Origin of the sequence: Pseudoalteromonas sp. Isolate3 (assembly GCF_022398505.1) — a bacterium.
GTDB classification, from domain to species: domain Bacteria; phylum Pseudomonadota; class Gammaproteobacteria; order Enterobacterales; family Alteromonadaceae; genus Pseudoalteromonas; species Pseudoalteromonas apostichopi.
The window spans coordinates 1-57,671 of the sequence record NZ_JAKEVN010000002.1 but is presented as its reverse complement, the minus strand read 5'-3'; the positions used below and the strand labels follow the sequence as shown (position 1 = coordinate 57,671).

The window sequence follows — 57,671 nt, the reverse complement described above, 5'->3', positions numbered from 1 at the left end:
GGAGCAGGTTTTATCATTAAAGATCGATGGTCATAGCAGTGTTGAGTTTAAACCAGGTGGTTATCACTTAATGGTGTTTGAACCTGAAGATCAACTAAAAGCAGGGCAAGAGCGTAAACTCACGCTATATTTTAATGATGGCAATCGAGTTTTCACCCAAGCCAAAGTTGTGTCTTTACAAGAAATGTCTGAACAGGCAGCACAAAAAAGTAAAGAGCACTCACATCACTAGGAGGTATTATGTCTGAGCATAAAGGAAAAATAGCCAGTGCATTACTTATTGTATTAATTATTTTTTACGCGATTGCTGTTTACTGGAGTAGTGAGCCGGATCGCATGGATGTTGTTAGCAAGGCAAAACAAGAAGCGCAACTGCGTGGCGAAAAGTTTGTCACTGGCTACACAACAACGTCAACACTGATTGATGTTGCAAGTACATTGTTAAATAAGCCTGGTGGTTATTTATCAAATGATATGATGCCACCTAGTGTGATGATGGATAATATGCCTGCCTGGGAATACGGCGCACTTGAGATGACCCGTGATTTAGTGTTGTCTATGCGTAAAGACTTCAGCCGTTCACAATCGCAATCTACTGAGCATGAAGCTCTAAAAAAAGCCCAGCCACAGTTTAACATTAGCTCTGTTGCATGGGCATGGCCGAGTGCTGAAACAGAGTATCAAAAGGGCATTGATTTATTGGTAGTGTACCGTACTCAAATAGCGGATCAGAACGATCGTGATAGCCAGTTTTATGCCCGTGCTGATAATTTACGCAGCTGGTTAAAAGAAGCTGAAAAGCGACTTGGCAGCTTAAGTCAGCGATTAAGTGCGAGTGTTGGTCAAGACCGTTTGAATACAGATTTAGCTGGCGACACTGCAGCTCATCAAGCAACTTATACACCTTTGCAAAACCAAGTGAAAACATCTTGGTGGCAAATTGATGATGTGTTTTATGAATCTCGTGGTGCAACGTGGGCATTACTGCACTTTTTACAAGCGGTTGAATATGATTTTGCTGATGTATTAGAAAAGAAAAATGCTCGTGTTAGTCTGCAACAAATTATTCGTGAATTAGAGGCCACACAAGAAACAGTGTGGAGCCCAATGATTTTAAATGGCAGTGGCTTTGGTTTTGTAGCTAACCACTCATTGGTCATGGCGAATTATATTTCTCGAGCCAATGCGGCTCTAATTGAACTTAGCGAACTTTTAGCGCAAGGATAAAATGATGAAAAAGTACTGTTTAGCAGCAGCCCTTTCAATGGCTTGTTTAGCCCCAACAGCGCAAGCTGATACATTATTAGGTTTATACTTAGGTGTTGATGGCTGGCAATCAGATAATAGCGGTAGCTTTGCTCAAGACGGAAACTTACAAAGCTTTAAATTTGATGATGAAACGTTTACGAGCTACTACGCAGCGCTTGAGCACCCAGTGCCGTTAGTACCAAACATTAAACTAAAATACACTGAGCTTGAGTTAAATGGTGATACCACCCTAGATGAAACCTTTAGCTTTGGTGGTTCAGATTACGTTGTAGGTACGCAAGTAGGCACTGTCAGCGATTTATCACACATCGACTATATTCTCTATTACGAAATCTTTGATAATGATTTAGTTTCTATTGATTTAGGTGTGAATGCGAAACAATTCGACGGTGAAATTACGGTAACGGGTACATCGCAAGATGGTGGCCAAAACACGACTGAGCGAGTTGATTTCTCTGGTTTCGTACCTTTAGTTTATGGCCGTGCTGAAGTTGGCTTACCATTAACGGGTTTAAGCGTATTCTTTGAAGGTAGTTTACTAGCTATTGACGATAGCAAAATTCAAGACTATCAGGCGGGCATTGCATACGCTTTACTTGATAACTTAGCAATTGATATGGATATTAAAGCGGGCTACCGCTCAATGACATTAGAGCTTGATGATATTGATGATATCTACACAGACTTAGATGCATCAGGCCCATTTGCGGGTATTCAAATCCACTTCTAATCGAGCCATTCGATTTATACTAAGCTGGCTGCTTTATTTTAAAGCTTGCCAGCTTACTTCAAATTCATCTTCTAATGCTGTTGATAATATTTGCTTATAAGCTTTGTTTATTGGCGATGCAATTAGCTTTCGTAACTCATCACCTGTTTGAGTAAACTTATAATAACTGAGTACCAAGTCATTACTTTTCGCTATTAGAACCAAGCGTTGATTCATAAAGCTCAGTATTAGTTCTTGGCCAGCTTTTAAAACGGCTGATTCGATTTCTTTTCGGTATAGTAAGTTAATATCCATTAAGGTAAGAATATCAGGAAAGCTAACGGGAGTTTTTCCTAAGTTAAATGACACTTTGTTACCCTTTCTGAGCAAATCAAACAGCGATGGTTTTTTATAAAAGCCGAGTAAAATTAAGTGGCTGTTGTCTTTTTCATTAAAGCCACACAGTGATGTACAGCGTTGAAGGGCATCAGCTTCTCGCTGAGTCATGTGTTTAAGTGTTTGCAGGCTTTTAATTGAAAAGGTACCCGGTGAGACTGTTTCACCAGCTAGTATTTTCGCCCACAGTTTCTGCATTGATGAGTTCGCAGTGTCTTCACATAAACTAATAAAACGCTCTATCCAATCAAAATCGGGCTGTTGTTGACCAGTAACATCCGGGCAAAAAGCCATGGCCATCGACATAATGGTTTCGATATTTTCTTGGCGCTTTATAAATTGAATTTCTTGGCGAGTTTGGGCGCGCTCTAAAAGGCTGGCTTGAGCTCTTATTTGATAGGCTAGCTGTTGCTGACCTTGTGCTGAGTAGCTGTCATTATCAGCATGGTTAATCCTAGCCGATGGGGCTTTATGAATTGGATAGCCGAGCTGATTTTCTATGATATTAGCAAGATTAACTCTCGCTTGAGCTGCTTTCACTGTCATCGGTAGCAATCGCCTTGTCTTTTGTTGCTAACTGCGCATGGGTTTTGATGTTATTGAGCGCCAGCTTTACTGTGTTATTGAGAATATACTGGCTTAATAAAGCAAGGTAGCCACCAATAATTGGGGTATTAACCTCACCATTTAGTGAACACTCAATATTAACGTTATCGCCTTCAGGTAAATAGCGGATAGTGCCTTGGGTAATGTGTTCTTTATTAAATAATATATTAAATGAAAGCTGAGTATTGTCGAGTTGGGTGATGGTCATTTCACCTTCGCCAAAGCGACTTTGCCAAAATTGATGTGCACCAACGCCCTGACTTGGCTCAGCAATGATAAATTTAATGCTCGGGTCCACTGCCTGCCATGGTTGCCACTTTGGCCATTGACTAAAGTCGCCAACAAGACTCGCAATCTCGGCGCTGCTTGCGTTCACTTTAATTGACTTGTGAACTGTATATTGCGGTGAAAGCATCAGTCCAATGACAAGTGAGATCAGAATGCCGATAAAAATCGCTTTTAGGGTAAAAATGAGTATTTTAATAGTCTCACCTCAGGCAATTGTTTTATAACTTTCATAACATTATACGTAACATAGACTATAATCTGTTTGATACTATATAAGCTATCACTAATGTATCATAGTTAAATAAGTGATAGAATTTTGAGCGTCGCTGTAAAATGGAGTGGAACCATGGTTACAGTATTATGGGCATCACTCTAAGGAATTATTAATGGCATCAGAGAGTAACGACTTTTTGTTTAGTGACCAAGATGACGAACAGTTAGTGGATGAAACTGTCTCTGATTTTTGGGACGTATTAATTGTCGATGATGATCCAGAAATACATTCAGTGACTAAGCTTGCTCTTTCAGGGGTTGAGTTCTGGGACAAAGGCTTGCGGTTCCACCATGCCTATTCAGGTGCAGAAGCACTCGAATTACTTAAAAATGACCATTCGATTTCGGTGATTTTACTTGATGTAGTCATGGAGTCAGATGATGCTGGCTTAAAAGTTGTAAAGCAAGTTAGAGAATGCCTCAAAAATCACAACGTGCGAATTATTTTACGAACCGGACAACCAGGTTATGCACCTGAAGAAAAGGTTATCCGCGAATACGATATAAACGACTATAAAACCAAAACAGAACTAACACGCAGTAAGCTTATTACTGCACTTGTTACTGCTATTCGCTCATATGAGCAAGTTTGTCAGCTAGAATTTCAAAGCCGCGCTTTAAATAATATTTTGTATGCATCAAAAGCCATTCTTGGTTTTACCGATATCAAAGCTTTTTCGATGGCGGTTATCAAACAGCTTTCAATTATTTTGGATTGTGAACCGCAAGGCTTACTGTGTGGTTCAATCGAAGATGATAATCAGGTTTATGTTTTAGGCGGTTGCGCTCAATACAATGATTTTATAGGTCAAGGTGTTGAGCAACTTGATGATGGTCGTATCATCATGCAAGTGAATAATTGCTTGGCGCAAGGTGAACATCAACATACGGATATTGACAGTACATACTTACTCAAAAGTAAAAATCGCCAAGCAGCTATTTACTTAGAAACCGAGCACACGCCAAGTCCTTCGCAATTACAATTTGCCGAGATATTCCTGACTAATGTCAGTGTTGGTCTTGATAATGTTAGATTGTTCAACCGTTTACGCGATGCTGCATATAAAGATATTTTAACTGGCTTATCGAATCGTAATGATTTCATGAATAAAGTTGAGCGTTACTATCAACCGGGTAAAAGTGATTTTGTATTTTTATTAATTGATGTTGCGCAATTCTCTGATATTAATAACGGCTTAGGTCAAGAGATCGGTAACTTATTACTGAACGCAATTGTCGATAGGTTACAACAAGAGTACCCTAATGCTGAGTTGCTCTCACGTATTGGTGCAGATGTGTTCGGTCTATTGTTACCAGTTAATGAGTGTGATGTTGAGCTACTTCGCGAGCATTTAAGTTTGCCTTTTAATGCGGGCGAACACATTTTGCCAATCAATTTTAACATCGGTTTATGTTATCAAGGTGACTTTCAAAAAGCGGGAATTGAGACATTAAAACTGGGATACATTGCTCTTAACCAAGCTAAAAAACAATCTTCTGAAATGGTGGTGACTTATACCCCAGATATGGAAGAGAAAATGGCGTGGCGTTTAGGTATCATCAGACAACTTCGCCAAGATTTCGAACAACGTAAATTAGAGGTTTGGTTTCAGCCGCAACTTGATTTAAATACCCTTGAGATTATTGGCTGCGAAGCGCTGCTTCGTTGGCCTTCGGGTAATGGTCAGTATATTTCACCGGCGATTTTCGTTCCTATGGCTGAAGATGCAGGCTTAATTGTTGATATAGGCCAGTGGGTGCTAGAGCAAGCATGTTTGCAGCAAAAGCGCTTAGAAGCATTAGGCTTTTCAATAAGTATTGCTGTGAATGTGTCGGTGCCACAATTTAAAGTTAAAGGCTATGCACAGCAAGTTAAAGACACTTTAACAAAATACAATGTAGAGCCGCAGTTTATCGAACTTGAAGTAACCGAAAGTGTGGTTATGGATGAACTAGCTAATGTGATCACGACATTAAAAGAGCTTAAAGAGTTTGGCATTGAGATTGCGATTGATGACTTTGGTACAGGGTTCTCGTCGTTGAGTTATTTGCAAAAATTGCCGCTTGATAGACTTAAAATTGATCGTGCTTTTATTAAAGATTTACCAGGTCAAGATTGTCAGGCGATTGCAGCGTTAATTATTTCTCTTGGTGCAAGGTTAGGCTTAAAAACTATTGCAGAAGGGGTCGAAACACAAGCGCAAGCAGATTATTTAGCCCAGCTTGGCTGTGATGAAGTGCAAGGCTTCATGTACGCTAAGCCTATGCCAGAAAAAGAGTTAATTACCTACCTGCAAGCTAAGCAATAGCTAGTTACAGTAAGTGCATATGAATTAAACAGCGCCCTTCCACGTGAAGGGCGTTTTGTTTTCTATAATAATGCATAAGAGTGGGGTATAATTCGCCCCTTTTGTTAGCAGAGTACACTTTATGAGCGCATTAAAAGCCGAGCGAGGCCTGTTTTCTTACCCTAAGTATTGGGCTGAATGCTATGGCACGGCGCCATTCTTACCGACCACTCGTGCAGAAATGGACGCGTTAGGCTGGGATAGCTGTGACGTGATCATTGTCAGTGGTGATGCATATGTTGATCACCCAAGTTTCGGTATGGCTGTGATTGGCCGCATGCTTGAATCGCAGGGTTTTCGCGTTGGTATTATTGCGCAGCCTGACTGGAACTCGAAAGATGCCTTTATGGCGTTAGGCAAGCCTAACTTATTCTTTGGTGTTACGGCGGGTAATATGGACTCGATGATCAACCGTTATACCGCTGAAAAGCGTATGCGTCATGATGATGCATACACGCCAGGTAACATAGGTGGTAAACGCCCTGACCGTGCGGTGGTTGTATATAGCCAACGTTGTCGCGAAGCTTATAAAGATGTGCCGCTGATCATCGGTGGTATTGAGGCGAGTTTACGTCGTATTGCTCATTATGATTACTGGCAAGAAAAAGTACGCCGAAGTGTTCTGTTTGATGCCAAAGCCGACATTTTAATTTACGGTAATGCTGAGCGTCCACTTGTTGAAGTGGCTCACCGTATTGCCGCAGGTGAGTCGGTCGAGACAATTCAAGATATACGTGGTACCGCGGTAATTCGTAAGGAACCATTGCCGGGTTGGCGTGGTAGTGACTCTACAGCTATCGATAAAATCGGTAAGATTGATCCAATTCCAAACCCGTATGGCGCAGATGATGTAGGTTGTAGTAAATCCGAGTTTAAAAAAGCGGGTATTGATCTAAGTGCTGAAGCAGCCAAACCAATAACTGTTCAGCCTGCACGTCCTAAACCATGGGAAAAGACCTACGTTAAACTGCCAGCGTTTGAGCAAGTGAGTGTGAATAAGCCGCTTTATGCCCATGCGTCGCGTATTTTGCACCAAGAAACAAATCCAGGCTGTGCACGTGCGTTATTTCAACGTCATGGCGACCGTTCTATTTGGGTAAATCCGCCAGCATTTCCACTAGAAACAGAAGAAATGGATGGTGTATTTGGTTTGCCATACCAACGTATTCCGCACCCAAGTTATGGTGATGACAAAATCCCTGCGTATGAAATGATTAAAACCTCAGTGAACATTATGCGTGGCTGCTTTGGTGGTTGTTCTTTCTGTTCGATCACAGAGCACGAAGGGCGTATTATTCAAAGCCGTTCAGAGCAATCAATTATTGATGAAATTGAACAAATTCGTGACAAGGTACCGGGCTTTACTGGGGTTATTTCTGACTTAGGTGGACCGACTGCGAATATGTATAAGTTGCGCTGTAAGAGTAAAAAAGCAGAGAGTACTTGCCGTCGTTTATCATGCGTTTATCCTGATATTTGTAAGCATATGGACACGGATCACACGCCAACCATTGAGCTTTATAAAAAAGCCCGAGATGTGAAGGGTGTGAAGAAAATCTTAATTGCTTCAGGCGTACGCTATGACTTAGCAGTTGAAGATCCACGCTATGTAAAAGAGCTGGTTACCCATCACGTAGGCGGGTATTTAAAAATTGCCCCTGAGCATACCGAAGATGGCCCATTATCTAAGATGATGAAGCCGGGTATGGGTGCTTATGATAAGTTTAAAGAGCTATTTGATAAATACTCAAAAGAAGCAGGTAAAAAGCAGTATCTGATCCCGTACTTTATTTCTGCTCACCCAGGAACTAAAGACGAAGACATGGTTAATATGGCGCTTTGGTTAAAGAGTAATGACTTTAAGCTTGATCAAGTACAAAACTTTTATCCGTCGCCAATGGCCAACGCAACGACGATTTATCATACTGAGATGAACTCGTTACGCAATATTAAAAATAACACTGAGCAAGTGCCTGTACCAAAAGGCGCCCGCCAGCGTCGTTTACACAAAGCGATTTTACGTTACCATGATCCTGCTGGTTGGCCGATGATCCGTGAAGCGCTAAGAAAAATGGGCAAAGCGAATCTAATCGGTAAGGGGCCAAACTGTTTGGTACCGGAAGAAGGTCGCAACGAGAAAGCAGCTAAAGGGAAGGGTGGTAAAGGCCGCGCGGCACTGACGCGTCATACCGGTTTTAGCCAGTTTAAAAAGGCCAATACTAAACCAAGAGTTGGTAAAAATAAGCAGCGTGCAAGTAAATAGAAATAAATACGGCCCTTAAAGGGCCGTTTTCAGATTAGATTAATAACCACGTTGCAGTACCTAAGAAGGCAAAGATACCGACAATATCGGTAACGGTTGTTAGTACCACACTGCCAGCGAGGGCAGGGTCAATTTTCATTTTCTTGAGAATTAATGGAATGCTTGCACCCGCAATACCTGCAGCAACCAGGTTCATAAACATTGCAAAGGCTAATACTGCACCGAGCTTAAAGTCCCATTGCCATAGGGCAACAACACCGGCAATTAATATCGACCAAATAACGCCATTCAGTGCGCCAATCGCTAATTCCTTGAGTAATAAGAAGCGTTGGTTAGTTTGATTAATATGGCCAACGGCTATACCACGAATAACCAGTGTTAAAGTTTGACTGCCTGCAACGCCACCCATTGAAGGTACGATACCATTGAGTACTGCCAAAATAGGCAAAATTGCTAAGGTATTTTCAAAAAAGCTTGCCACAATTGCCGCTAGCAATGCGGTTAATAAGTTAACTCCAAGCCAAATAGAGCGACGTTGCGAACTTTTTAGCACTGGCGCAAAGGTATCTTCTTCGTCATCAAGACCAGCGAGGCTTAGCATGCTATGTTCAGCATCTTCGCGGATTACGTCAACGATATCATCGATGGTAATACGACCTAGCAAGTGTGCGTTGTCATCAACAACCGGGGCTGAAATCCAGTTATGACGTTCGAAAAGTTGTGCTACATCACTTTCATCCATTGAAATAAGTATAGACTCACAATCTTCATCCATTAAATCGCGAACAATTTTATCAGATGGGCTTGTCAGCAGTGTAGTTAACGAAAGTGCTCCTAGGAAGCAGTTATGCTTATCAACAACGTATAAGTCATCAGTGCCTTCTGGTAGCTCACCTCGTAGGCGTAAATAGCGTAGCACTACATCTAAAGTAACATCTGGGCGAATTGTTACCGTATCGCTGTTCATCAAGGCACCGGCAGAGCGCTCTTGATAAGAAAGTGCCTGAGTAGCCCTTTCTCTATCTTGCGAGTCCATTGCACTAACTACGTCTTGATATACGGTATCAGGAAGGCTACGTAAAACCTCACCTAAGTCATCGTCGTCCATGTCCTCGGTGGCGGCAGCAATGTGCTCAGGTTCCATCTGCGCAATAATACCAAGACGTACATCTTCAGACAGTTCTTCTAGAACATCACCACGCACATCTGGATCAACCAGCTGCCAAAGCATACGACGAATTTTATGGGGAGAAGACTCAAGTAAAAGGGCTGTATCACAAGGCGCCGTTTTGGCTAACATACCGCGCACTTGAACAAATTGACCACTATTGAGTGACTTGGTCACTTGTTTGAGTTGTTGTAGTGGGTAATCTTGTTCAAAGGCTTCTGGCATTGGCGTCCTTACAACTGAAAAAAGTTTATATAGGCTGAGCAAATACAGCATAGTTGCTTTGTGGTGTATTTGCAGAGATATCGTCGCACTGTGATAAATTTATTAAGAGTTTTGCAACTTAGAAAAGCGAGCGATATAAAAGTAGGATATTTAAAAGGAATTTCAAATATCCTAATTAAGTTTACCGTAAATCTTGAAGGCTTAGCAAATGCTATTCTTGCTCGTGAAAGCGCTGTGCGATTAATTCACCGATTGCAGTTAATGCTGCATCAGCATCAGGGCCTTCACAAACGACTCTAACTTCTTTACCTTGACTGCTTTCAAGTAGCATTAACGCCAATACGCTGTCACCTTCAGCTTCTTTATCGTCTTGATAAAGCGTAATTTTAGCATCAAATTGTACTGCTAATTGGGCTAAAACAGTGGCTGCGCGAGCATGTAAGCCGAGTTTGTTTTGAATTAAAAAGGTATCTTCAGCGCGCATTATAATAGTGCCTAATTAAATGTCTTGTTCACGGTGGCGAATTTTTACATTGTCATGGCTTTTAGCAAAACTCTCACCAATTGTTTGCGCTAAGTAAACAGAGCGATGTTGGCCACCAGTACAACCAATGGCAATGGTAAGGTAACTTCGGTTGTTACGCTCTAAGTGTGGTAGCCATGTTTGTACAAATGTTTGAATTTGCCATGTGAACTTTTGCACTATGCTGTGGCTAGCTAAGTAATCTTTTACTGGTTGATCTAGACCCGTTAGCGGCTTTAAATCAGGTTCCCAGTGTGGGTTAGGTAAAAAACGTGCATCAAATACGTAATCAGCTTCTTTTGGAATACCGTGTTTAAAGCCGAAAGACATAAAAGTGATAATCAGTTTTTTATCCTTTTTACCCAAAATCTTTTCGCGAATTGATTCTGCTAACTGATGAACACTGAGATCTGTGGTATCAATCATAAAATCAGCACGAGTGATCAACACATCGAGTAAGACTTTTTCTTGTTTAATAGCCAGATCAAGTGGCAAAGAATCAATGGATAATGGGTGTAAACGACGAGTCTCTGAAAAGCGTTTTATCAGGGTTTGGTCATCACTGTCTAAGTAAAAAAGTGTTGGATTTGCGAAACCTGGCAGGTACTCAAGAATATCATTAAATTCTTGCTGCTCTTTTGGAAGGTTACGCACATCAATACTGACCGCTATTTTATCGTAGTTATCTGATACGCTACGCACGAGCGAAGGCAGTAAATTGACTGGAATATTATCAACGCAATAATAACCTAAGTCTTCAAGTACTCGTAAAGCGACCGATTTACCTGAGCCTGAGCGACCGCTGATAATGATTAATTCCATTTATGCCTCTGCTGATATAACCTGAAACAGTTGCTGATCGGTAGTAGCGCTACGCAGCTGTTTACAAAACTCTTTATCTTTAAGTCTATCAGCAATTGTTGATAAGGTCTTTAGATGAAGCTGAGAGTCACCATCTGGTACGATGAGTGCTACGAAAATGTCAACAGGGCGATTATCAATTGCATCAAAATTGATTGGGGATTCACTCACTATGACAAACGCCTGAGGTTCATCGGCGCCACTCATTCGGCCATGTGGAATAGCAATACCTCGGCCAATACCGGTGCTACCTAGCTTCTCTCGGTTGAGTAAAGCATTTAGGATATCTTGTTGAGATAAATGAGGAAGCTGCTGGTGAGCCAGTTCGCTGATATATTCAAGAATTCTTTTTTTGCTATTAAAAAGGACCGCAGCTTTGCTGCAGTCCTGATTAGTAAGTGAACTTAGTTTCATAATTTAATGTCGAGCTAATTTCTCTTTGTGTTTAATGACTTGGCGATCAAGCTTATCGATCAACGAGTCAATGGCTGCGTACATATCTTGATGTTCTGTAGAAGCGAACAATTCGCCTCCGTTTACATGTAAAGTTGCTTCTGCTTTTTGGCTTAATTTTTCTACATCTAGAATGACATGAACATTATTAATATGGTCAAAATGCCTTTCTAGTTTCGCAAACTTGGTGTTTACATAGTCTCTTAATGAATCAGTGATTTCTACATGACGACCAGTTAAATTTAGTTGCATAAGCATTTTTCCTTCTATGTAAAACGTCTAAATCAAACTCTTACGCTGATTAGACGGAGGTATTGCTAGAGACTCACGATATTTTGCAATTGTACGTCTAGCTACTTTAATTCCTTGCTCAGCCAATATATCTGCAATTTTGCTATCACTCAATGGTTTAGCCGAGTTTTCTGCAGCGACTAACTTCTTGATTAAAGCGCGTATTGCTGTTGAAGAACACTCACCACCATTTTCAGTGCTGACATGGCTTGAGAAGAAATATTTCAACTCAAAAATACCCCTAGGGGTATGCATATATTTTTGCGTTGTTACTCGTGAAATCGTCGATTCATGCATTTCGACCATTTCAGCAACATCATTTAGCACCATCGGCTTCATTGCTTCTGGGCCATGCTCAAAGAAAGCTTGTTGTTGTTGAACGATACAGTTGGTCACTTTTAATAGTGTATCGTTACGGCTTTCTAAGCTCTTAATAAACCACTTTGCTTCTTGTAAGTGAGAGCGAATAAATTGGCTGTCGCTACTTGATTTAACAGAGCGAGACATAGCCGCATATTGGCTGTTCACTCTAATCTTTGGCATACTATCTGGGTTTAACTCAACCACCCAGCGACCTTTTACTTTTTTCACTGATACATCAGGTATGACGTACTCAGACTCTTCGCGTACTATGCTATCCGCAGGCTTAGGGTTTAAGCTGTGAATTAGCGTCATTACTTCTTTAAGCTCATTTTCTTTAAGCTTAGTCTTTTTCATCAAAGTTCGATAGTCGCGACTCGCTAATAATTCGATATGCTCAGATAAAACCATTTTAGTTTCAGCTAAATATGGCGTGTTTGCATCGAATTGGCGAAGTTGAATACACAGGCATTCCTGTAAACTACGCGCCCCAATACCGACAGGATCAAACAATTGAATTCTCTTTAGGACCGCTTCGACTTCATCAAGTTCGATTTCTTCTTCATCACTATTTTGATTAAAGCTCTCGACGATATCTTCACAGCTTACCGTTAAAATACCAGAGTCATCGATAGCCTCAACAATTGCCACAGCAATCGCTTCATCAGTCGGACTAAAGGGAGTTAGCTGTAATTGCCACATAAGGTATTCGTGAAGGGTTTCGGTCGATGCACCTTGATAAATAGATTCATCTTCTGGCATTGGCCCTGATGATGTTGATGGAGCGGCACTCATGTACTCATCCCATGTAACATCCATAGCTAAATCGTCACTTACAGTGTCTTTATTTAGAGCATCACTGCTTTCTTGTTCATATTCGCTAGGTGCTTCGTCTGCAGAAGCGCTGACTTGCACATCGTCAGATTCAGCTTTTTGCTCATTTTTGCCGATGCTTTCTTCGTTGTAATCCGCTTCTTCCACTTCAAGTAAAGGGTTACTATCTAGCGCCTCTTGAATTTCTTGTTGGAGATCCAATGTACTGAGCTGCAACAAACGTATAGCTTGTTGCAGTTGTGGAGTCATTGTAAGTTGCTGGCCCATGCGCAGCTGTAATGATTGCCTCATGTATCCCTAACAATCCTTTTTTTAAGTTATCGATAACTGTGCAAAGACAGTTAAGTTATTATCGATTTATTGTCATTGTTATAAGTCTAGCAGATGCTCTAGTCGGTGGCGTAATGGTTACAGCCTAAATTGCTCGCCTAGATAAACATCGCGTACAGTTTGGTCAGCTAATACGTGCTCAGGTGTGCCTGATGCAATTAGCTCCCCATGAGAAACAATGTAGGCTTTTTCACAAACATCAAGGGTTTCTCGAACATTATGGTCAGTAATTAGTACACCAATACCACGATTTTTTAGGTGCTCAATAATTTTCTTTATATCTAACACTGAAATTGGATCAACACCAGCAAAAGGCTCATCTAAAAGGATAAATTTAGGATTAGCGGCTAATGCGCGAGCAATTTCAACGCGGCGACGTTCACCACCAGATAGAGCCATACCTTGACTATCACGGATGTGTTGGATGCTAAATTCATCTAATAAGCTATTTAGAGTTTCTTCCCGCGTGGTTTTATTTAGATCTTTACGAGTCTCTAAAATAGCCATCAAGTTTTGGTAAACTGTTAACTTTCGAAAAATCGAAGATTCTTGCGGTAGATAACCAATACCCAACCTCGCACGGCTGTGCATTGGCAAAAGGGTAATATCGTTATCATCGATGCTAATTTTACCTTTGTCGCTCGGAACTAGGCCTACAATCATGTAAAAAGTCGTGGTTTTACCAGCACCATTTGGGCCAAGCAAGCCAACAATACTGCCTGCTTCAACTTCCAGACCGACATTTTTAACCACTTGGCGGCCTTTGTAGCTCTTAGCTAAAAGCTCTGCTTTTAATGTGCTCATGGTTGGCCTTTATTGTCTTTTTTATTTTCAACAGGTACTAAAATAGTGTGTACACGATCTGATGAGTTTTCGTCTTTTTCAGCACTGATAAGCTGCTGAGCCATATCATAGGTAATGCTTTTCGCTGTTACTTTTTGACCAGCTTGGGTAACTTCAGCTTCACCGTTTAAGGTTAAGAAGCGTTTCGCAACATCATAACGAACTTCTTCAGCACTGGCGCTCATTACGGAACCATCCGTTTGTTTTTCTTCGAAGTAAGCTGGTTTGCCTGTTGCAATAATTAGCTCTACTGTACCTTCGGTATCACCGCCGTGTGCTTCAAGACGTTCTGCTGTAATACGACGATTACCATGCACGATCTCTACGTTACCTTCAAATATGCCAACGCCATCTTTTAGTTTACCAACTTGGCGATCTGAGCTAATGCTAATTTGTGCGCCAGTTTGCTCGGCAGCGGTGCCGGAAAACGCAATCAATAAGCTTGGGATCAGGAGTAATTTCTTCAGTTTATTGGTCATAGTATATGGTTCGTGTATGGTTAGTTAACTCAACAATTTCGGTTTTTAAATCGGCTTTTAAGCCTTTACCGGTAATCTTTAAATTCGGTCCCGTTAGTGTTACAGGTTGCTTTGAAAACATGGTCATTTTATTAATGTCGACATTAATGTTTTCTGCTTTTATATCTTCGATCATACCGTTATGGGTTAAGTTTTTAGCAACTACATCCCCTTCAAAAATCAGCTGATCATTTTCGTATAAAGTGGCTTCTTTGGCTTTTACTTGCCAAACCTGCTGGTCGCCATAAATAGTAAATACAGGTTGCTCAAAAAAGGTAAACCCTAATTGTTGATACAACTCCATTTTAGCCGCAGCTACTTTATGACTGATTTTTCCTTGCTCGTCATAAGCAGTTTGCTTTAACGCCACCGCAGTGTAATCAGGCGTTGCAATGATCTCGTCTTCACTAGTTATTGTGTCTGCTGATTGATTAAAGTACGGATACCACAACCACACCATGCAACAAACAAAAACAACACTCAGTAAAATACGGGCTATATTCATGCGCTGGTTCCATCGCTAGTTAACGGCTTACCGTTTTCTAACATCAGTAAATCAGTTAATTCACGCACGGCTCCAAAGCCACCTGGTAATAATGTGGTGTAATGAGCCAGCTTTTTAATTAGTGGGTGTGCGTCGTTAACAGCAACAGCAAACCCTACTTTTTCCATTACTGGTAAGTCTGGACCATCATCACCAATATAGGCAATTTGCTCATCAGTTAGCCCCAGTTTATCCTTTAACTCTTGATAAGCAATTAGCTTATCTTCTTGTCCCTGATAAATGTGCTGAACTGTTAGGCTAGTCATTCGCTGCTGAACTATTTGTGAATGGCGGCCAGTAATGACTGCCACTTCAAAACCACTATTTATGAGCGCTTTAATACCAAAGCCATCTTTTGTATTGAATGCTTTAAGTTCTTCGCCATCATTGCCTAAATAAATTCGGCCATCAGAAAAAACACCATCAATATCGCAGATTAGCAATTTTACTTTTTGTGCGCGCTGACTCACATCAGGGCTAAGAGGCTGGTAAAGCTCGGCGAATGTCATTGCTTAAAGAACTCCTGCTTTTAATAGGTCTTGCATATTAAGGGCACCAATAGGCGTATTACTATGATCTACCACAATTAAACCATTGATACGTTTACGTTCCATAATGTTCAATGCCTCAGCTGCAAGCATGTCAGGGCGCGCAGTAGTACATGAACGAGTCATCACTTGACTAATAGCAGTACTATGGATATCAATGCGCTGCTCTAAAATACGGCGTAAATCACCATCGGTGAATAATCCGGCTAACTTTTTGTCTGCACCTATTACCGCAGTCATACCAAGGCCCTTGGCTGACATTTCAATTAACGCATCTTTAATGCTTTGCGTTTCGTTAACGATTGGGGTGGCATCGCCTGCGTGCATAACATCATCTAATGTTAGTAATAAACGTTTACCTAGACTGCCACCAGGATGCGAAAGTGCAAAATCGTCAGCTGTAAAACCACGCGTTTCAAGTAACGCAACGGCTATTGCATCGCCCATAACTAATGTTGCTGTTGTACTAGCAGTTGGTGCTAGGCCTAACGGGCATGCTTCTTTACTTACTTTAATGCAAACATGGACATCAGATAGCTTTGCCATGGTTGAATCTGGATTGCCTGTTAGTGAAATCATCTTTGCGCCAATGCGCTTAATAACAGGAATTATGCTTAGTACTTCGCTGGTCTCACCAGAATTAGAAATACACATCACTACATCATCATGAGTGATCATGCCTAAATCACCGTGGCTTGCTTCACCAGGGTGAACAAAAAATGCGGGTGTACCAGTACTTGCAAGGGTCGCCGCAATTTTATTACCAACGTGGCCTGACTTGCCCATACCGATAACAATGATACGGCCTGTACACTGGAACATTAATTGACAAGCCTTATCGAAATCTTGATTTATATATTGCTCAATTTCTTGTAAGGCTTGTGCTTCAATTTCGAGTACGCGCTTACCTTGCGCGATAAAGCTTTGTTGTGTCATTGATTATCCTATTTGGCTAAAAATATAGCCCTGATATGCAATAAATGCGACTAACAAGAAGCCACCTTCTACTCTATTGATACGACGAGCACCTTTAAAGTTCAATGACATGGCCATCAATACAACGGTTGCTGCAATCATAATAAGTGCATCGCGGTTTGCCGCAGAAGGGTCAATAATTGAAGGGTTGATAATGCCCGCAAGTGGTAATACAGCGAGTAAATTGAAGATATTTGAGCCAACGATATTACCCAGTGCTAAATCGTCTTCGTTTTTTAGAACCCCGGCAATACAGGCTGCTAGCTCAGGTAAGCTGGTACCAATGGCAATGATGGTTAAGCCAATAACGAGATCAGATAAACCAAAATATTTTGCAATATCAACCGCCGACCCAACTAAAAAATGCGAGCTAATAGGTAATAAAATCATGCCGATGACTAACCAAAATACGGCTGATTTTGTGCTCACGTCGTTCGGGACATCTTCACATGCTTCACTGACAAAAGGATCATCTTGGTTTTTCGCGCGCAGTGAGACGATCACTAAGCCACCAATGAATACAGCAAAGGCAACCATCAATGCAATGCCCTCAGTGAATGAAAAATAGTTATCTGAAAACACATACCAAGCTGCTACAGAGATTAACAGTACGAGTGGCATTTCGCGTTTAAGCGTCAAAGATGATACTGAAAGAGGACGCAATAAAGCAGTAACACCAAGTACAAGTAAGATATTGGTGATGTTAGAACCAACCGCATTACCTACTGCAGTATCTGTTTTATCAGCTAGAGCTGCTGATGCTGATACCATCATTTCAGGCGCAGATGAGCCCATAGCTACTACGGTTAAACCAATGATTAGGGTGGGGATCCCCATGTTTTTTGCGAGTGCAGCCGCCCCATAAACAAACCGATCGGCACTCCAAACGAGTGCAGCAAAACCAATAATTAAAATGACAAAAGAAGTCACCATTGTGATACGCCAACATTACTTATACAGATGACTGCAAATAGTAACAAAAGCGAAACTGAAAGTATAAGTAAAAGAATGAGCTGGCAAGCATAAAGCGTGCTGGGCGAGGAATCTAAATTTCAGGTGTGATTAAGTTCTTTGCAGCTAGCTTTAGAATTTATTGATAGGAAATATTACAAAATTTTACGATTTGTTTTTTCCATATTGACTAAAAAACCCTTAAAATGGCAAAACTAGTGAAAAAAGTTATGGAGAGCGACTTGTCGCAATCAATAGTAGAAATCAAGGATGTAACCTTTTCACGGGGCGATAGAATCATATATAAAAATATGAGTTTTAACATTCCGAAAGGCAAGATAACCGCTATCATGGGACCGAGCGGCATTGGTAAAACCACCATGTTACGCTTAATTGGTGGTCAGCTTAAGCCTGATTCTGGTGACATTTTATTTGAAGGCAACAGTATTCCTGGCATGACTCGCAAGGAACTTTATGCTGCCCGTACCAAAATGAGTATGCTGTTCCAAAGCGGTGCCTTATTTACCGATATGTCAGTGTTTGACAATATCGCCTTTCCTTTGCGCGAACATACTCAACTTAGCGAAGATTTAATTCGTCTTGTCGTTTTAATGAAATTACAAGCCGTCGGTTTACGTGGTGCACAAGATTTAATGCCGTCTGAGCTTTCTGGTGGTATGGCTCGCCGTGCAGCCCTTGCGCGTTCTATTGCTCTGGACCCTGAACTGATTATGTACGATGAACCTTTTGCTGGCCAAGACCCTATCTCAATGGGGGTGTTAGTAAAGCTAATTAAATCACTTAATGAGGTGTTAGGTTTATCATCACTTATAGTAACTCATGATGTGACTGAGGTTTTGAGCATTGCTGATCACGTTATCATCATCGCTGATCAGGGGGTGATAGGGGAAGGTTCACCTGAACAAATGCAAAATCATCAATCTGAGCTAGTGCAGCAGTTTTTAAACGGCTTGTCTGATGGGCCTGTGCCGTTCCATTATCCAGCTCCTGCTTATGATAAAGAGTTATTGGGAGTGCACAATGCTTGATCTATTTCAGAAGTTAGGTCACAAGACGCTAGGCCGGTTTGCTGCTCTTGGTCGTTCAACACAAATGTTGTTTGGCGCATTAGTGAATATGCCTAACTTCAAAAAAGGCACGCCTTTACTTGTTCGCCAATTATATATGGTGGGCTCGCAATCTCTTTTAATCATCATGGTATCAGGCCTATTCATCGGGATGGTGCTCGCTCTGCAGGGTTATACCGTTCTAGTAGGTTATGGTGCAGAAGATAGCTTAGGGCCTTTAGTGGCATTAAGTTTGTTACGCGAATTAGGTCCCGTAGTAACAGCGTTACTGTTTGCAGGGCGGGCGGGTAGTGCGCTTACTGCTGAAATAGGTTTAATGAAAGCCACTGAGCAATTATCAAGTCTAGAAATGATGGCAATCGACCCACTTAAGCGTATTATTGCGCCGCGTTTTTGGGCTGGTTTTATTAGTATGCCATTGCTTGCGCTGATTTTTTCGGCAGTTGCTATTATTGGTGCTCACTTAGTTGGTGTTGATTGGCTAGGTGTTGACTCGGGTAGCTTCTGGTCAATTATGCAAGCACAAGTGTCGTTCCAACAAGATATTGTTAACGGCATAATTAAAAGTTTTGTATTCGCCATGATTGTGACTTGGATCGCTCTTTACAAAGGCTATGACTGTGTTCCGACTTCTGAAGGTATCAGTAAAGCGACAACAGAGACCGTAGTGCACTCGTCACTGGCAGTATTAGGTTTTGACTTTATTTTAACCGCGGTAATGTTTACCAGCTAATTAGGGTATAAAGATGAATTCACGGAAATTAGAAATTTTAGTTGGCTTTTTTGTAGCCCTTGGTATCGCTGCATTTGCATTACTAGCATTGAAAGTTGCCAATGCTGGTATTAGTGGTAGCGGTGAAACTTACCAACTAAATGCAAAGTTTGAAAACATTGGCTCTTTAAAGGCCAGAGCACCTATTAAAGTAGGTGGTGTTGTTGTTGGTCGAGTTGAGTCTATTTTCATTCACCCGAAAGAGTTTGTGCCAGTCGTTAACATGGCGATTGATGCAAATTATTTATGTAAATTTTCAGACACAACATCTATCTCAATTTTAACATCAGGTATTTTAGGTGAGCAGTACTTAGGCATTAATCCTGTTATTGCAGCTGAGTCTGCTGAGCAACGCTGTATGGGTGAGGATGTAACTGCAAGTGAGCATGATTCAGATTTAGATGATTTATTTGGTGTTGAAAGCAAAGCGCTTTCAGATGGTGATTACATTACTGATACAAAATCAGCGCTTGTTTTAGAAGAGTTAATTGGTCAGTTCTTATTCAACCAAGGTGGTGAGTAATTATGTTTAAGAAGTTTTTATTGTGTATTGGTGTGTTGTTTTCACTTAACACACATGCTGCTGAGCCTGCGGTTGATTTAAAAGACCCGTATAAAATGGTACGTACGGTGTCTGATAATACCTTTGCACGTATTACTAAAGATCAACCGATTATTGCAAAAAACAAAGAGCATTTACGTGTTATCGTTGAAGAAGAGTTGATGCCTTACATTGATTATAAATATGCTGCACTACGTGTGCTTGGTAATCATGTGTCGAAGGTGCGTGCAATCGAAGATAAAGATGAAAAAGCGAAAGCGATTAAGGAACTACAACGCTTTATCGACGTTTTCCAAAAGTATTTAATTGCCACCTACGCTGGCGTGTTTACTCAATACACTAACCAAAGTGTTGAGTTTGCTCCGGCACAACCATTTAAGGGTAAAGACGTGGTGGTCGTTAAAACCAAAATTGTTGAAGCCGGTAAACCTGATATCAGAATCGACTTTAAAGTACGTGAAGACCGCAGTGGTGACTGGGGCGCGTACGATATGATTGCAGAAGGTATTAGTTTGCTTGATGCTAAACAAAGTGAATTACAAGGTATTTTACGCCAACATGGTCTAGATTATGTTAGTGACATACTTGAGCAGAAGAGCCAACTGCCAGTGCAATTTAGAGGTAATGGTGGCGATGAGTAAAGTCGAGATTACTCAACTTGAAGATAACCAGTTTCGAGTCAGTGGTGAACTGACTCGAAATTCAATTGGCCGTGAACGCCTTCTGAACGTCAAGCCAGATTCTAGCCATAAAACATGGTATTTTGACCTTTCTGGGTTATCTAGGGTTGACACGGCGGGCTTAGCTTGGTTAATTCACTCTTTCGCAGAGTTAAAGCAGCAAGGTATTCACCTTGAACTGCAAAATAGCCCTGAACAATTGCAAAACTTGATGCAGTTGGGTCAGGTCACAAACCTATTTGAGTGAGATTTATGGAAACAAGCCAAGTCGAAACGTTATTACGCGACGAACTAAAACTAGATGAAGTGATTGTTAAAGCAAATGGTAGCCACTACGAAGTGATTGCTGTTGGTGAGTGTTTTGATGGCTTATCTCGCGTGAAGAAGCAGCAGTTGGTTTATGCTCCGTTAATGTCAACAATCTCAGACGGTACAATCCACGCTGTATCTATCAAAGCGTTTACACCGACTGAATGGAAACGCGAACAAAAATTCATTTTACCTCAATAGTCGCAGGGCCTCCTCATGGATCAATTTGTTATTCAAGGTGGCACCTCGCTGGCAGGTGAAGTCACTATTTCGGGCGCGAAAAACGCCGCTCTTCCAATTCTTTTTGCTGCACTTTTAGGACAGGGTAAAAGTACTTTTAGTAATGTTCCTCGTTTACGCGATATCGGCACCACAGAAGCCTTATTAAAAACGCTGGGCGCCAATGTTGAGTGGCAACAAGATAAGCTAATCATTGATGGCGCGACGGTTGATAAAACCCTTGCTCCGTATGAGCTGGTTAAGCAAATGCGTGCTTCAGTGTTAGCATTAGGCCCTTTGGTTGCTCGTTTTGGTGAAGCGCAGGTTTCACTGCCTGGTGGCTGTGCGATTGGTGCCCGTCCGGTTGATATCCATATTCAAGGCCTTGAGCGCATGGGCGCTATCATTAAGGTCGAAAATGGCTACATTAATGCCAAGGTGGATGGACGCTTAAAAGGTGCTGAAATCTTTATGGAGATGGTCAGTGTTGGCGCAACAGAGAACTTACTAATGGCAGCTACGCTGGCTGATGGTAAAACTGTACTTGAAAATGCAGCCCGTGAACCTGAAATAACTGATCTGGCAAATTGCTTAATTGCGATGGGGGCGAAGATCAACGGGGCAGGCACAAGCCGCATCGAAATTGAAGGTGTCGAATCACTATCGGGCTGTGAATACAGCATTCTTCCCGATCGCATTGAAACAGGCACCTTTTTGGTCGCGGCGGCAATGGCTGGCGGTGAAGTGCTTTGTAAAAACACTGATCACCATAGCCTTGATCCTGTGATTGAAAAGCTGCGTGCTACCAATGCTTTGGTTGAAGTGACTGATAACAGCATTTATCTTGATATGCGTGGCCGTGAATTAAAAGCGGTGAACATTAAGACCATGCCACACCCTGGTTTCCCTACCGATATGCAAGCGCAATTTACAGCCTTGAATGTGGTGGCTAAGGGCAGTGCAACAATCACAGAAACGATTTTCGAAAACCGTTTTATGCACGTGCCTGAATTACAGCGTATGGGCGCAAATATCCGCTTGGAAGGTAATACGGCAATTTGTGGTGATACCGAAAGCCTATCTGGCGCGCAAGTAATGGCAACTGATTTACGAGCTTCTGCAAGTCTCATCCTTACCGGTATCGTTGCTCAAGGTGAGACCATTGTTGACCGTATTTATCACGTAGATCGTGGCTATCAGCGTATCGAAGACAAGTTGAGTGCACTGGGTGCAAACATTAAACGTCGTTCTAGCTAATCGCTAAATACTTATAAAAAAGGCCTAACGAATGTTAGGCCTTTTTTATATCTGTATGTCTCTGTAATTATACCAATCCGCAATAATGCTTAATCATTTTGAGGGATTAAACCTGTCGCTACCTGCGTTAAAAATTTCTGATTTAGAACAACTAAATAACGAAACTTTTGCCTTGTTATCAACGAGGTTTTATTGCCTCAAAATAGACCACTTTATTAAGCGAATTGGTATTATTGCTCGTCTTCGAGCTCTGCTACGGTCACCATTACTTTTAAAATTTTACCATCGCGGTAAATTTCAAATTCAAGCTCTTTACCAGGTTCTGTGTTGGCAAGTTTCTCAAGTACTTGTTGTGGATTTGCTACAGGAATACCACCAATTTTAATAACAATATCCGTTTCTCTAATGCCTGCTTTCCAAGCTGGGCCAAATGGATCAAGTTGAGAAATGCGCATCCCCGCAACGGGTGTAAAATTGTCGCTTACATCCTTACCTGTACTATCGATACCTGTGCCACTAAATCCTAAATAACCACGTACTACACGACCATGTTTGATCAGCTTATCCATAACATCTTTGGCAATAGAGTAAGGTACTGCAAAGAAAATACCTTGAATATCGAGGTTCTCGTGAGTTTTAAACTGCGCCGACGTGATACCTACTAAATCACCCCGTGAGTTGACTAACGCGCCACCTGAGTTGCCTACGTTAATCGCTGCATCCATCTGTAATAGACTACTGTAAGGGCTATCGATTAAGTTCTGTTTGCCTGTGGCACTTATAATACCTTGGGTAATCGTTTGGCCTAAATTAAGCGGGTTACCAATCGCTAATACTACATCACCAACACGCGGTTTAAATTTATCGTTCACCGGGATTTTCGGTAAGTGCTCGGCGCTGATTTTTAACAGTGCTAAATCTGTTTGCGTATCAAAGCCAATCACTTGTACATCATAAAAACGACGGCCATCAGAGAGTGTGACTATAATTAGGTCGGCATTTTTTATTACATGGTAGTTAGTCAAAATATAGCCATCTTGGGTCATGATCACGCCAGAGCCTAGAGCTTGAACTGTATTTTGTCGTTTATAGCGAGGTTGATTCGAAATACTTTCTGAAAAAATAGTGACCACAGATGGAGCTGCTTTTTGTACCGCATCAGCAAAGCTCATGTGTTCTGATGACATTGCTACTGGTAAATTCATGTCAGGTAACAACGTGCTACGAAGACTTGGGCTAAATAACACCACTAAAAAGGCAATGCCTAAACCAGTGAAAAGCGGGGGAAGGATAAATTTAAAAAGTTTTAGCACAGTATTCTTATTATCAGTGAGCAATCCCTTAATGATGGCACAAAAAAAATAACAGCGGCAAGCACCGCTGTTATTTTTTCATGATTTATCAACTAGGTTTACTGAATTAATACGAAAATAAGCTCTCTACCTCGTTTAACACCTAGTACGATGTTACCTTTGGTATTTTCGATGATTTTATTCATGTCACGGATTGTTTCTACGCGTTGACGGTTAACTTGCATAATTACGTCACCTTCTTCAAGGCCGACACGTGCCGCAGGAGAGCGTGCTTGTACGCCTGTAACTTCAACACCTTTACCATCACTCTTCTGGGTATTTTCTAAAGTTGCCCCTTGGAATGCTGGATGTGTTTCTTCGCCAGCGGCTGTGATCGCTGATGCACCATCTAGGGTGACATTAACCGTTTTGACTTTGCCATCTCGGTAAATGCCAAGCTTAACTTTTTTGCCTTCACCAAGAGTGGCTATTTTACTGCGTAGTTCATGGAAACCGCTAATTTCAGTCCCATCAACGCTAATAATTACATCACCGGCTTTGATACCAGCTTTACTTGCAGCGGTATCATCCATTACTTGCATAACGTAGGCGCCTTGTTTGACGTCGAGTTGTTGTGCTTTAGCAAGGCCAGCATCAAGTGGGCGACCCGAAATACCTAATGAGCCACGACGCACTTCGCCGTGCTCGATAATTTGGTCAACAAGGTTTTTCATCATGGTCGATGGAATCGCAAAACCAATCCCCACATTACCGCCAGATGCGCCTAAGATAGCGGTGTTGATACCAATCAGTTCACCATTGAGGTTAACTAACGCGCCGCCAGAGTTACCTTGGTTGATAGCAGCATCGGTTTGAATAAAGTCTTCATAACCTTCTATATTTAAACCGCTACGGCCAAGGGCACTGACGATACCTGATGTTACTGTGTGACTTAAACCAAATGGATTACCAATGGCAACTGCAAAATCACCTACACGTAACTTATCTGAATCGGCAATCTTAAGTGCTGTTAAATCCTCTGCATCAATTTGCAATAAGGCAATATCTGATTCTTTGTCACTACCGATTTTAGTTGCTTCATATTCGCGGCCATCTTCTAAGGTCACCACCATTTTTTCGGCATCTTCGATAACATGGTTATTGGTTACCACGTAACCTTCTTTTGCATCAATGATCACACCTGAGCCTAGGCCACTAAACTCACGCTTTTGACTGCCGCCACGAGGTACACCAAAAAAATCATCAAATGGTGTCGCACGGCGGCGGACTTCTTTTGAACCTGACACTTGAATACTGACTACGCCAGGTGTGATTTGCTCAAGCATAGGTGCTAGGGTTGGCAATTGTTGTCCATCTACAGCAACAGGAAGCTTTGCCATTGAAATAGTAGGGCTTAATAATAAGCTAGAAGATAAAATAGCAGCACTGATAACAGATAATTTCATTTTCATAGTCTGGGTTTACTCCACTTCAGAGATAAAGCAAAAACTAAAAAGGGCTGCATAAGCAGCCCTTTTCTTGGTTTAGATATAAAGCTGTTATATCTAAAGACTATGGGGTCAAAAAAAAGTTCATCAAGAGGCTTTAGAATGTTCTGAAACTTTCTCTGAACCAGTGAACAAGCCTGTTTCACCAACAACATAGTCAGCTGGCTGAGCTTCAGCACTTGAGCGATCGCCTCTGCGGTCTTGTAATGAGTTTTGTAATTGCTCCGTGGTTTCTTTAGAAAAGAACGGCTCATTTGGATGCTGTTTTTTATCAGCCAGTAACAAGTTATTTGTTTCTTCTACATGGTTTAGCAGCTGGTCGTAGTTATCTTTCATTTTAGAAACTAGCTTACCAGTGCTAGCTAGGTGATCAGCCACATCTTGGCGGTATTGCTCAAGGGCATTGTTAGCTTGCTCAACTTGTTGTTCTAGTTCGTCTTGCTTAAATTGTTTTTTAGTTACAAAAGCACCAATGAAAAATGCTGAAATTGCAACGATGATTAGAATACCAATCCAGGTAATTGTGCCCATAAATCTACCCCTTTGGGAAAAAATAACAAAAACAGATGCATCATACCAATTTGCAATAATTCTTAATTAAGCGCGTTGGTATTAAAAGCATTTATAGTCCAATCATTATTAAAATATGCTTAATTTGATTGTGAAATCATACTGCGGGCTAATATACCCTGAGATACGATGCGTGTTAATATACTACGCAAATTTAACAGTGTTTTATTGTAACGACCTATGACTCCATGGCAGAAATACCAACAAGATTTACAACGTGAAGACTTTGTACATGATGCAGCACAAGAAAATGCAGTGCGTCACTTACAAAGACTCTATGATGACCTTACGGCAGACAAACCCGCCGCGAAGGGATGGTTTGCCAAACTATTCTCTAAAGATAGCACGCCGAGTATAAAAGGGCTTTATTTTTGGGGGGGAGTTGGTAGAGGTAAGACCTATTTAGTTGATACTTTCTATGAAGCTTTACCTACTGATCGTAAAATGCGTGTGCACTTTCATCGTTTTATGCATCGAGTACATGATGAGCTTAAAAAATTAAAGAACACCAGCAACCCATTAAATGTTGTAGCTGATATTTTTAAATCAGAAACAGACATTATCTGTTTTGATGAATTTTTTGTTCAAGACATCACTGACGCAATGCTGCTTGGTGGCTTGATGGAAGCATTATTTGAACGTGGTATTGTGCTCGTTGCTACATCTAATATAGTGCCAGATGAGCTGTATCGTAACGGTTTACAGCGCGCACGTTTCTTACCTGCAATTGAGCTGGTAAAAGCTAATACAGAAATCGTTAATGTTGATTCGGGTGTTGATTATCGATTGCGTACACTTGAACAGGCTGAGATTTTCCATAGCCCGCTTGATAAACAAGCTGACGATAATTTATTTGAATACTTCGATAAGTTGTCACCTGAGCCGGGGGTGCTCGACAAGGCAATTGAAATTGAAGGGCGCATGATCAAAACCCGTAAAGTATCAGACTGTATTGCCATGTTTGATTTTAGCGAGCTGTGCGAAACAGCTCGTAGTCAAGTTGATTACATGGAAATCAGTCGACTCTATAACACGGTGATTTTGTCTAATGTAAAATCGCTAGGTCAAGCTAATGATGATGCGGCACGTCGTTTTATCGCATTAGTGGATGAATTCTACGAGCGTCATGTCACCTTGATTATCTCTGCAGAAAAGCCAATTACTGAGCTATATAGTGAAGGTAACTTAAACTTTGAATTTAAGCGTTGTATTAGTCGATTACAAGAAATGCAATCGCTAGAGTATTTAGCAAAAGAACACTTAACTTAGAAGAGCCGTCAGTCTTTAGCCGAACGGTGTTGAATGTAAGGCGCGTCAAGCAAGCGTGACGCCTACGATTGATGTAGGCGTGAAATTTATTTCGCGCGCACTTATTAGCTGATTTTCTCGAATAAAAAACAACCATCATCTAGCAATGTGGTTTGAGTGCTGGTATACTCCCGCGTCTGCCACGTTGCGTTCTATTACCAATTATTAGTTTAGCCTCTAATTTTTGGTTTAAAGTCTTCAACTCGAAGGGGTTAAAGCATTCAACTTAGAGCGGTAATTAATAATAATTACCTGTGGTTTTAATTAAAAAACATTGGATTTTAATAAATGAAAACGTTTGTTGCTAAGCCAGAAACAGTAAAACGTGACTGGTACGTAGTTGACGCTGAAGGTAAAACTTTAGGTCGCATCGCTACTGAAATCGCTCATCGCCTACGCGGTAAGCATAAAGCTGAGTACACTCCTCACGTAGATACTGGTGATTACATCATCGTTATCAACGCAGAGAAAGTTACTGTTACTGGTAATAAAGCAAAAGACAAAATGTACTACGCTCATACTGGTTTCCCAGGTGGTCTTAAGTCTACTACTTTCGACAAGCTTCAAGCTGCAAAGCCTGAAATGATTATCGAAAAAGCTGTTAAAGGCATGTTGCCACGTGGTCCTTTAGGCCGCGCTATGTACCGTAAACTTAAAGTTTACGCGGGTACTGAGCACAACCATGCTGCACAACAGCCTCAGGTTCTAGACATTTAAGGAGCACTATCATGGCAAATCAATACTACGGTACAGGTCGTCGTAAAAGTTCAAGTGCTCGCGTATTCTTACGCCCAGGCACTGGTAACATCGTAATCAACAAGCGCTCTCTAGAAGAGTACTTCGGTCGTGAGACTGCTCGCATGGTTGTTCGTCAAGCATTAGAGCACGTAGAAATGACTGAAAAGTTTGACCTACACATCACTGTTTCAGGTGGTGGTACTACTGGTCAAGCTGGTGCTATCCGTCACGGTATCACTCGTGCACTTATGGAGTTTGACGAGTCTCTACGTCCTACACTTCGTAAAGCAGGTTTCGTTACACGTGATGCACGTAAAGTTGAGCGTAAGAAAGTGGGTCTTAAGAAAGCACGTAAGCGTCCACAATTCTCAAAACGTTAATATTTACGTTTATCAGAATACCAAAAACCCAGCTTCGGCTGGGTTTTTTGTATTTATAGCTCTCTCAGACGTCAGTATTGTTTAAATGAACAAACCCCTTACCACACATAATAGCTTTATAAGAGTAGACTTTTTTATTGCATCTTATTCATTTCTTTCCAACTGGCTTTTAGGCTGTTAGCAAAGCTAATGAACTTTTCTTTCATAGTGCGTTTAACTGAAATCTCGACTGAGCCTAGCCATACGTTACCTTCAATGGTGATGGTTGGACCTTGACCTTTGTTTAGAGCGACTGACTTGTTCTCAACACTGCCTATTACACTAAACAGTTTGGATACCACATTGACATGTTCTGGTACGTAGATTTCGTCGTTACCTAAAATACAGTTTACATATATAGTGACATGCTGATGCTGGAAGATCGCTTCGCTAAAGTCGAGTTCGATAGAGCCTAAACAGTTTGTCAGGTGAATTTCTTTTGGTACCACCCATTGGCCGCTGCGCTCATTTGAACCAAGAATACTACGAAGGTGTAGGCTTTCGTTATCGCTGCTGTGACTATAATGAGGCTTAAATTGAGCATGCTTATGCGATTTGTAGTCAATGTCAGCTTTTAGTTCTAAGTCAGCAACAAGCTCTACCAGAACTTCGTTGCTGGTGGCCGCCATTGCTTGATCTAGTCGGCGTTCAAATGCTTCAGCTGAAATAACAGCATGACTATAGTTATAAATGAGTTGATCGATTACTTCTTCTCTTACTTGATCAATTGGGCGGTCTTCAAGTTTAACGGCCATGGTAGTTCCCTGTTGTGATTTTATAGTTATTATTCATGAAGCAAGGCTTAGGCCAAATTTTATTTCCATATAAATCAACAGGTTAATTTTTATGGCTAATAATCAATTTTGTTAAATTAACCACAGATTAATAAAATTCGCAACTAAGTAGCTATTTTTGCAACATCGTGAACTTATTACCGATCAGCTTGTAAATCTTTACCGAAATAAATATAAACAGTCGCTGAATCAATGTTTAACTAATTGAAAATTAAGATATAAATAGTTGGCATCATAGTCGCATTACTTAATCTGTCTTTAATCAAAAGGAGAAAGATTATGAACACTTTTAACAAATCTATGATTGCCGCTTTAGTAATTGGTGCAACTAGCATGTCAGCTCAGGCAAGCAGCTGGGAAAATGAAAGTAAAGATGCTTGGATTGATGGTAAGGCAGAAACTGTGCTTCTTATGAACACAAACCTTAACAACTTTGACATCAACACTGATGTAACGAATGGCAAGGTTGTACTTACAGGTAAGGTTGATAGCGAATTAGATAAAGAACTTGCTGAAGAGCTGGTTCTTAGCCTAGACGGTGTTAGCTCTGTTGATAACAAATTAACTGTTGTTAAAAACATGAAAGCTAAGCACATGAAATCAGACAAAGCTGATTCAGCAGAAAGCGACTTAACCGATGCAAAGATCACTACTGTAATCACGACACGTTATTTATTTAACTCAGAAGTAGGTGGTACAGACATTGATGTGGATACTGACAACGGTGTAGTAACACTTAATGGTACTGTTGAATCTGATGCAGAAAAGCAATTAGCGGTAAGCATTGCTGAAAACGCTGAAGACGTTCGTAAAGTAATCGATAAATTGAAGATTATTGCTGAATAATAGCAAGCCCTTTAGCCCAGCTTTAGCTGGGCTGATTTAATTCAAGGAGTGAGTTATGGATTTAATACGTATTATTTTATCAGTTTTAATTCCACCCTTAGGCGTATTTTTACAGGTAGGTTTAGGTGCGCAATTCTGGATTAATATTCTTTTAACCTTATTAGGATACATTCCTGGTTTGATTCATGCCGTGTATATCATCGCTAAGCGATAATTACTGCATTAATCTGCAAGGATGAGTAATGGAGCACAGCAAGGAAGGGCTGTAGGAGTAACGGATTATAAACCGCAAGGAGTTTACAGTATGGATAATGTAACTATGCTCAAAGGACAACAAGGAAGTAACAAGGCGTTATGGAGTAGCGCACAATGGCAACGCTTTATGGATAAAGTGAATGGAGATGACAGCAAGGAATAAGCTTAGGCAGGAGCCAAAAAGGATGAAGCTAGCGTAAGGAGGAGACTATATGGAAAAAGTACAAACGCAACCAACACAAGGATTGACCGACAAAGGAGTTGCTTTATGGAACAAGCAACAGTGGCACGAATTTATGGAACACGCGAAAGCGGTTGCGCCACGACTAACAGGGAAGGCTGACGATAAAAACCCGATGTCATCTTCAGGTGACATCGGGTTTTTAACTACTTCAGCAATTTATCTTTATAACTTAAATTGATTCACCGTCTTATTTAAAGCGGCTGCTAATTCATTCAAATCACGTGCTTCATCCGCCAATTCATGAGCATGATCCGCAGTGCTATTCACTAAGTGATTAATCGCTGCCAAGCTATTGTTGATATCTTCTGCAACCACAGTTTGTTGCTCTGTCGAAGTCGCAATTTGATGACTTTGATCTTGCACATTTGTCACAGATTGCGCGATATCTTGTAGAGCTTGCAATACAATTTGTGTTTGCTCAACTGAACCCTCAGCACGCTCTTGACCTTGTTGCATCATGGTTGATGCTTGTTGAGCAATTTGTTGTAAACGGCTGATCATATTGCGAATATCATCTGTTGACTCTTGCGTTCTGCTTGCCAGTGAACGAACTTCGTCAGCAACAACCGCAAAGCCTCGACCTTGCTCACCAGCACGGGCTGCTTCAATTGCCGCGTTCAGTGCTAGTAAGTTAGTTTGCTCTGCAATTGAGTTGATAACATCAACTACCGCGCCAATATTGCCACTTTCTTGCTCAAGACCCGCAACCACTTTAGAGGCTTCACCAATGTGGCTTGCAAGAGCGGTCATCACTGATTGTGCTTGAGTCGAGCGCTTAGTGCCATCTGCGGTAATAGTTTGCACTTCTTCAGCCGCATTATTGGTGTGCTGAGCGTTACGTGAAATCTCCATCACCGTAGTTGCCATTTCTGTTACTGCAGCACTCACACTGTCTACTTGTTGCTTCTCTTGCTGAATTTCATCGTTGGTTTTTTGCGAAACTGTTTTCAGCTGGCTAGCAGCTTGGCTTAGCTGCTCTGCTTGTGCAGCAGTATTAAGCATCATTGCACGTAGCTTATCGATGAAAGTATTCATGTGATGGGCAAGTTGACCCACTTCGTCATTACTTTTTATCTCGATTTTTTGTGTTAAATCGCCATCACCTGAGGCAATATCACGCATGATGTAAGTTAGTTTTGTTAGAGGCTTGGTGATCATTTGCGTCGCCCAAAAGATCATCGCAATGATAATCGCGAGAATGATGATCACAGATGTGGTCGTTGTCATCACCGCATCGTTTACTGGCTCATCAATCATGCTGGTCGGTATTAAAATACCGACATACCAATCTAGGTAAGGAGTTTCTAACTCAAGTCGGTTGTATACAACATAATATTGCTCACCTTTGAATGTAACAAAGCTGCTACCATCTTTTTGGCTTTTCATCGCGCGGTTTAATTCGCTAAAGCCTGAAGTGTCGCTAAATTGTTTTTCGAGGGCATCTAAGCCTTCTTTACCATTCGGTCCTTCATCAGTTACAGACAGTTTATGACCAGTGCGTTTCGATAAGTGTACAACCTTTTGATTGCCATCTAGTAGGAAGCCAAAACCTTGGCCATTAAAACGAATGCCTTCAACCATGTCGTTAATATTATTAAGCTGTAAATCAACACCACCAAAGCCTACAAGTTTATTTTGTTTATTATAAACAGGCTGCTGTACAACTGCTGAAGCATTCCCGGTGGTCAGATCTACAGAAATAGGACCAACATAGAGTTTGTTGATTTTTAAAGCGTCTTGCCACCAACCTCGTTTGTACGCGTAATAAGGCTGGCCGTTATAATGAGAGGTGCGCTCATTTTCTTTAAAATACTCACCTGTTGTTGCAGATGCAAAAAAGGCAGATAAGATGTTGTCGTCGTTACCACTGATGCGGACAAAATCTTGGTTAACACTGTCATATCCAGGTTGGTTATCAAGGCTTTGATCACGTTCAGTCCAGTTGTCGAACCAATTAACTAAGTGCGGATTTGTCACGAAAGTTTGTACAACTTTACCGTATTTGGCAAAGTAACCTTGCATTGAGAGTCGCTCACTCTGTAAATAGCTATCTGCTTCTCGTTGAATAGCTTGGCGTGATAGCTCAGCAATATGGTTAACAAAAAAACTAGAGGCGATGATCAGTAATACACTTATCGTCCCGCCGATGAGTAGTAATATTTTTTTTCGTAAAGAGAGGTTATTTAACATAGGTGCACGTGTTTTTATTATCGGGTAGAGTTATCTATCTAATCATATTTGCACCCAAATCGCTACACTGTTAAGTGAAGGTTAATAATAAATGCTAAGGACTTATTGTATAAATGAGTATTGAAAAGAATAAATTGGTAGTTTTAGGTGCTGGTTGGCTAGGCCAAGCACTTTGTATTAAGGCAAAAGAATTAGCATGGCATGTGCAGGGAACACACCGTAGTAGCGAACATGAATATGACTTTCAGCGTCAGTTTGTACTTGCAGACGATGTGCTTAAACAAGACGTATCACTTGAAGATGCATGGTGGGTGTGTGCAATCCCACCACGTAGCCGCAGTTCAGAAAGTAATTATCTAGCCACTTTGCAAGCAGGTCTTGAGCTTGCTAAATACCTAAATTGCAAAGGCTTTATTTTATGCTCTTCGACAGGTGTCTACCCAACTGACAATGGTCAATACGACGAAACTACAGAAATTAATTGTCAATCAGCGCGCCAACAACTGCTATTTGATGCCGAGCAGTTAGTGTTAAATGCCGGTGGTAAAGTATTGCGTTTGGCAGGACTAGTTGGCCCTGGGCGCGATCCGGGTAAGTTTGTTGCTGGTAAAGAGCTTTCTAGCTCAAGTCAGCAGGTAGTGAACATGGTACAACAGCAAGACGTGATAGCGGCGATTTTGGCTGTACTTGAAAATTGGTCTAACGCGAGCAGCATTTATAATGTTGTCCATCCGGCGCATCCAACAAAAGTGGATTACTACCAGCAAAAATGCTCTGAGCAAGGCAATCAACCACCCACTTTCACAAGCCATGATAAAGGCGAACGAATCATTGATGGTTCAGCGATAGAGACACTGAATTTTCTTTATCAAACGCCTATTTAGCTACTTTTTAAAAGTAAGGTGACCGCCTAGCCGGTATTTACTACCCGGTGAGACTAAGCGTGCAAAGCTTACAATACCTTGTGATGACCAGGTTCGGCGGATCACTTGTAAGCATGGCTCTTCGTTATAAAGATTGAGCCATTCACACATTTCTGGATTTGGCATAATTGCTTCAACCGTGTGACGTGCTTCGGTTAGTGGAGCATTCTGCGATAAATATTCGTGGGGTGTTAGGCTGTGAAAGTCTTGCTGTAAGTAGTCTTTAGCAAGAGCTGGGTTCACAAAACGCTCCTCAACTTGCAAAGGTTGCTCGTTTTCATTGTGCACAATCACACTTCGATAAACATGGCTGTCGACCTCGACACCCAAAGCAATCGCAATTGGCGCTATAGCGCTAATTGATTCCATCACTAAAATAGTACAACTGTAGTTGCTGTTTCGTGCTTTAACTTCATCGGCAATGTTTTTGATTTCAAGTAGTGATGATTGTGATTTGAAGTTGGCAACAAAAGTACCTTGGCCTTGGCTGCGCGTTAAAATACCGGCATCGGTTAATTCACAGAGTGCGCGTCTAGCTGTCATGCGGCTAACTCGAAATTGACTAGTTAGTTCGTTTTCAGACGGGACACGATCGTTTTCTTGCCATTCTCCCGATTGAATATTTTCCAGAATGAATTCTTTTATTTGCGCAAACTTAGGAACGTTCATTATGAAAAGTTTATAGGTGAGTTAACAGTGTGTTACAAGGTGACATAATTTCCTTGTATATACAAGATGAGTTGATAAACTTTAAACAAATTTAAATTTAGGCTCATACTGAGCCTTTAGCAAGCATCAATATAATAGGTGAAAAATGCACACAACCAACAATTATCAAGCGCTCTGGGATTTACTGATCACAGATGCCAATATCGCCACAATGGATCCTGCTGTCGATGCACCATACGGCGCCATTGAAAATGCAGCGATTGCCGTTAAAGATGGCAAAATTGCCTGGTTAGGTGCACAAACTGATTTACCTGAGTTTGACGCACTCGCAACGCCAACTGTGTCTGCAAAAGGGCAGTGGTTAACACCTGGATTGATTGATTGTCACACTCACTTAGTATTTGCTGGTAGCCGCGCAGAAGAATTTGAGCAGCGTTTACAAGGTGTAAGCTATGAACAAATCGCTGCAAAGGGGGGCGGTATTGCAAGTACGGTACGTGCAACCCGAGAAGCCGACCACGAAACCTTATTTGTTAGTGCAAAAGAGCGTTTAAATGCGTTATACGCAGAAGGCGTGACTACGGTAGAGATTAAATCGGGTTATGGCCTTGATTGCGAAAACGAAATTAAACTACTTGAAGTGGCTCGTTTACTCGGTGAAAATCATCCGGTTGATGTTAAAACCACCTTTTTAGGTGCTCACGCGTTACCGCCTGAATATAAAGGCCGTAGCGATGAGTATATTGACTTGGTGTGCGGTGAGATGCTTGACCGTGTTGTTGAGGCTGATTTAGCTGATGCGGTTGATGCATTTTGTGAAAACGTTGGCTTTAGTAACGAGCAAACTCGCCGTGTGTTTGAAGCGGCTAAAAAGCACAACTTACCAGTTAAGTTGCACGCTGAGCAGTTATCTAATCAACATGGTGCAGAGCTTGTTGCAGAATTTAATGGCTTATCTGCTGATCATATTGAACACTTAGATGAAGCAGGCATTCAAGCAATGGCCAAAGCAGGCACTGCTGCGGTATTGTTGCCTGGTGCATTTTACTTTTTACGCGAAACAAAGTATCCGCCAATTGAACTACTCCAGCAGTATCAAGTTCCTATCGCTATTTCAACTGACTTTAATCCGGGGACTTCACCATTATGTTCATTGCACTTAATGATGAATATGGCATGTACTATTTTCCGCATGACGCCTGAACAAGCATTAGCAGGGGTAACGCGCAACGCCGCAGGTGCTTTAGGTCTTGATGACCGTGGAGTGTTAAAAGTAGGCGCTCGGGCTGATATTGCCCACTGGCAAATATCCCATCCAGCACAATTAAGTTACCAGTTTGGCGTAAATAAACTGTTAAATCTGTGGATTTTGGGTAGACTTAGTTAGATAAGTTTTATTACGCAGTTTGGATTACATGTCATTGATTTTTAGTTTAGCGAGTAGTACTCAACTCGTAAATTTAACAAGTGATGTTGTGCCAGTGTTTTTAGCTGGTAGTGTCTTTATGGCAATGATTTGTGCCTTATGCGTAACCCATAATCCTATTTTGAGACTTAGCCTAGTCGTTAATGGCGTTCTAGGTTTAGCTATCCTAAGTTTAGGATTACCTTGGCTGGTTATATTGCTTGCTTTAAGTTTATGTTTTCATTTATGGCAAGCATTTCGTACCACAAATTGGCTTGCCATAATTTTGAGTGTGGCTAGTGCTATTTTATTTGCTGTTTTATATTCAGCCCACCTATTACTCGATATAGCTTTATATTGGCTTGTTTTCTCGGTTGTCATTTTATCTATCTCGGGCTTTTTTAATTACGAAGAGCCCGAAGATGAAGAGCTGGTTGAGGTTGAGCCCTTGTATCACGATGAGTTAGATGCGACCCCACTCACAGGCTTACCTGATCGTAATGCACTTAGAAATAGCTTTGTTGCATGGACTGAAGAGCACTCAGCGAACTGCGCACTAGTGATGATCCGCCTTGAAGGTTTTAACGATGTTAACCAGCATATTGGGCGTGACTTTGGTGATTTGTTATTAGCACAATCGGCTACACGAATTAAACAACAACTCAATGCTAATGCTGTTCTTAGTGTGGCAAGTAATACAGGTAGTGCTGAAAAGTTGGCGCATTTAGGGGGGTTAAATTTTGCGTTTATTTGCTCACTTGAAGAACAAAAACATCTTCACGAGCAGTTGATCAGCCAAATTAGGCAAGTCACACTAAAACCATTTAACGTTGCTAATTGCACCATTGAAGTGAAAGTGCGTGCTAGTTATGTGAACTGCGACGAGCCAGACTATAGCTTCGAAAATCTAATTTCATTTGCCAACCTTGCCCTTGACTCAAACCCTGAGCGAGCAATTGTGCCTTATCACCCGCAAATGATGATCGAGCAATTAGAACAACAAGCACGATTGCGCGAGTTAGCACATCTAGATTTTGCCAGCGAACTTGAATTGTATTTTCAGCCGGTTATCCGCAATAGCGACGAGCAAATTGAATTTTTAGAATTGCTGTTGCGTTGGCAACACCCTAAACAAGGCATTCTTTCAGCGAATAAATTTATTGATGATATTCGTGTCGCTGGGCTTAGCTACCCCGTTGCTGCCTACGTTATTGAGCGCGCTGCCGAACTAGCTATGGCGCTGCGTATGGAAGGTATTGAATTACCTCTTAGTATCAATGTGTTTGGCCCTGAAATGCTGCATGAAGAGTTTATCGAGTTTGTTGATCGCATTATGGCTGAGCACCGCTTAGAACCGGGTGATTTAATCATTGAATGCCCGCTCGATTTATTTATGAACTTAGATGAGCAGGGTAAAGCTATGGTTGCAAGGCTAAGTAGTATTGGCATCAAATTGTGTATTGATGGATTTGGTGACACACCTATTTGGCTTGCTAAATTACCTAACCTCAATGTTGAGTACATTAAAGTGGCTGCATCACTAACCGCTGACTTTGCCCATCAAAGCCAAGTTCGCAGTCTGGTTTCTGGCATGGTGGATATGCACAGTCAAAACAATGCGAAAGTAATTTGTGAAGGGGTAGAAACCATAGAACAGCTTAAATTTGTTAAGTCGCTGAACACCTACGCCGCACAGGGCTATTACTTTAATTACCCGCTTAGCAGCGTAGGTATGATGTCATGGTTAAAACAGTGGCGGTTAGAGCATCAGGGTTGAGTTAGCGAGTTTCAAGAGTAAAGTTAGCGAGTTACTAGAGGAAAGAGTTATATAGAGCTTTCAGCTTTCAGCCGTCAGCTATCAGATTGAAAGTTAGCGAGCAGTTTGACTCGTTACATCGCGTTTTATCTCGAATCTTGCTTCCAATTTAAGTGGCGCGGCATAAAGCCGCTGATACAGGTAGGCGTGAAACTTGTTTCGCGCGTCTGACCGCTGAAGGCTGAGAGCTGACCGCTTCTATGTGTTGAGTATCGCTTCGTTCGACCAGACCTACCTAAAAATCAGTCGTTACCTCGTTGCTCGCACCTTTCTAACCGTCTTCTCTTGCCTGCAAATACGCATTCACCAAGGCTGTGATGATTTGGCCGGCATCGTTCATTCCAGCTTCTAAACCTACTGGGTGTTGCGATGGTGCGCCTTCACATAAATGTAAGTAGTGAGCGGTTGTTTGACTGGCAGCTAAATGCACAAAATGTTCTGCATCACTAACACTGAAACCACAGTTAGTATAAGCACTTACAGGCATTAATGAGATGCTGTCTAGGTCTAATTCTACTCCAAGCGGTGCATTATCAAACTGAGCTAAAGCATGTTTACATGCTGAAGATAAATCGACTTTGCGACGGACCTGAATGTCTTGATAGCTATCAAACGTGAAGTTTGCGTTAGTCAGGGCATCCATAATCGCTTGGTTATTTTTAAATTCGTGTAAACCCATGACATGATAATCAGCAAGGTGGTTTTCGCTGTACGCATATCTAAAGCCATTGCCGCTATGACGGCCTTCACACTCTCTGAAATCAGCATGAGGGTCTAAGTTAATAGCGTTCACTGGTTTGCCATGTTGCTTACTAAGGGCACGTAATATGCCCAGGCAGTTGTTATGGCCGCCGCCAATTACAATTGGTTCAAGGCCTGCTGCAAAAATCATTGCAAGTACTTGCTCAACGCGAGTGTCGATATCGCCGCACAGTTCACGAAGTTTGGCTAAGTCTGCTTCGTTTTTATTATCAAGGTTAATAGCCTGTTGGTTTAAATCGTCAAGGTCAACTTCGCCAAGTAGCAGCACACGTTCATGATTTAAAAACTGATTATGCGTTTGGTTTAAAAAGCGCTTTAAAAAAGCCTGCCATGCTTGCCCAGAGCCACCATTGCCTAAGTTAGCTCGAGGTCCAATATCTTCACATACGCCAACTAAAACATAGCGAATACCGAATTGTTTTGCATCGATGAGGGCTTGTGGGGCATTAACTTGAGTGTCGAGAAGGGCAAGGGCTTGCCAAGCTTTAAGTTCGTTAGCGCGGCGAGCACATAAGTGCCTCACCGCCGCTTCATCATAAATTTTAAGGTAATTTGTCACCGAGATTAGTCTTCTATTATTTCTAACTCTAATTCTTCAGCAGATAATATAATACCGGTGCTATCAGCGTAAACAAAGTCGTCATCAAAGAAAGATACGCCTGCGAAGTTAACGCCAATGCCATCTTCACCTGCACCTTCACTATCTGCAGCAACAGGAATAGACGCAATTGCTTGAATGCCTAAGTCTAGCTCTTCAAGTTCATCAACATGGCGAATTGCACCGTAAACTATAATGCCTTGCCAGTTGTTTTCTAATGCGATTTCAGCCAGCTCTATATCAATAAGGGCGCGTCGGGTTGAGCCACCACCATCAATCAATAACACGCTGTCGGTACCATCGGTTGATAAAATCTCGCGGATCAGCTCGTTATTTTCAAAGCATTTAACGGTTTTGACTCGACCACTAAAGCTTGGGCGTCCACCAAAATTGATAAACATTGGTTCGAGCACATCAACCACATCTGCAAAGTGGTCGCATAAATCAGAAGTGCTGTAATCCATTTTTTCATCCTCTAAAGAGACTGTCTGTTTAGTACTCAGTATACCCTGATACAACTCAATAACAACGACTTAATAGCGGTTTATTAGTTTAAATCAAAGGAATCTCGTTATCGCAACATTAGTGTCTCAAAAGCGTCACCTAATTGTTATTTTTAGCGCCTAAGCTGAGATGAGTATAAAAATTAGACGCAAAGTATGATAAGGAGCTCACCATGGCAAACAACATACTTACTAAATTGGCAAAAGTGGATGAACAGCTGTTTTTAAGTGTGTTTAATGATGCTTCGCCAATTTGGCTCAGAAGATCAGCGCTCGGGTTTTCGAAAAGTGGCGATGGCGGACTTTACGTAATGTTGTTTTTTGGTTTTTGGTGGTTTACCGAGCAGCTGCATTTTCAGCAACTTGCGATGAGTATATTGGTGGGCTTTGCAATTGAGCGGCCTATTTACTTTTTAGCTAAAAAGCGGATTGCGCGGGTAAGGCCTTGCGATTGCTTAGTGCAAGGCGCTTATTTAGTACCAAGTGATCAGTTTAGCTTACCGTCAGGACATAGTGCAGGGGCATTTGTGGTGGCGACTATTTTGACTATGTATTTTCCTGAATTTGCTGTGCTGTGGTTGATGTGGGCATCAGGGGTGGCGGCATCAAGGGTGATTATTGGTGTGCATTACCCCGCTGATGTAGTGATTGGTGCAGTGATGGGATCAAGTTGTGCAGTATTAGCAGTGATGGTGGTGGAATCTATATGAGAATTTTGTACGGTATTCAAGGTACGGGTAATGGACATATTACTCGAGCTCGAGTGATGGCAACAACTTTTAAAGCGTTGGGAGTCGATGTTGACTATGTGTTCTCGGGCCGTAAAGAACAAGACTACTTTGATATGGACGAGTTTGCTGATTATCGAGCTTTTCGCGGCTTGTCGTTTACCAGCAAATCGGGGCAAGTTGATAGCTTTAAAACATTAAAAAATGCGCGCCCACTTCAGCTTATAAGAGATATAAAAAACCTTGATTTGCGTCACTATGATTTAGTTTTTAATGACTTTGAACCAATCACCGCGTGGGCTGCTAAACAGCAAGGTATCCCTGTTATTGGTATGAGCCACCAAGCTGCATTTTTATCTGATAAAGTACCGATGTTTGGCCGTGCCTTCTTTCGCCGTGCGCTGATCCGTAACTATGCGCCAGCCAGTGTTTATTTAGGTGTCCATTGGCAACCCTATGCAGAGAACATAATTCCGCCATTTATTGCCAATCATCATCATGATAACCCGGTTATGGTCGAAAATAAGGTATTGGTTTACCTGCCTTTTGAGAATCTAGACAGTGTAGTTGAGTACTTAAAAGACTTTCCTGAACGTGAGTTTTATTGTTATCACCCTGATGCGCAAGATTGTTCAATCGGGAATATTCATTTGCGGGCTCCCTCACGCGTTGGGTTTTTAAATGACCTAGCCAATGCTGGTGGTGTAATTGGTAACGCCGGGTTTGAACTTGCAAGTGAAGCATTGCAGCTTGGTAAAAAGTTATTGTTAAAACCGCTTGGTAAGCAATTTGAGCAGGGGATTAATGCGCAGACTTTATTGTCGATGGGAGCTGCTCATGTAATGAGCTATTTAAACCCTAATGCGATGGATGATTGGTTGCAATCTCCACAGAACAAAAAACTCAATTTTCCCAGCGATCCAGCGCCCTTGGTTGATTGGTTGCAAAAAAAGCAATGGGGAAAACTGGAACAATTACATAAAAACCTATGGCAAAAGGTTGATTTAGAAGAAAAGCTGATTGTTTAAAGGTACCTTATACTGGAAAATGCACGGCAAATTTAACCACTTTTTATTAGCTGCTTTAAATAGTTTAGCTATACTTTAAATGCATGTTTCTATAAGGCACTTTGAATGAATGTATTACAAAACTTAACTATTAAGCGTCGTTTACAGTTAAACGCGCTCGTTGTTGGTCTTGCAATGATTGTGATGCTGTGTGTAATCATCTTTGAGTCGCGCATGATGCTTAAGCTCAACGAAACAATTCAAAATGCGGAGGAGCTCGACATTCATGAACTTGCGATGCGTAAGCATGAAAAAAACTTTTTGTTTTACAAAGATGTCGATAGCCTTGAGCTTTTTGAGAAAGAGTATTCGCAGCTAAAAATTAAAATGGCGAGACTAGACGAGTTAGTGAAAGATTTGTCGATGGACTCATCTAATCTAAATGAATTTAGACGTCTTGCGAAAACTTATTACGATGACTTCAATGAAGTTGTGGAACTACAAAAGAAAATTGGCTTACACCCTAAAGATGCACTTTATGGTGATTTACGTGGTGCGGTGCATCAAGTAGAAACATTACTTAGTGAACGCGAGAACTATAAATTACTAGCTTTAATGCTACAGCTTCGCCGCGCAGAAAAAGACTTTATGTTGCGCTTTGACTTAAAATATCTGAGTAAATTTAACGATTTAGTCACAAACTTCCAATCAGAAATTAAAAATGCTGGATTCGATGCAAATTACGAAAATCAATTAATTAATTTGCTTGCGACTTATCAAAGTAAATTTAAGGCTTTAGTTGATGCACAAGTTGCCTTAGGTCTGGATTTAGATTCAGGTGCACTCGGTGAGATGAAACACAGTGTTGGACTCAGTGATGCTATTGTTACAGAGCTGACAGATCAAACAAAGGCCTTCGTCGAATCAAGTGCAGCCACTGCGCAGCTAATTGCACTCATTGTATTTATTATTGCGAGCATTTTAGTGATGGTATTAGTTTACTTTACTAGCCGCTCAATTATTCAGCCTATTGAACGTGTGTACCACACGATTAACGAGATTCGTCGTAATAACGACTTAAGCATGTCGATTACTCAATCAGGTAAAGATGAAATCACCACTATGACGATCGACTTTAATAGTTTGATTAGTGATTTCAAAAAGCTTATTTATGAGGTAAATACAGCGCTAAGTACCCTTAATGTGGCTACAGAGCATTTATCTGAGACGACAGCTGCGACCAGTTCAGGTATGCAAGAACAACTTCATGAAGCCGATATGGTTGCCACGGCGGCGACTGAAATGCAGGCGACGATTCAAGATATCTCGCACAACACTGAAGCTGCAGCGAAAAAAGCTGAGTCAACTAACTTAAGTGCGCAGCAAGGCCGTTCAGAAGTTGAATCAACAGTGGTGCAAATTAATCACTTATCCGATTCACTCGGTAATGCCTCAAGTGTGGTTTCACAGTTAGAAAAAGACGCCGAAACAATAGGCTCTGTACTTGATGTTATTCGTGGGATTGCTGAGCAAACAAATTTACTGGCACTCAATGCGGCAATTGAAGCAGCACGTGCTGGCGAGCAAGGTCGAGGCTTTGCGGTGGTTGCTGATGAAGTACGTTCACTTGCGCAGCGTACTCAAGACTCAACTCAAGAGATCGAGAGTATCATTTCAACCTTACAAGGGCGCACTCAAGAAGTGGTGAGCATTATGCAGCAATGTCGTACACAGGGTGGCGAAAGTGCAGCACAGGCAACTAAAGCCGGTGAGTTGCTTCGCTCAATTACCGAAGATGTTCAAACGATCATGGATATGAGTACTCATATCGCTACAGCAATCGATGAGCAAAGCCAAGTGGCTTCTGAGGTGAACAAAAACGTGGTACGTATTCGTGATATCGCTCAAGAGGCATCAGGCCATGCGGCAACTAACGCACAAACTAGCGAAGAAGTGTCTGAGCAAGCGCGTGTACTTTATCAGGCAATAGATAAGTTTAAAGTTTAATGAGTATACCCAAGCCACCCCAAGATGCAGAATTCAGCGTTTCACAGGTGATTAATATCAAGGCGTTACTTTGCAAGAGTCAGTCCCTTTTAAGAAGTAACAAGGATGAGAGTAAGTTCCTGTGAAGCGCCCAACGGGTTGGTTTAAAAGCGATTTATACTGCGTTATTGATTTGAACAATAGAACCACTATTACTTGCAATCAATGCCTTGCCTAAATCGCTTTTAATTCCAACTGAAACTCGCATCTTGAGGTGGTTTGGGTATATAAAAAAAGCGCGGTGTCGTCATCGCGCTTTTTTTTAGGTGTGCTTTATCGAGGCATTTTGATAGGTATTAAGGCACGAACTTGATAGGCACACTGTCCTTATTTGCTTCGTGCTCGGTGACTCTAGCTTGGTATTGCTGCCAAAGCTCGTCATGGTTAGCATGTAGCTCGCTAAGATAGTGCCAGCTAAATAAACCGCTATTATGATTGTCGCTAAATACCAGTCGAATTGCATAATGACCAACAGGCTCAATCTTGCTAATTCCTACTTGCTGCTTATCAAGCACTAGTTTCATCGGCTCATTACCATGTCCTTGTACTTCAGCTGAAGGTGAGTGAACACGCAAAAATTCAGCACTAAATTGAGCAATAGTCTGATCATCAAAATGAACATCTAATACTTTGCTAACGCTGTGATAATGCACTTTAGTGACTTCTTTCATGTGAGCCTCGTATGTACGATTTATAAACTAAAAAGCCTCCAACTGGAGGCTTTTGATTATAACGCTAAATTGTTGATTAAAGAATGAAGCGACTCAAATCTTCATCTTCAACAAGTGCACCTAAATGCTGCTCAACGTAGTTGGCATCAATTGTCAGTGTTGAACCTGCTTTTTCTGAGGCATCAAATGAAATTTCTTCCATTAGTTTTTCCATCACTGTGTGTAAGCGACGTGCACCGATGTTTTCGGTTTTTTCATTTACTTGCCAAGCCGCTTTCGCAATGCGTTCAATTGCATCATCTGTAAACTCAACCTCAACTTGTTCTGTTTTTAACAGCTCACGTTGTTGCTCTGTCAATGAAGCGTGAGGCTCAGTTAAGATACGTTTAAAGTCATCAGCACTAAGCGCTTCAAGTTCAACACGAATTGGTAAACGACCTTGCAGCTCAGGGATCATGTCTGATGGTTTAGCCATTTGGAATGCGCCTGATGCGATAAACAACATGTGGTCTGTTTTAACCATGCCGTGTTTAGTGCTTACCGTTGAGCCTTCGATTAATGGTAGTAAATCGCGTTGTACACCTTCACGGCTAACATCTGGGCCAGAAGCTTCACCACGTTTACAGATTTTATCGATTTCATCGATAAAAACGATACCGTTTTGCTCTACCGCGAAGATAGCTTGCTCTTTTAACTCTTCAGGATTAACAAGTTTTGCGGCTTCTTCTTCAACTAATAGTTTGAATGCTTCTTTGATCTTCAGCTTACGCTTGCTGCGCTTATCACCACCCATATTTTGGAACATGCTTTGTAGCTGGTTGGTCATTTCTTCCATACCAGGAGGAGCCATGATCTCAACATTTGGTTGTGCTTGTGCAACATCGATATCAATTTCTTTGTCGTCTAATTGGCCTTCACGTAATTTCTTACGGAAAGATTGACGAGTAGAAGAGTTCTCTTCTGTTTTTGACTCACCAAATGTATCGCGTGCTGGTGGTAAAAGAGCATCTAAAATGCGTTCTTCTGCCGCTTCTTCAGCGCGGTGTTTAAATTTTTTAGTTTGTTGTTCACGTGTCATTTTAATTGAAATATCAACTAAATCACGGATGATCGTTTCAACTTCTTTACCAACATAGCCCACTTCAGTGAACTTGGTTGCTTCAACTTTAATGAAAGGGGCATTAGCAAGTTTGGCTAAGCGGCGAGCAATCTCAGTTTTACCCACACCAGTAGGACCAATCATTAAAATATTTTTTGGTGTTACTTCAGCGCGTAAATCGTCGCTCAGTTGCATACGGCGCCAGCGATTACGTAGCGCGATTGAAACTGCTTTTTTAGCTTTAGCTTGGCCAATAATATGTTGATCAAGCTCGTGAACGATTTCTCTTGGCGTCATCTCAGACATGGCAGTTCCTATTACAATTCTTCAATAGTTTGGAAATTATTCGTGAATACACAGATATTGCCTGCAATTGTTAGGCTTTTCTCTACAATGTCACGTGCACTTAGGTCGGTATTTTCTAGTAGCGCTGTGGCTGCTGATTGTGCGAAGTTACCACCACTGCCAATCGCAATTAGGTCATTTTCTGGCTGCACAACATCACCGTTACCGGTGATAATTAATGAAGCAGTTTCGTCTGCGACTGCTAATAGTGCTTCGAGCTTTCTAAGTGCGCGATCACTACGCCAATCTTTGGCCATTTCTACGGCAGCCTTAGTCAGGTTACCTTGGTGCATTTCTAGTTTGCTTTCAAATCGTTCGAAAAGGGTGAAGGCATCAGCAGTACCGCCAGCGAAACCAGCGATTACTTTGCCATTATAAAGACGTCGAACTTTGCGGGCGTTGCCCTTCATTACGGTATTACCAAGTGAAACTTGGCCGTCGCCACCAATAACGACCTTGTCGTCGCGGCGTACACTTACAATAGTGGTCATGATTATTCCTCATCATCGAGCGGCGAAGCCGCTCGTAAAAAGCGATTGATGAGGTGTTTATATGGGTGAATGAACTAAAATCAAGTCCAAAGCCAAATTCCGCAGCCCATTATTTTGATGCGTTTAAGTTTATTCTTGTCACTTTCGGCTAAACGTTTGGTTTCGTAAGGGCCTAAGCGCACTTTATACCAAATACCATTACTGCCTTGTGTTTTCTTTACCTCGGCAACTAAGCCTGCAAAAGCGATTTTTGCTTTTAATGTTTGTGCTTGTGCCATGGTTCTAAAAGAGCCGCATTGCATTACATAAGGGCCTTTTTGTTCAATCTCTTTGACCTCGACTTGAACTTCATGCTCTTTAATCTCCTTAATGAACTCAGGCGTTTTAGGAGGCGGAATGATAGCTTCTTCTTTTTTAACTGGGTTTGCTTGCTGCTCTACTAACTCAGGATCGGCATTATGTTTGATATACCACAAGCCGTAACCAAACCCGCCTACTAAGATAAGCGCAATTAAAACAAGAAAAATTGGGAAGGGCTTTTTTGCCGGGGCTTGTTTTTTATTATTTCGATTTGCTGGTTTTTTATTTATGTAATCGTGTTGTGCCATGATTCTTAATTGGCCTTAAATCATATCTATAGGATCAACATCTAGGCTCCAACGCACCTTTTGCGCTAATTTACTGGTACTTATATAGTCAACCATCTGCGCTAAATATTGGTGTAAGTGAGAGCGTTCCTGCGCCTGAATATGTAATTGAAAGCGATATTTACCTGCTACACGTTCCAGTGGCGCAGGTATCGGACCAAGCAATTGTATACCAGATACGTTCTGGACAGGAACCAAATCAGTTAAAAAATCGACCACTTGATTAATGTTATGCCCTTCTGCACGAACCATGGCCATATTAGTGACAGGTGGAAGCTGCGCATCTTCTCGCTCTGTGAGTGCATAGCGGGCAAAATCTTGGTAACCATTATTTACTAGGTCTTGTAGTAGTGGATGCTCAGGAAAGTGAGTTTGCAGTAATACTTGCCCTGGCTCACCACTTCGCCCAGCACGGCCTGCCACTTGTGTAACTAGCTGTGCTAAATGCTCTGTCGCGCGAAAGTCACAGGAATATAAACCACTATCGACATCTAAGATTAAAACGAGACTCACATCGGCAAAGTGGTGGCCTTTTGCCAACATTTGCGTACCGACTAAGATACGAGCACCACCTTGATTAATATCATCAAGTGCTTTCTCTAAGCTGCCTTTACGACGGGTTGAGTCGCGGTCAATACGACTAATCGGAATATCAGCGAAGGTTTGTGTTAAAAACTCTTCAATTTGCTCAGTGCCTTTACCATTTGGAAAAATCTGCGTGCTGCCACAATCTGGACACTGATGGGGCACCTGATGTTGCTCACCACAGTGGTGACAAATCATTTGGCCAATGGCTTTATGAAAGGTTGCGCTAGTGCTACAACGTGAGCACTCACTTAGCCAACCACACTCATGACATATGAGGGTAGGTGAAAAACCTCGGCGGTTTAAAAACACCATCACTTGCTTGCCTCGCTCTAAATGTTGACGCATATAGGCAAGGCTGGCATGGGCAATACCAGCTTGTTCTGGTTGGCCTTTCATATCGATTAATTGGAACTGATTATCAGTGCTGGTTTGGGCGCGTTCAGTAAGACTCAATAACTGATATTTGTTATTAATTGCTTTGTGTAAGGTTTCAAGTGCCGGTGTGGCGCTACCTAAAACCAGTGGAATATTATGCTGGTATGCTCTATAAGCGGCTAAATCTCTGGCATGATAACGTAACGTGTCTTGCTGTTTAAACGAGCTGTCGTGCTCTTCATCAACAATGATCATCCCAAGCGATAAAAAGGGTAAGAAAATACTCGAACGTGTACCGATCACTATGGCACAACTGCCTTTTTCACAGAAACGCCAGGTTTGTAAGCGTTCATTGTCTGTTAGTGCTGAATGCCATAGCATAATTGGTGTATCAGGAAATCGGCGACGAAAACGGTTAACGGTTTGAGGTGTTAAGCCAATTTCGGGCACTAATACTAAGGCTTGTTGACCTTTTTTAAGTACTTCTTCTAGGCATTGCAAATACACTTCAGTTTTACCACTTCCGGTAACCCCTTCAAGTAAAAAGCTAGTAAAGCCGCAAGCTTGATTAATGCTGGTACAGGCAACGGCTTGCTCTTTATTAAGAATTGGTTTGTTTCCAACGGTCGGCACGCGTTGCTGCCATTGGTTATCATGTTCGATAAACTGAGTGATCAATTCTTTATCGAGTAGGCCGTCGATGGTTTTTTTTGTAAATCCGAGTGCTTTTAATTCAGTAACAGATGATTTGCCCGATTCGGCTAGCTGCTTTAATAAACTCAACTGGGTTTTTGCTTTTAGTGATGGAAGCTTTGCGCCTTTATCGGTCAGCTCAACCATATTAATACTGGTTTTATCTGGACATTCGCCTTGTCTTAAAGCAGCCGGAAGTGCCGTATGAATGGTTTCACCCAATGGGTAACAGTAGTAGCGGGCAGTAAATTTTAGCAAGGCTAGATGCTGCTCTGATAAAACTGGTGTGTCGTCTATTACATCAATTATAGCTTTAATTTTGTCTGCAGGAACTTCTGTTGATGTTTTTAGAGCGAGTACCACAGCGACCTTTTTTTGACTGCCAAATGGCACACGAACTCGCATACCTGGCTTTAAGTCAGGGCTATGCAGCAGCTGTTCAACTTTATAATCGAAGGTACGCTGTAAAGGGACTTTTATGGCAACTTCTACAAAGTGCATAACAACTCAACTGAAACAAAGATAGAAGGATAATGTACTAAAATTACTGTTAAAAACCTACCAACAAATACTGAACAACAGGCCACTTGATTATTTTTTTAGCGAAAGATGAATTTAAAGCTTGTCGCAAGGTCACTTGAGCTATAAAATACGCGGCCTATTAATTGTATTAACTGCGTATGGTGCCAGACTTCGGGTTTGGAGAGCGATACGGCCTTAACTAGAGGTTCCCTATGAAAGAAGGTATTCACCCTAAGTACGAAGCTATCACTGCAACTTGTTCATGTGGTAACAAATTCGAAACTAGCTCAACTCTTTGTAAAGACATCCACTTAGACGTATGTTCTGAGTGTCACCCGTTTTACACTGGTAAGCAAAAGATTCTAGACACTGGCGGCCGTGTTGATCGTTTCAACAAGCGCTTCGGTGCACTTAGCAGCAAGAAGTAATTTCTGCTGTTTAGTTAAAAGAAGCACCTTAGGGTGCTTTTTTTATACCTAAAATTCATTAAGTATACTTTGAACTCATCACTAACTTACCATCTTCACTTATTTCTTTTGCATAACTATTTCTGAGTGTTATGCCCACTATGTCGCTAATTGTGCAGACAAAGTGTAAACCCTTGGCTATATTCTTTTTTGTATAAATGCATACCAATCCGCAATAATACTTAATTAAGCGTATTGGTATCTAAAAGTTATTAAAAATAATAATTTTAAATAATTTCGTAATTAAATGCTGTGAACTTCGTTGAAATGGCGGTTTTAGGTTAATTTCGGCTATTTGCAGTGTTCGTGCATACAAAATACAAAAACACGTGCTTAAAAGGCCATAAATAGGTGAATTTTTATGTCTAATTAATCGCAACTATGCACAGAAATTGTGGGGAAATCCTTTAAAATTAAGCGATATAGCTTATAACAGGATAGACCTGATAATACTTGGAATTTTTATACATTACAGGTATCGTACTGATGCAAGCTCTCTCACTTTTTAACTTTTTGCAGGATACTATCGCGTTATGTCAGATTTTCGTGAACAAGCATTACATTACCACGCTCACCCCGTTCCAGGTAAAATTAGTGTTGAACTAACCAAGCCAGCCGAAACGGTTAACGATCTCGCTTTAGCTTATAGCCCAGGTGTGGCTGAACCGGTCCGCGAAATTGCTGCTGATCCAGCAAATGCCTATAAGTACACAGGTAAAGGTAACATGGTTGCGGTTATTTCAAACGGTACCGCAATTTTAGGTTTAGGTAACTTAGGTCCGCTTGCATCAAAACCTGTAATGGAAGGTAAAGCCTTACTATTCAAACGTTTTGCTGGCCTTGATTCAATTGATATTGAAGTAAAACACCGCACAACAGAAGATTTCATCAATACGGTTGCTAATATTGCTGATACCTTTGGTGGTATCAACTTAGAAGATATCAAAGCACCAGAATGTTTTGAAATCGAAAAAGCGCTTATTGAACGCTGTGATATTCCCGTTTTCCATGATGACCAGCATGGTACAGCTATTGTTACTGCCGCCGGTATGCTTAATGCCCTTGAAGTACAAGGTAAAGATATCGAAGATGCCATTATTGTATGTTTAGGTGCCGGTGCTGCCGCAGTTGCTTGTATGGAGCTTTTAATTAAATGTGGCGCACTACGTGAGCACATCTATATGCTTGACCGTAAAGGTGTGATCCATACTCGTCGTGATGACTTAAACGAGTATAAGCAACTATTCGCTAATAATACTGATAAGCGTACATTACAAGATGTTATTGCTGATGCTGATGTATTCGTTGGTGTATCAGGTCCTAACCTATTAACTGCAGATGATCTTAAGCTAATGGCTGATAAACCAGTCGTGTTTGCGTGTTCAAACCCAGATCCTGAGATTGCACCAGAAGTTGCGCACAGTGCACGTAACGATTTAATAATGGCTACGGGTCGTTCAGACTTCCCTAATCAAGTAAATAACGTGCTTTGCTTCCCGTTTATTTTCCGCGGTGCGCTTGATGTGCGTGCAACGGCAATTAATGATGAAATGAAAATTGCAGCAGTACACGCTATTCGTGGTATCGCTAAAGAGTCTGTACCAAATGAAGTACTGAAAGCGGCTGGTGTTGAGTCACTAGAGTTTGGTGCTGAGTACATCATTCCTAAGCCAATGGACCCGCGTTTATTACCTCGTATTGCACGTGCTGTTGCTGAAGCTGCAGTGGAGTCAGGTGTAGCGCAAATCGAGATGCCAGAAGATTACATGCGTTAAACTTAATTACTCAAATTGTATAACGCTAATAAAAAACTCAGCCTTGGCTGAGTTTTTTTATATCTGCGATTATCGGCGGTGATCCGATGGCCGAAATACTTATTCTGAATCAAGCACTGGGATATCTAACCCCATTTCTTGCATAATTCTTTTAACTTCTTCAGGTACCTTTTCAGGGTTGTCTTTACGAAGGTCGTCATCATTTGGTAATGGTTGACCTGTAAAAGCATGTAAGAAAGCTTCACACAATAACTCGCTGTTCGTCGCATGACGCAGGTTATTGATCTGGCGGCGTGTACGCTCGTCAGTTAATACTTTTAATACGTTAAGTGGGATTGATACGGTAATCTTTTTTACTTGTTCTGATTTTTTACCGTGTTCTGCATATGGGTGAATGTATTCACCGTTCCATTTAGCCATAAGTTGTTTCGTTGCCTCGGTTGTCAGTGATTTACGCCTTATTCACAGCGCAAGATGCGGAAATTCTATCTCTTTAAAAAAGATAGTCAAATACTAGTTATTTAGCCATCTAGTGGTGTAAATGTATAAACTTCTATGTGTGAGCAATAAATGCTTTGACTTCTCATATTTGATCATCTAACCTTTTAGACGTCTAAACATCCAATTCAGGAATAGGTGATGAAATGAGCGATAAAAATAAAGCGACGATTACTGTTCGTCACGGCATCGAAGCCGATAAACATCATGGCGCGGTTGTACCGCCCATTTACTTATCAACCACCTATTCATTTGCTGATTTTGATACTAAGCGCCAGTATGACTATGGCCGCAGCGGTAACCCGAATCGCGATATCTTAGCTGAAACCTTAGCTGAACTTGAAGGTGGCGCTAGAGGTATTATTACTGCAACAGGTATGTCAGCAGTGCATTTAGCGACTCAGCTATTAAACAGTGACGACACCTTAGTGATCCCACATGACTGCTATGGTGGTAGTTATCGTTTATTCACTTCGCTTGAAAAGCGTGGCCTGTTAAAACTAAAAGTTTTGGATTTAACGAAATCTGAAAATCTCCAAGAAATTTTATCGATTAAACCTAAGTTGATTTGGATAGAAACGCCAAGTAATCCAATCTTGCGTTTAACAGATATTAAAGCAATCACTAGTATTGCTAAGCAGTGTGATGCTTTAGTTGCGGCTGATAACACCTTCTTATCACCTGCGCTGCAAAACCCAATTGAGTTTGGTGTTGATATTGTTGTTCACTCAACTACTAAATATATTAATGGTCACTCTGATGTGGTTGGCGGTGCGGTGATTGCTGCTACGCAAGAGCTAGGTGATGAGCTTGCTTGGTGGGCAAATAATATCGGTATTACTGGTGCACCATTTGACAGTTACTTAACGCTTCGTGGTTTACGTACTTTAAATGTGCGTTTAAAGCAGCATCAAGAAAATGCTTTTGCGATTGCGGAGTATTTAGAAAACTCTCCTTTTGTAAGCCAAGTTTATTATCCAGGCCTTGCTTCTCACCCACAACATGAGCTTGCTAAAGCACAGCAACGTGGTTTTGGTGGCATGGTGAGCTTTGATATTAAAGGCGACATTAACGATGCTGCAGCGTTTTTAACCAGTCTTAAAGACTTTAGCCTTGCAGAGTCGTTAGGTGGGGTAGAAAGCTTGATTTGTCACCCTGCAACAATGACCCACGCAGGCATGGAGCCTAAAGCGCGCCTTGAAGCCGGTGTGGGCGATACTTTGATCCGTATTTCTGTAGGCATTGAAGATGTAAAAGATCTTATCGCAGATTTAGACCGTGTTTTCAATTTAGTAAAACCAGGTCAAGGCCAGCAAGCTGCTAAAGCTGAAGTAAAACAAACACAGCAAGATACACAACAAAACGCGTCATTTAAGTTAACGCCTGCGCATACGGCATTGTGGTAGAAGAGATGGTAAATATTGTTCATAAATTTGGTGGCTCAAGCTTAAGCTCTGCAGATCGTTATCATGCGGTAGCTAACATCGTTCTAGCGAATACAGAGCAGGGTGACTGTGTGGTTGTGTCGGCATCAGGTAAAACAACCGATACTCTAGTAAAACTTTGGCAAAGTTACCAGCAGCAAGATAGGCAAGCTGTTAGCGATATTTTATTGCTTATTGATAACAATCAACGAGCCTTAATTGAGCAATTACTTACAGGCCAGAATAAACAACAGGCGTTGGCGCAGCTAAATGATGAGCTTGCGGTTTTAAATGAATTAATTAGTCAACAGCAGTTACTTGAGGCGCCTTTACTTGCCCATGGTGAAGTATGGTCGGCGCGCTTGTTGGCCGCTTACCTAAATCAGCTCGGTGTCGCTGCGCAAGATGTTGATGCAAGGCAGTTATTTACTTTAAATGACGGGCAACTATTACATCAAAAAAATCAGCAGCAATGCACAAGTATAATTAGTAAGTCACACATAAACGTAGTAACGGGCTTTATAGCTGTGGATTGCCAAGGCAATACGGTTACATTAGGGCGCAACGGCAGTGATTACAGTGCGACGTTACTGGCCAGTTATACTTTTGCGAAACAAGTGTCTATATGGACCGATACACAAGGCGTGTTTAGTACAGATCCTCGTAAAGTTAAAAATGCGCTTAAATATGCCAAGGTTTGTCGCGAGCAAGCTAACTTATTAGCACGTTTAGGTAATCCTGTACTGCATGCTAAGACGTTATCGCCGTTAAAAGGCACCGAGATCAAGCTAGTTGTTAGAAGTAGCTTTGATTGCGATGCAACGCCAACCGAAGTAGTAAAAGAAGGCTATAGCAAAGCAAAACGTTTTATTACTACCTTAGATAACATCGATTTATTACGGGTTGATAAACTTAGTAGTGGTGAAGTAGGTGAACTAAGCCAGTTAATCCAGCACAGCCTGCACCACTTTACTAAAGATGGCGATACTTACTTATTAGTGCCAGGCCAAAGCACTCATCAGGTTGTAGGCCACTTAGCGGGTCGCGCCAATATTGTTGAGTCTAATTTAAGTGGTTGTGCAGTGGTTGCACCAACAACTGATGTAATTACGCTTACAGATCAAGCGACAGCGCTTTTAAAAGAGCAAAGCATTCATCCTCGTTTTGTACAACAAGATGATAACTATGTGTTGATCTTAAATGACCAGGCAATTGATAGTGATGTTTTAACTCTTCTACATGACAAATTAGTCAACAAAGGCCAAGAGCTGGCCATTATCGTTGCTGGTCTTGGTAATGTGGGTGAGGTGTTCTTATCGCAACTACAAGCTCAGTTTGCTCGTTTATCTGCTCAGTATAAAGTAAAAGTTGTTGCTCTTTTACGCTCAAAGCAAATGCTTTTTAGTGCCAGTGGTTTAAATACTGAAACATGGCAAGAGCAATGGCACAACGAAGCGCAAAGCTACAACAAAGCTGAGTTATTAGCACGTATCAATGAGCTTGATTATGAACACAAAGTAGTGATTGATATTACAGCCAGTGAGGCCTTTAGTCAGTTTTATCCTGATTTTATAGAACTTAACTGCCATTTGATCAGTGCAAACAAATATGCTGGCACCGCCGCAAGTAGTTGGTATCAAACATTACGTAATAATTTAGCCGAGCGAAATTTATTGTGGCGCTATAACACCAGTGTGGGGGCAGGTTTACCAATTAATTTTGCTTTAGCTGATTTACAAAATAGTGGTGACAGAATTAACCGTATTGAAGGGGTATTTTCAGGTACCTTGTCATGGTTATGCAGCAGCTATGATGGCAGTGTGCCGTTTTCAGATTTAGTGCTTCAAGCTCAGCAAATGGGCTATACAGAGCCAGATCCTCGTGAAGATTTATCTGGCCGCGATATGCAGCGTAAACTGCTAATTTTAGCGCGAGATCTCGGTCTTGATTTAGAGCTTGATGACATTGCTTTAACTCCACTCATGCCTGAAGCGTTAGCAATAGGTAGTTGGCAAGATTTTCTTGCAAATAAGCAGCTACTCGATGATTTTATGACTGAAAAAGCAAACTTGGCTGCAACTGAAGATAAAGTTGTGCGCTATACCGGTGCTATTACATTAGTAGATGGTAAGGTCAAAGCACAAGTTGGCTTAGTCAATGTTGGCAAAGATGATGTACTAGCAGGTCTTAAACCGGGCGATAATATCTTTGTAATTAATTCACAGTGGTATTTAGATAATGCATTGGTGATCCAAGGCCCTGGAGCGGGCAAAGAGGTCACCGCAGCGGGGATTCACTCAGATCTTTATTGGTTAGTGAATAACCTAAAATAATTTTGCTGATCTTAGTTTAAATGGCTAAGCAAAAAGCGCCCTTTGGGCGCTTTTTTATTATCACAACTACTTATACAAATTGCTTAAAACAGCTCTTCTTCTGTGCTGAGCTTTTCTTCAAACACATCAGTAGGTTGATCAAGTACATACTTGGTTGGCGCAGTGCCTTTAATAAAGTACTCAAAGCGACTAGTGTAATCGTTTTTATGGCTTAAAAGGCCCGTCGCTAAGTCGATACGAACCGATACTAGCCCCTCAGGAAGTTCAATAGGTGCTTCTGGCATACCATCAAGGGCTGCACGCATAAAGTCGACCCATGCCGGTTGCGCTGTTTTAGCGCCTGATTCTGCACCAGATATTTGCGATTTATCGAGGTTATTATTATAGGTCGAACGGCCAAGGGCCTTACCTGGGTTATCAAAACCAACCCATACCGAAGTCATCACATTGCGGTTAAAGCCGCTGAACCAAGTATCAACAGAGTCATTGGTGGTACCTGTTTTACCGGCTAGGTCACGACGACCAAGGGCTTGTGCACGCCAGCCTGTACCACTCCAACCCGTTTTATGAGTCCAGCTACCGCCACCCCAAATAGCACTGTGCATAGCTTGTGAAATTAAGAAAGCATTTTGCTTTGAAATGATTCGTGGTGCACAACGTGGGGCGCTAGTAACCTGAGTATTTGGAATATTTATCTGAGTATCATCCAGAGATGCAAATTCAGGGGTAATGGCTTGTTGTGGTTCATCACAGGCAAGTTCAGGCTCTGTTTTAAATAACACATTTCCGGCAGAGTCTTGAATTTCTGAAATAAAGTATGGAGTAATTAAGTGCCCACCATTAGCAAAAGTACTCATCCCCCTCGCAAGTTCAAGAGGAGTGATAGAGGCGCTGCCAAGTGCCAGCGATTCACTACGGTTAATATCACTGTTTAAAAAACCAAACTTAAGCAAATGATCGGCTGTGCGCTCAAGACCAACACCACGTAATAAGCGTACCGAAATTACGTTTTTCGACTGGGCAAGTGCTCTACGAATACGGATAGGTCCATTATAAACCGCAGGACTGTTTTTCGGGCGCCATGCGACACCTTGACTTTTATCCCACTGATTAATTGGTGCATCATTCAGAATAGAAGCGAGTGTATATCCATTTTCAAGTGCCGCTGAATAAATAAACGGCTTAATGTTTGAACCTACTTGGCGTTTTGCTTGGACTGCACGATTGTATTGGCTTTGCTCAAAACTATAACCACCAACAATCGCTTTAATACGACCATCTTGTGGATCTAGTGAAACCAATGCGCTCGAAGCTTCGGGCACTTGGCTTAATATATAGCTGTCATCTGCATTTTTACGCAGCCAAATTTGCGCTCCAGCCGTTAGGATTTCACCAGCGGTTTTTGGTGCGAAGCTTTGACGGTATCGCGTAATATATTTACGTGCCCATTTTAAGCCATCCCACTCAATAGTAACTTGTTCGCCGCTTTTTAAAAGCACATCGATTGACTGCTCTGCGACATTTGTTACAACACCAGCCAATAACGGGCCAAATTCTTTAACATCTTTTAGTTTATTTAAGATTTCTTCTTGGCTAAGTGGGCTCTCGTTTTCACTGTCCCATAACTGTGCCGTAGCACCACGGTAGCCATGACGCATGTCGTAAGCATGTAGGTTATCAACAATGGCATCTTGTGCTGCTTGCTGAATATTTGAGTCAACGCTAGCGTAGACCTTAAAACCAGAATTATAAGCGCGCTCATGGCCATAACGTTCAACCATATCAGCACGCACCATCTCAGAGATATATGGTGCATACACTTCAATTTCTGCGCCGTGGAATTTTGCAGTAATAGGCGCCTTAGTGGCTTCTGCGTATTCACTCTGCGTAATGTACTTTTCGGTTAACATACGTCCTAAAACAACATTACGACGGCTTTTAGCACGGGTAGGGTTACGTATAGGGTTTAGTGCTGAAGGTGCTTTAGGTAAACCTGCAATCATTGCCATTTGCGCCAAGGTAAGTTCATTTAATTCCTTACCGTAATAAACTTGTGCTGCAGCACCAATACCAAAAGCACGGTTACCAAGTTCAATTTTATTTAAATATAATTCGAGGATTTCGTCTTTAGTTAATATACTTTCGATATGTAAAGCGATGAAGATCTCTTTGACTTTACGGATGTATGCTTTTTCTCGGGTTAAGAAGAAGTTACGGGCAAGCTGCATAGTTATCGTACTTGCGCCTTGTTTCTTTTCACCTGTGGATATGAGTACAATGGCAGAACGAACAATACCAATTGGATCGATACCGATATGCTCGTAAAAGCGATTATCCTCTGTTGCTAAAATAGCATCGATTAATGGTTGAGGGATTTGATCTATCGTAACGGGAATGCGTCGTTTTTCACCGAATTGGTTAATCAATAAACCATCGCGTGAGAATACTTGCATAGGTGTTTGTAATTGAACGTCTTTTAGTACCTGAACGCTAGGAATGTCAGGTTTAACGTAATAGTATAGACCAACTAAAGTGATTAGCCCTAAGAATGAGCAAATGATAATAAATTGTAAAGTTCGCTTTAATAAAATCACTTATATTTTCCCTAAATGGACTCCCAATTAGAATCGGAGACTGCTAGTATATATTGATTAAAAAA

57 protein-coding genes (1 of these 57 running past the window's edge) are annotated in these 57,671 nt (G+C 41.5%); 28 read left to right on the top strand and 29 right to left on the bottom strand.

Annotation, left to right across the window (positions count from 1 at the left end; genetic code table 11):
- The 3 genes in view from L1D46_RS01080 to L1D46_RS01070 are tightly spaced (at most 8 nt apart) and all read left to right on the top strand, a layout consistent with a single transcriptional unit that may run on beyond the window.
- A protein-coding gene (locus L1D46_RS01080) for a copper chaperone PCu(A)C (protein ID WP_130049842.1) crosses the window boundary here: on the top strand, positions 1 to 232 show its 3' end. It extends 275 nt beyond the left edge of the window; only the last 232 of its 507 coding nucleotides appear in the window; its start codon lies off the left edge, out of view; its stop codon occupies positions 230 to 232.
- An 8-nt stretch (positions 233 to 240) separates the two neighbouring features.
- A complete protein-coding gene (locus L1D46_RS01075; RefSeq protein ID WP_130049841.1) occupies positions 241 to 1,227 on the top strand; it encodes a DUF2333 family protein in 987 nt (328 codons plus the stop codon).
- A gap of 4 nt (positions 1,228 to 1,231) precedes the next feature.
- On the top strand, positions 1,232 to 1,999 hold the full coding sequence (locus L1D46_RS01070) for a TIGR04219 family outer membrane beta-barrel protein (RefSeq protein WP_130052207.1): 768 nt from the start codon (positions 1,232 to 1,234) through the stop codon (positions 1,997 to 1,999).
- 33 nt (positions 2,000 to 2,032) lie between these two features.
- Here L1D46_RS01070 and L1D46_RS01065 read toward each other — a convergent pair whose 3' ends face one another.
- Positions 2,033 to 2,920: a TIGR03899 family protein gene (locus L1D46_RS01065; RefSeq protein WP_239976567.1), complete on the bottom strand. Its 888-nt coding sequence runs from the start codon at positions 2,918 to 2,920 to the stop codon at positions 2,033 to 2,035.
- Entirely contained in the window at positions 2,889 to 3,395 is a 507-nt protein-coding gene (locus tag L1D46_RS01060; protein WP_167658738.1) for an SRPBCC family protein, read from the bottom strand. Before L1D46_RS01060 ends, L1D46_RS01065 begins: the two co-directional genes overlap by 32 nt.
- Positions 3,396 to 3,654: 259 nt before the next feature.
- On the opposite strand from L1D46_RS01060, the gene L1D46_RS01055 reads away from it, so the two are divergent.
- A complete protein-coding gene (locus L1D46_RS01055) occupies positions 3,655 to 5,850 on the top strand; it encodes an EAL domain-containing protein (protein WP_130049838.1) in 2,196 nt (731 codons plus the stop codon).
- A gap of 121 nt (positions 5,851 to 5,971) precedes the next feature.
- Entirely contained in the window at positions 5,972 to 8,152 is a 2,181-nt protein-coding gene (locus tag L1D46_RS01050) for a YgiQ family radical SAM protein (RefSeq protein WP_167658736.1), read from the top strand.
- A gap of 34 nt (positions 8,153 to 8,186) precedes the next feature.
- Here the strand turns inward: L1D46_RS01050 and mgtE are convergent, their stop codons facing one another.
- The 12 genes from mgtE to L1D46_RS00990 all read right to left on the bottom strand — a co-directional run bounded on the left by mgtE (position 8,187) and on the right by L1D46_RS00990 (position 17,558).
- On the bottom strand, positions 8,187 to 9,545 hold the full coding sequence (mgtE, locus tag L1D46_RS01045) for a magnesium transporter (RefSeq protein WP_130049836.1): 1,359 nt from the start codon (positions 9,543 to 9,545) through the stop codon (positions 8,187 to 8,189).
- A gap of 211 nt (positions 9,546 to 9,756) precedes the next feature.
- Positions 9,757 to 10,029, bottom strand: a complete 273-nt coding sequence (locus tag L1D46_RS01040) for an HPr family phosphocarrier protein (protein WP_239976565.1) — start codon at positions 10,027 to 10,029, stop codon at positions 9,757 to 9,759.
- Between the two features lie 15 nt (positions 10,030 to 10,044).
- Positions 10,045 to 10,890 carry an RNase adapter RapZ gene (rapZ, locus tag L1D46_RS01035; protein WP_130049834.1) on the bottom strand — a complete coding sequence of 282 codons (846 nt, stop codon included), beginning with the start codon at positions 10,888 to 10,890 and terminating at the stop codon, positions 10,045 to 10,047.
- Positions 10,891 to 11,343 carry a PTS IIA-like nitrogen regulatory protein PtsN gene (gene ptsN / locus L1D46_RS01030; RefSeq protein WP_130049833.1) on the bottom strand — a complete coding sequence of 151 codons (453 nt, stop codon included), beginning with the start codon at positions 11,341 to 11,343 and terminating at the stop codon, positions 10,891 to 10,893.
- A gap of 3 nt (positions 11,344 to 11,346) precedes the next feature.
- A complete protein-coding gene (gene hpf / locus L1D46_RS01025) occupies positions 11,347 to 11,634 on the bottom strand; it encodes a ribosome hibernation promoting factor (RefSeq protein WP_036971325.1) in 288 nt (95 codons plus the stop codon).
- Between the two features lie 27 nt (positions 11,635 to 11,661).
- Positions 11,662 to 13,158 carry an RNA polymerase factor sigma-54 gene (locus L1D46_RS01020; RefSeq protein WP_130049832.1) on the bottom strand — a complete coding sequence of 499 codons (1,497 nt, stop codon included), beginning with the start codon at positions 13,156 to 13,158 and terminating at the stop codon, positions 11,662 to 11,664.
- A gap of 117 nt (positions 13,159 to 13,275) precedes the next feature.
- Positions 13,276 to 14,001 carry an LPS export ABC transporter ATP-binding protein gene (lptB, locus tag L1D46_RS01015; RefSeq protein ID WP_062566533.1) on the bottom strand — a complete coding sequence of 242 codons (726 nt, stop codon included), beginning with the start codon at positions 13,999 to 14,001 and terminating at the stop codon, positions 13,276 to 13,278.
- A complete protein-coding gene (lptA, locus tag L1D46_RS01010; protein WP_130049831.1) occupies positions 13,998 to 14,519 on the bottom strand; it encodes a lipopolysaccharide transport periplasmic protein LptA in 522 nt (173 codons plus the stop codon). Before lptA ends, lptB begins: the two co-directional genes overlap by 4 nt.
- Positions 14,509 to 15,063 carry an LPS export ABC transporter periplasmic protein LptC gene (lptC, locus tag L1D46_RS01005; protein WP_130049830.1) on the bottom strand — a complete coding sequence of 185 codons (555 nt, stop codon included), beginning with the start codon at positions 15,061 to 15,063 and terminating at the stop codon, positions 14,509 to 14,511. Before lptC ends, lptA begins: the two co-directional genes overlap by 11 nt.
- The gene (gene kdsC, locus L1D46_RS01000) at positions 15,060 to 15,611 is read right to left on the bottom strand and encodes a 3-deoxy-manno-octulosonate-8-phosphatase KdsC (RefSeq protein ID WP_054561100.1); all 552 of its coding nucleotides are present in this window, start codon (positions 15,609 to 15,611) and stop codon (positions 15,060 to 15,062) included. Before kdsC ends, lptC begins: the two co-directional genes overlap by 4 nt.
- A gap of 3 nt (positions 15,612 to 15,614) precedes the next feature.
- Positions 15,615 to 16,586: a KpsF/GutQ family sugar-phosphate isomerase gene (locus L1D46_RS00995; protein ID WP_130049829.1), complete on the bottom strand. Its 972-nt coding sequence runs from the start codon at positions 16,584 to 16,586 to the stop codon at positions 15,615 to 15,617.
- Positions 16,587 to 16,589: 3 nt separating this feature from the next.
- Complete coding sequence (locus L1D46_RS00990; RefSeq protein ID WP_130049828.1) at positions 16,590 to 17,558, bottom strand: calcium/sodium antiporter; 969 nt, start codon at positions 17,556 to 17,558, stop codon at positions 16,590 to 16,592.
- A 248-nt stretch (positions 17,559 to 17,806) separates the two neighbouring features.
- Between L1D46_RS00990 and L1D46_RS00985 the strand changes: the two genes are divergently transcribed.
- The 7 genes from L1D46_RS00985 to murA are packed head-to-tail and all read left to right on the top strand — an operon-like array spanning position 17,807 to position 22,463.
- Positions 17,807 to 18,625, top strand: coding sequence for an ATP-binding cassette domain-containing protein (locus L1D46_RS00985; RefSeq protein WP_167658743.1), 819 nt, complete (start codon positions 17,807 to 17,809; stop codon positions 18,623 to 18,625).
- Positions 18,618 to 19,397 carry a lipid asymmetry maintenance ABC transporter permease subunit MlaE gene (gene mlaE, locus L1D46_RS00980; RefSeq protein WP_130049827.1) on the top strand — a complete coding sequence of 260 codons (780 nt, stop codon included), beginning with the start codon at positions 18,618 to 18,620 and terminating at the stop codon, positions 19,395 to 19,397. Before L1D46_RS00985 ends, mlaE begins: the two co-directional genes overlap by 8 nt.
- A gap of 13 nt (positions 19,398 to 19,410) precedes the next feature.
- On the top strand, positions 19,411 to 19,959 hold the full coding sequence (mlaD, locus tag L1D46_RS00975) for an outer membrane lipid asymmetry maintenance protein MlaD (protein ID WP_130049826.1): 549 nt from the start codon (positions 19,411 to 19,413) through the stop codon (positions 19,957 to 19,959).
- Positions 19,960 to 19,961: 2 nt separating this feature from the next.
- Complete coding sequence (locus L1D46_RS00970) at positions 19,962 to 20,639, top strand: ABC transporter substrate-binding protein (protein ID WP_239976563.1); 678 nt, start codon at positions 19,962 to 19,964, stop codon at positions 20,637 to 20,639.
- The gene (locus L1D46_RS00965; RefSeq protein WP_130049824.1) at positions 20,632 to 20,925 is read left to right on the top strand and encodes an STAS domain-containing protein; all 294 of its coding nucleotides are present in this window, start codon (positions 20,632 to 20,634) and stop codon (positions 20,923 to 20,925) included. Before L1D46_RS00970 ends, L1D46_RS00965 begins: the two co-directional genes overlap by 8 nt.
- A gap of 5 nt (positions 20,926 to 20,930) precedes the next feature.
- Entirely contained in the window at positions 20,931 to 21,188 is a 258-nt protein-coding gene (locus L1D46_RS00960; RefSeq protein WP_054554171.1) for a BolA family protein, read from the top strand.
- A 15-nt stretch (positions 21,189 to 21,203) separates the two neighbouring features.
- Complete coding sequence (murA, locus tag L1D46_RS00955) at positions 21,204 to 22,463, top strand: UDP-N-acetylglucosamine 1-carboxyvinyltransferase (RefSeq protein ID WP_130049823.1); 1,260 nt, start codon at positions 21,204 to 21,206, stop codon at positions 22,461 to 22,463.
- A gap of 230 nt (positions 22,464 to 22,693) precedes the next feature.
- Here murA and L1D46_RS00950 read toward each other — a convergent pair whose 3' ends face one another.
- The 3 genes from L1D46_RS00950 to L1D46_RS00940 all read right to left on the bottom strand — a co-directional run bounded on the left by L1D46_RS00950 (position 22,694) and on the right by L1D46_RS00940 (position 25,794).
- Complete coding sequence (locus L1D46_RS00950; RefSeq protein ID WP_130049822.1) at positions 22,694 to 23,776, bottom strand: trypsin-like peptidase domain-containing protein; 1,083 nt, start codon at positions 23,774 to 23,776, stop codon at positions 22,694 to 22,696.
- 98 nt (positions 23,777 to 23,874) lie between these two features.
- Positions 23,875 to 25,227: a DegQ family serine endoprotease gene (locus L1D46_RS00945; RefSeq protein WP_130049821.1), complete on the bottom strand. Its 1,353-nt coding sequence runs from the start codon at positions 25,225 to 25,227 to the stop codon at positions 23,875 to 23,877.
- A 123-nt stretch (positions 25,228 to 25,350) separates the two neighbouring features.
- Positions 25,351 to 25,794: a YhcB family protein gene (locus tag L1D46_RS00940; protein WP_130049820.1), complete on the bottom strand. Its 444-nt coding sequence runs from the start codon at positions 25,792 to 25,794 to the stop codon at positions 25,351 to 25,353.
- Between the two features lie 219 nt (positions 25,795 to 26,013).
- Between L1D46_RS00940 and zapE the strand changes: the two genes are divergently transcribed.
- The 3 genes from zapE (at position 26,014) to rpsI (ending at position 28,259) form a co-directional block, all read left to right on the top strand.
- On the top strand, positions 26,014 to 27,102 hold the full coding sequence (zapE, locus tag L1D46_RS00935) for a cell division protein ZapE (RefSeq protein WP_239976561.1): 1,089 nt from the start codon (positions 26,014 to 26,016) through the stop codon (positions 27,100 to 27,102).
- A 327-nt stretch (positions 27,103 to 27,429) separates the two neighbouring features.
- Positions 27,430 to 27,858, top strand: a complete 429-nt coding sequence (gene rplM, locus L1D46_RS00930; protein WP_130049818.1) for a 50S ribosomal protein L13 — start codon at positions 27,430 to 27,432, stop codon at positions 27,856 to 27,858.
- An 8-nt stretch (positions 27,859 to 27,866) separates the two neighbouring features.
- Positions 27,867 to 28,259, top strand: a complete 393-nt coding sequence (gene rpsI, locus L1D46_RS00925) for a 30S ribosomal protein S9 (protein ID WP_095209788.1) — start codon at positions 27,867 to 27,869, stop codon at positions 28,257 to 28,259.
- Positions 28,260 to 28,393: 134 nt separating this feature from the next.
- Here the strand turns inward: rpsI and L1D46_RS00920 are convergent, their stop codons facing one another.
- Complete coding sequence (locus tag L1D46_RS00920) at positions 28,394 to 29,053, bottom strand: LiaF domain-containing protein (RefSeq protein ID WP_130049817.1); 660 nt, start codon at positions 29,051 to 29,053, stop codon at positions 28,394 to 28,396.
- A 318-nt stretch (positions 29,054 to 29,371) separates the two neighbouring features.
- Between L1D46_RS00920 and L1D46_RS00915 the strand changes: the two genes are divergently transcribed.
- From L1D46_RS00915 to L1D46_RS00905, 3 genes are all read left to right on the top strand, one after another.
- Entirely contained in the window at positions 29,372 to 29,938 is a 567-nt protein-coding gene (locus tag L1D46_RS00915) for a BON domain-containing protein (RefSeq protein WP_130049816.1), read from the top strand.
- A gap of 55 nt (positions 29,939 to 29,993) precedes the next feature.
- Entirely contained in the window at positions 29,994 to 30,152 is a 159-nt protein-coding gene (locus L1D46_RS00910; protein WP_064971745.1) for a YqaE/Pmp3 family membrane protein, read from the top strand.
- A gap of 253 nt (positions 30,153 to 30,405) precedes the next feature.
- The gene (locus L1D46_RS00905; protein WP_239976560.1) at positions 30,406 to 30,615 is read left to right on the top strand and encodes a hypothetical protein; all 210 of its coding nucleotides are present in this window, start codon (positions 30,406 to 30,408) and stop codon (positions 30,613 to 30,615) included.
- Here the strand turns inward: L1D46_RS00905 and L1D46_RS00900 are convergent.
- Positions 30,600 to 32,627: a methyl-accepting chemotaxis protein gene (locus tag L1D46_RS00900; protein ID WP_178926548.1), complete on the bottom strand. Its 2,028-nt coding sequence runs from the start codon at positions 32,625 to 32,627 to the stop codon at positions 30,600 to 30,602. The two genes, L1D46_RS00905 and L1D46_RS00900, sit on opposite strands and share 16 nt — an antisense overlap.
- A gap of 113 nt (positions 32,628 to 32,740) precedes the next feature.
- On the opposite strand from L1D46_RS00900, the gene L1D46_RS00895 reads away from it, so the two are divergent.
- On the top strand, positions 32,741 to 33,511 hold the full coding sequence (locus tag L1D46_RS00895) for an NADP-binding protein (RefSeq protein WP_239976559.1): 771 nt from the start codon (positions 32,741 to 32,743) through the stop codon (positions 33,509 to 33,511).
- On the opposite strand, the gene hutC is transcribed toward L1D46_RS00895, so the two are convergent.
- On the bottom strand, positions 33,512 to 34,219 hold the full coding sequence (gene hutC, locus L1D46_RS00890; protein WP_167658730.1) for a histidine utilization repressor: 708 nt from the start codon (positions 34,217 to 34,219) through the stop codon (positions 33,512 to 33,514).
- A gap of 145 nt (positions 34,220 to 34,364) precedes the next feature.
- On the opposite strand from hutC, the gene hutI reads away from it, so the two are divergent.
- Complete coding sequence (gene hutI, locus L1D46_RS00885) at positions 34,365 to 35,606, top strand: imidazolonepropionase (RefSeq protein ID WP_239976558.1); 1,242 nt, start codon at positions 34,365 to 34,367, stop codon at positions 35,604 to 35,606.
- A 118-nt stretch (positions 35,607 to 35,724) separates the two neighbouring features.
- On the top strand, positions 35,725 to 37,401 hold the full coding sequence (locus L1D46_RS00880) for a GGDEF domain-containing phosphodiesterase (protein WP_178927452.1): 1,677 nt from the start codon (positions 35,725 to 35,727) through the stop codon (positions 37,399 to 37,401).
- A 310-nt stretch (positions 37,402 to 37,711) separates the two neighbouring features.
- On the opposite strand, the gene L1D46_RS00875 is transcribed toward L1D46_RS00880, so the two are convergent.
- Both L1D46_RS00875 and rraA read right to left on the bottom strand, forming a co-directional pair.
- A complete protein-coding gene (locus L1D46_RS00875) occupies positions 37,712 to 38,761 on the bottom strand; it encodes a formimidoylglutamase (RefSeq protein ID WP_130049810.1) in 1,050 nt (349 codons plus the stop codon).
- Between the two features lie 5 nt (positions 38,762 to 38,766).
- Entirely contained in the window at positions 38,767 to 39,264 is a 498-nt protein-coding gene (gene rraA, locus L1D46_RS00870) for a ribonuclease E activity regulator RraA (RefSeq protein WP_054552822.1), read from the bottom strand.
- Between the two features lie 212 nt (positions 39,265 to 39,476).
- On the opposite strand from rraA, the gene L1D46_RS00865 reads away from it, so the two are divergent.
- The 3 genes from L1D46_RS00865 (at position 39,477) to L1D46_RS00855 (ending at position 43,045) form a co-directional block, all read left to right on the top strand.
- A complete protein-coding gene (locus L1D46_RS00865) occupies positions 39,477 to 40,013 on the top strand; it encodes a phosphatase PAP2 family protein (protein WP_130049809.1) in 537 nt (178 codons plus the stop codon).
- Positions 40,010 to 41,059: an MJ1255/VC2487 family glycosyltransferase gene (locus tag L1D46_RS00860; RefSeq protein ID WP_130049808.1), complete on the top strand. Its 1,050-nt coding sequence runs from the start codon at positions 40,010 to 40,012 to the stop codon at positions 41,057 to 41,059. The genes L1D46_RS00865 and L1D46_RS00860 overlap by 4 nt, the downstream gene beginning before the upstream one ends.
- 105 nt (positions 41,060 to 41,164) lie before the next feature.
- Positions 41,165 to 43,045 (top strand): HAMP domain-containing methyl-accepting chemotaxis protein, encoded by a 1,881-nt coding sequence (locus L1D46_RS00855; RefSeq protein ID WP_167658727.1) that lies wholly within the window; start codon positions 41,165 to 41,167, stop codon positions 43,043 to 43,045.
- A gap of 335 nt (positions 43,046 to 43,380) precedes the next feature.
- Here the strand turns inward: L1D46_RS00855 and L1D46_RS00850 are convergent, their stop codons facing one another.
- The 5 genes from L1D46_RS00850 to priA all read right to left on the bottom strand — a co-directional run bounded on the left by L1D46_RS00850 (position 43,381) and on the right by priA (position 48,494).
- Positions 43,381 to 43,755: a gamma-butyrobetaine hydroxylase-like domain-containing protein gene (locus L1D46_RS00850; RefSeq protein WP_130049806.1), complete on the bottom strand. Its 375-nt coding sequence runs from the start codon at positions 43,753 to 43,755 to the stop codon at positions 43,381 to 43,383.
- 76 nt (positions 43,756 to 43,831) lie between these two features.
- Positions 43,832 to 45,160 (bottom strand): HslU--HslV peptidase ATPase subunit, encoded by a 1,329-nt coding sequence (hslU, locus tag L1D46_RS00845; protein ID WP_130049805.1) that lies wholly within the window; start codon positions 45,158 to 45,160, stop codon positions 43,832 to 43,834.
- A gap of 11 nt (positions 45,161 to 45,171) precedes the next feature.
- On the bottom strand, positions 45,172 to 45,690 hold the full coding sequence (hslV, locus tag L1D46_RS00840; protein ID WP_054552816.1) for an ATP-dependent protease subunit HslV: 519 nt from the start codon (positions 45,688 to 45,690) through the stop codon (positions 45,172 to 45,174).
- Positions 45,691 to 45,770: 80 nt separating this feature from the next.
- Positions 45,771 to 46,298, bottom strand: coding sequence for an SPOR domain-containing protein (locus L1D46_RS00835; RefSeq protein WP_130049804.1), 528 nt, complete (start codon positions 46,296 to 46,298; stop codon positions 45,771 to 45,773).
- Between the two features lie 15 nt (positions 46,299 to 46,313).
- On the bottom strand, positions 46,314 to 48,494 hold the full coding sequence (gene priA, locus L1D46_RS00830) for a primosomal protein N' (RefSeq protein WP_130049803.1): 2,181 nt from the start codon (positions 48,492 to 48,494) through the stop codon (positions 46,314 to 46,316).
- Between the two features lie 233 nt (positions 48,495 to 48,727).
- Between priA and rpmE the strand changes: the two genes are divergently transcribed.
- Together rpmE and L1D46_RS00820 are read left to right on the top strand one after the other, a co-directional pair.
- Complete coding sequence (rpmE, locus tag L1D46_RS00825) at positions 48,728 to 48,943, top strand: 50S ribosomal protein L31 (protein WP_036973208.1); 216 nt, start codon at positions 48,728 to 48,730, stop codon at positions 48,941 to 48,943.
- Between the two features lie 572 nt (positions 48,944 to 49,515).
- Positions 49,516 to 50,757 (top strand): malic enzyme-like NAD(P)-binding protein, encoded by a 1,242-nt coding sequence (locus tag L1D46_RS00820; protein ID WP_130049802.1) that lies wholly within the window; start codon positions 49,516 to 49,518, stop codon positions 50,755 to 50,757.
- A 99-nt stretch (positions 50,758 to 50,856) separates the two neighbouring features.
- Here L1D46_RS00820 and metJ read toward each other — a convergent pair whose 3' ends face one another.
- Positions 50,857 to 51,177 carry a met regulon transcriptional regulator MetJ gene (gene metJ / locus L1D46_RS00815; protein ID WP_036973203.1) on the bottom strand — a complete coding sequence of 107 codons (321 nt, stop codon included), beginning with the start codon at positions 51,175 to 51,177 and terminating at the stop codon, positions 50,857 to 50,859.
- Between the two features lie 224 nt (positions 51,178 to 51,401).
- Here metJ and metB point away from each other — a divergent pair, with 224 nt between their 5' ends.
- Both metB and metL read left to right on the top strand, forming a co-directional pair.
- A complete protein-coding gene (gene metB / locus L1D46_RS00810; RefSeq protein ID WP_167658725.1) occupies positions 51,402 to 52,661 on the top strand; it encodes a cystathionine gamma-synthase in 1,260 nt (419 codons plus the stop codon).
- 5 nt (positions 52,662 to 52,666) lie between these two features.
- Complete coding sequence (metL, locus tag L1D46_RS00805; RefSeq protein WP_239976557.1) at positions 52,667 to 55,012, top strand: bifunctional aspartate kinase/homoserine dehydrogenase II; 2,346 nt, start codon at positions 52,667 to 52,669, stop codon at positions 55,010 to 55,012.
- 83 nt (positions 55,013 to 55,095) lie between these two features.
- Here metL and L1D46_RS00800 read toward each other — a convergent pair whose 3' ends face one another.
- Positions 55,096 to 57,606, bottom strand: coding sequence for a PBP1A family penicillin-binding protein (locus L1D46_RS00800; RefSeq protein ID WP_130049799.1), 2,511 nt, complete (start codon positions 57,604 to 57,606; stop codon positions 55,096 to 55,098).
- Between the last annotated feature and the right edge of the window lie 65 nt (positions 57,607 to 57,671).

Coding starts and splice junctions, on each gene's coding strand:
- L1D46_RS01075 (WP_130049841.1), top strand. CDS start 241: ATGTCTGAGCATAAAGGAAAAATAGCCAGTGCATTACTTATTGTATTA.
- L1D46_RS01070 (WP_130052207.1), top strand. CDS start 1,232: ATGAAAAAGTACTGTTTAGCAGCAGCCCTTTCAATGGCTTGTTTAGCC.
- L1D46_RS01065 (WP_239976567.1), bottom strand. CDS start 2,920: ATGACAGTGAAAGCAGCTCAAGCGAGAGTTAATCTTGCTAATATCATA.
- L1D46_RS01060 (WP_167658738.1), bottom strand. CDS start 3,395: ATGCTTTCACCGCAATATACAGTTCACAAGTCAATTAAAGTGAACGCA.
- L1D46_RS01055 (WP_130049838.1), top strand. CDS start 3,655: ATGGCATCAGAGAGTAACGACTTTTTGTTTAGTGACCAAGATGACGAA.
- L1D46_RS01050 (WP_167658736.1), top strand. CDS start 5,972: ATGAGCGCATTAAAAGCCGAGCGAGGCCTGTTTTCTTACCCTAAGTAT.
- mgtE (WP_130049836.1), bottom strand. CDS start 9,545: ATGCCAGAAGCCTTTGAACAAGATTACCCACTACAACAACTCAAACAA.
- L1D46_RS01040 (WP_239976565.1), bottom strand. CDS start 10,029: ATGCGCGCTGAAGATACCTTTTTAATTCAAAACAAACTCGGCTTACAT.
- rapZ (WP_130049834.1), bottom strand. CDS start 10,890: ATGGAATTAATCATTATCAGCGGTCGCTCAGGCTCAGGTAAATCGGTC.
- ptsN (WP_130049833.1), bottom strand. CDS start 11,343: ATGAAACTAAGTTCACTTACTAATCAGGACTGCAGCAAAGCTGCGGTC.
- hpf (WP_036971325.1), bottom strand. CDS start 11,634: ATGCAACTAAATTTAACTGGTCGTCATGTAGAAATCACTGATTCATTA.
- L1D46_RS01020 (WP_130049832.1), bottom strand. CDS start 13,158: ATGAGGCAATCATTACAGCTGCGCATGGGCCAGCAACTTACAATGACT.
- lptB (WP_062566533.1), bottom strand. CDS start 14,001: ATGAGCACATTAAAAGCAGAGCTTTTAGCTAAGAGCTACAAAGGCCGC.
- lptA (WP_130049831.1), bottom strand. CDS start 14,519: ATGACCAATAAACTGAAGAAATTACTCCTGATCCCAAGCTTATTGATT.
- lptC (WP_130049830.1), bottom strand. CDS start 15,063: ATGAATATAGCCCGTATTTTACTGAGTGTTGTTTTTGTTTGTTGCATG.
- kdsC (WP_054561100.1), bottom strand. CDS start 15,611: ATGACATTCGCCGAGCTTTACCAGCCTCTTAGCCCTGATGTGAGTCAG.
- L1D46_RS00995 (WP_130049829.1), bottom strand. CDS start 16,586: ATGACACAACAAAGCTTTATCGCGCAAGGTAAGCGCGTACTCGAAATT.
- L1D46_RS00990 (WP_130049828.1), bottom strand. CDS start 17,558: ATGGTGACTTCTTTTGTCATTTTAATTATTGGTTTTGCTGCACTCGTT.
- L1D46_RS00985 (WP_167658743.1), top strand. CDS start 17,807: ATGGAGAGCGACTTGTCGCAATCAATAGTAGAAATCAAGGATGTAACC.
- mlaE (WP_130049827.1), top strand. CDS start 18,618: ATGCTTGATCTATTTCAGAAGTTAGGTCACAAGACGCTAGGCCGGTTT.
- mlaD (WP_130049826.1), top strand. CDS start 19,411: ATGAATTCACGGAAATTAGAAATTTTAGTTGGCTTTTTTGTAGCCCTT.
- L1D46_RS00970 (WP_239976563.1), top strand. CDS start 19,962: ATGTTTAAGAAGTTTTTATTGTGTATTGGTGTGTTGTTTTCACTTAAC.
- L1D46_RS00965 (WP_130049824.1), top strand. CDS start 20,632: ATGAGTAAAGTCGAGATTACTCAACTTGAAGATAACCAGTTTCGAGTC.
- L1D46_RS00960 (WP_054554171.1), top strand. CDS start 20,931: ATGGAAACAAGCCAAGTCGAAACGTTATTACGCGACGAACTAAAACTA.
- murA (WP_130049823.1), top strand. CDS start 21,204: ATGGATCAATTTGTTATTCAAGGTGGCACCTCGCTGGCAGGTGAAGTC.
- L1D46_RS00945 (WP_130049821.1), bottom strand. CDS start 25,227: ATGAAAATGAAATTATCTGTTATCAGTGCTGCTATTTTATCTTCTAGC.
- L1D46_RS00940 (WP_130049820.1), bottom strand. CDS start 25,794: ATGGGCACAATTACCTGGATTGGTATTCTAATCATCGTTGCAATTTCA.
- zapE (WP_239976561.1), top strand. CDS start 26,014: ATGACTCCATGGCAGAAATACCAACAAGATTTACAACGTGAAGACTTT.
- rplM (WP_130049818.1), top strand. CDS start 27,430: ATGAAAACGTTTGTTGCTAAGCCAGAAACAGTAAAACGTGACTGGTAC.
- L1D46_RS00920 (WP_130049817.1), bottom strand. CDS start 29,053: ATGGCCGTTAAACTTGAAGACCGCCCAATTGATCAAGTAAGAGAAGAA.
- L1D46_RS00915 (WP_130049816.1), top strand. CDS start 29,372: ATGAACACTTTTAACAAATCTATGATTGCCGCTTTAGTAATTGGTGCA.
- L1D46_RS00910 (WP_064971745.1), top strand. CDS start 29,994: ATGGATTTAATACGTATTATTTTATCAGTTTTAATTCCACCCTTAGGC.
- L1D46_RS00905 (WP_239976560.1), top strand. CDS start 30,406: ATGGAAAAAGTACAAACGCAACCAACACAAGGATTGACCGACAAAGGA.
- L1D46_RS00900 (WP_178926548.1), bottom strand. CDS start 32,627: ATGTTAAATAACCTCTCTTTACGAAAAAAAATATTACTACTCATCGGC.
- L1D46_RS00895 (WP_239976559.1), top strand. CDS start 32,741: ATGAGTATTGAAAAGAATAAATTGGTAGTTTTAGGTGCTGGTTGGCTA.
- hutC (WP_167658730.1), bottom strand. CDS start 34,219: ATGAACGTTCCTAAGTTTGCGCAAATAAAAGAATTCATTCTGGAAAAT.
- hutI (WP_239976558.1), top strand. CDS start 34,365: ATGCACACAACCAACAATTATCAAGCGCTCTGGGATTTACTGATCACA.
- L1D46_RS00880 (WP_178927452.1), top strand. CDS start 35,725: ATGGCAATGATTTGTGCCTTATGCGTAACCCATAATCCTATTTTGAGA.
- rraA (WP_054552822.1), bottom strand. CDS start 39,264: ATGGATTACAGCACTTCTGATTTATGCGACCACTTTGCAGATGTGGTT.
- L1D46_RS00865 (WP_130049809.1), top strand. CDS start 39,477: ATGGCAAACAACATACTTACTAAATTGGCAAAAGTGGATGAACAGCTG.
- L1D46_RS00860 (WP_130049808.1), top strand. CDS start 40,010: ATGAGAATTTTGTACGGTATTCAAGGTACGGGTAATGGACATATTACT.
- L1D46_RS00855 (WP_167658727.1), top strand. CDS start 41,165: ATGAATGTATTACAAAACTTAACTATTAAGCGTCGTTTACAGTTAAAC.
- L1D46_RS00850 (WP_130049806.1), bottom strand. CDS start 43,755: ATGAAAGAAGTCACTAAAGTGCATTATCACAGCGTTAGCAAAGTATTA.
- hslU (WP_130049805.1), bottom strand. CDS start 45,160: ATGTCTGAGATGACGCCAAGAGAAATCGTTCACGAGCTTGATCAACAT.
- hslV (WP_054552816.1), bottom strand. CDS start 45,690: ATGACCACTATTGTAAGTGTACGCCGCGACGACAAGGTCGTTATTGGT.
- L1D46_RS00835 (WP_130049804.1), bottom strand. CDS start 46,298: ATGGCACAACACGATTACATAAATAAAAAACCAGCAAATCGAAATAAT.
- priA (WP_130049803.1), bottom strand. CDS start 48,494: ATGCACTTTGTAGAAGTTGCCATAAAAGTCCCTTTACAGCGTACCTTC.
- rpmE (WP_036973208.1), top strand. CDS start 48,728: ATGAAAGAAGGTATTCACCCTAAGTACGAAGCTATCACTGCAACTTGT.
- L1D46_RS00820 (WP_130049802.1), top strand. CDS start 49,516: ATGTCAGATTTTCGTGAACAAGCATTACATTACCACGCTCACCCCGTT.
- metJ (WP_036973203.1), bottom strand. CDS start 51,177: ATGGCTAAATGGAACGGTGAATACATTCACCCATATGCAGAACACGGT.
- metB (WP_167658725.1), top strand. CDS start 51,402: ATGAGCGATAAAAATAAAGCGACGATTACTGTTCGTCACGGCATCGAA.
- metL (WP_239976557.1), top strand. CDS start 52,667: ATGGTAAATATTGTTCATAAATTTGGTGGCTCAAGCTTAAGCTCTGCA.